General features: G+C 61.1%; 54 protein-coding genes (2 of these 54 only partly in view). 26 read left to right on the top strand and 28 right to left on the bottom strand.

What is annotated here, in order from left to right:
* The 3 genes from BM234_RS13035 to BM234_RS13025 form a co-directional block, all read left to right on the top strand.
* Positions 1-106, top strand: partial view of a sugar transferase gene (locus BM234_RS13035; protein WP_092065677.1) — the end only. The gene continues 509 nt to the left of window position 1, outside the view; 106 of the gene's 615 nt are visible here — the last part of the coding sequence; its start codon lies beyond the left edge, outside the window; its stop codon occupies positions 104-106.
* Between the two features lie 168 nt (positions 107-274).
* A complete protein-coding gene (locus tag BM234_RS13030; RefSeq protein WP_092065675.1) occupies positions 275-2,149 on the top strand; it encodes a polysaccharide biosynthesis protein in 1,875 nt (624 codons plus the stop codon).
* Between the two features lie 154 nt (positions 2,150-2,303).
* Entirely contained in the window at positions 2,304-2,633 is a 330-nt protein-coding gene (locus tag BM234_RS13025) for a hypothetical protein (protein ID WP_092065673.1), read from the top strand.
* A gap of 63 nt (positions 2,634-2,696) precedes the next feature.
* Here BM234_RS13025 and BM234_RS13020 read toward each other — a convergent pair whose 3' ends face one another.
* Positions 2,697-4,880, bottom strand: a complete 2,184-nt coding sequence (locus tag BM234_RS13020; RefSeq protein ID WP_092065671.1) for a primosomal protein N' — start codon at positions 4,878-4,880, stop codon at positions 2,697-2,699.
* A gap of 93 nt (positions 4,881-4,973) precedes the next feature.
* Between BM234_RS13020 and fsa the strand changes: the two genes are divergently transcribed.
* From fsa to BM234_RS12995, 5 genes are all read left to right on the top strand, one after another.
* On the top strand, positions 4,974-5,627 hold the full coding sequence (gene fsa, locus BM234_RS13015) for a fructose-6-phosphate aldolase (RefSeq protein ID WP_092065669.1): 654 nt from the start codon (positions 4,974-4,976) through the stop codon (positions 5,625-5,627).
* Between the two features lie 115 nt (positions 5,628-5,742).
* Positions 5,743-6,447 carry a DUF484 family protein gene (locus tag BM234_RS13010; RefSeq protein WP_092066049.1) on the top strand — a complete coding sequence of 235 codons (705 nt, stop codon included), beginning with the start codon at positions 5,743-5,745 and terminating at the stop codon, positions 6,445-6,447.
* On the top strand, positions 6,444-7,364 hold the full coding sequence (locus tag BM234_RS13005) for a tyrosine recombinase XerC (protein ID WP_092065667.1): 921 nt from the start codon (positions 6,444-6,446) through the stop codon (positions 7,362-7,364). The genes BM234_RS13010 and BM234_RS13005 overlap by 4 nt, the downstream gene beginning before the upstream one ends.
* A gap of 35 nt (positions 7,365-7,399) precedes the next feature.
* Positions 7,400-8,104: a CDP-alcohol phosphatidyltransferase family protein gene (locus BM234_RS13000; protein ID WP_092065665.1), complete on the top strand. Its 705-nt coding sequence runs from the start codon at positions 7,400-7,402 to the stop codon at positions 8,102-8,104.
* 231 nt (positions 8,105-8,335) lie between these two features.
* A complete protein-coding gene (locus tag BM234_RS12995) occupies positions 8,336-8,677 on the top strand; it encodes a DUF2853 family protein (protein ID WP_092065663.1) in 342 nt (113 codons plus the stop codon).
* Between the two features lie 348 nt (positions 8,678-9,025).
* On the opposite strand, the gene BM234_RS12990 is transcribed toward BM234_RS12995, so the two are convergent.
* Genes BM234_RS12990 through tsaD form a run of 3 tightly spaced genes read right to left on the bottom strand, consistent with a single transcriptional unit; the run spans position 9,026 to position 11,507 of the window.
* On the bottom strand, positions 9,026-9,451 hold the full coding sequence (locus BM234_RS12990) for an EVE domain-containing protein (protein ID WP_092065661.1): 426 nt from the start codon (positions 9,449-9,451) through the stop codon (positions 9,026-9,028).
* 8 nt (positions 9,452-9,459) lie between these two features.
* On the bottom strand, positions 9,460-10,419 hold the full coding sequence (locus BM234_RS12985; RefSeq protein WP_092065659.1) for an NAD(P)H-dependent glycerol-3-phosphate dehydrogenase: 960 nt from the start codon (positions 10,417-10,419) through the stop codon (positions 9,460-9,462).
* A complete protein-coding gene (gene tsaD / locus BM234_RS12980) occupies positions 10,416-11,507 on the bottom strand; it encodes a tRNA (adenosine(37)-N6)-threonylcarbamoyltransferase complex transferase subunit TsaD (protein ID WP_092065657.1) in 1,092 nt (363 codons plus the stop codon). The genes BM234_RS12985 and tsaD overlap by 4 nt, the downstream gene beginning before the upstream one ends.
* 72 nt (positions 11,508-11,579) lie before the next feature.
* Here tsaD and BM234_RS12975 point away from each other — a divergent pair, with 72 nt between their 5' ends.
* The 3 genes from BM234_RS12975 to BM234_RS12965 are packed head-to-tail and all read left to right on the top strand — an operon-like array spanning position 11,580 to position 15,116.
* Complete coding sequence (locus BM234_RS12975) at positions 11,580-12,287, top strand: uroporphyrinogen-III synthase (protein ID WP_092065655.1); 708 nt, start codon at positions 11,580-11,582, stop codon at positions 12,285-12,287.
* A 44-nt stretch (positions 12,288-12,331) separates the two neighbouring features.
* Complete coding sequence (locus tag BM234_RS12970; RefSeq protein WP_175501271.1) at positions 12,332-13,606, top strand: hypothetical protein; 1,275 nt, start codon at positions 12,332-12,334, stop codon at positions 13,604-13,606.
* A 10-nt stretch (positions 13,607-13,616) separates the two neighbouring features.
* On the top strand, positions 13,617-15,116 hold the full coding sequence (locus BM234_RS12965; RefSeq protein WP_092065651.1) for a heme biosynthesis protein HemY: 1,500 nt from the start codon (positions 13,617-13,619) through the stop codon (positions 15,114-15,116).
* A 227-nt stretch (positions 15,117-15,343) separates the two neighbouring features.
* Here the strand turns inward: BM234_RS12965 and BM234_RS12960 are convergent, their stop codons facing one another.
* Positions 15,344-16,663 (bottom strand): UDP-glucose dehydrogenase family protein, encoded by a 1,320-nt coding sequence (locus BM234_RS12960; RefSeq protein WP_092065649.1) that lies wholly within the window; start codon positions 16,661-16,663, stop codon positions 15,344-15,346.
* Positions 16,664-16,819: 156 nt separating this feature from the next.
* On the opposite strand from BM234_RS12960, the gene BM234_RS12955 reads away from it, so the two are divergent.
* The 4 genes from BM234_RS12955 (at position 16,820) to BM234_RS12940 (ending at position 21,240) form a co-directional block, all read left to right on the top strand.
* Positions 16,820-17,773: a KpsF/GutQ family sugar-phosphate isomerase gene (locus BM234_RS12955; RefSeq protein WP_092066047.1), complete on the top strand. Its 954-nt coding sequence runs from the start codon at positions 16,820-16,822 to the stop codon at positions 17,771-17,773.
* Entirely contained in the window at positions 17,770-18,573 is an 804-nt protein-coding gene (locus BM234_RS12950; RefSeq protein WP_092065647.1) for a 3-deoxy-manno-octulosonate cytidylyltransferase, read from the top strand. Before BM234_RS12955 ends, BM234_RS12950 begins: the two co-directional genes overlap by 4 nt.
* Positions 18,570-19,388 (top strand): 3-deoxy-8-phosphooctulonate synthase, encoded by an 819-nt coding sequence (gene kdsA, locus BM234_RS12945; protein ID WP_092065645.1) that lies wholly within the window; start codon positions 18,570-18,572, stop codon positions 19,386-19,388. The genes BM234_RS12950 and kdsA overlap by 4 nt, the downstream gene beginning before the upstream one ends.
* A 109-nt stretch (positions 19,389-19,497) precedes the next feature.
* Positions 19,498-21,240 carry an OmpA family protein gene (locus BM234_RS12940; protein WP_092065643.1) on the top strand — a complete coding sequence of 581 codons (1,743 nt, stop codon included), beginning with the start codon at positions 19,498-19,500 and terminating at the stop codon, positions 21,238-21,240.
* Between the two features lie 40 nt (positions 21,241-21,280).
* Here BM234_RS12940 and chrA read toward each other — a convergent pair whose 3' ends face one another.
* The 3 genes from chrA to BM234_RS12925 form a co-directional block, all read right to left on the bottom strand.
* Positions 21,281-22,627 (bottom strand): chromate efflux transporter, encoded by a 1,347-nt coding sequence (gene chrA, locus BM234_RS12935; RefSeq protein WP_092065641.1) that lies wholly within the window; start codon positions 22,625-22,627, stop codon positions 21,281-21,283.
* Positions 22,628-22,846: 219 nt separating this feature from the next.
* Positions 22,847-23,053, bottom strand: a complete 207-nt coding sequence (locus BM234_RS12930; RefSeq protein WP_092065639.1) for a cold-shock protein — start codon at positions 23,051-23,053, stop codon at positions 22,847-22,849.
* Positions 23,054-23,403: 350 nt separating this feature from the next.
* Positions 23,404-25,134 carry a thiamine pyrophosphate-requiring protein gene (locus BM234_RS12925; RefSeq protein WP_092065636.1) on the bottom strand — a complete coding sequence of 577 codons (1,731 nt, stop codon included), beginning with the start codon at positions 25,132-25,134 and terminating at the stop codon, positions 23,404-23,406.
* Between the two features lie 111 nt (positions 25,135-25,245).
* On the opposite strand from BM234_RS12925, the gene BM234_RS12920 reads away from it, so the two are divergent.
* Together BM234_RS12920 and BM234_RS12915 are read left to right on the top strand one after the other, a co-directional pair.
* Complete coding sequence (locus BM234_RS12920) at positions 25,246-25,965, top strand: IclR family transcriptional regulator (protein ID WP_092065634.1); 720 nt, start codon at positions 25,246-25,248, stop codon at positions 25,963-25,965.
* Between the two features lie 45 nt (positions 25,966-26,010).
* Positions 26,011-26,553, top strand: a complete 543-nt coding sequence (locus BM234_RS12915) for a 2,4'-dihydroxyacetophenone dioxygenase family protein (RefSeq protein ID WP_092065632.1) — start codon at positions 26,011-26,013, stop codon at positions 26,551-26,553.
* Positions 26,554-26,555: 2 nt separating this feature from the next.
* Here BM234_RS12915 and BM234_RS12910 read toward each other — a convergent pair whose 3' ends face one another.
* The 7 genes from BM234_RS12910 to BM234_RS12880 all read right to left on the bottom strand — a co-directional run bounded on the left by BM234_RS12910 (position 26,556) and on the right by BM234_RS12880 (position 33,333).
* Positions 26,556-27,323: an SDR family NAD(P)-dependent oxidoreductase gene (locus tag BM234_RS12910; RefSeq protein ID WP_092065630.1), complete on the bottom strand. Its 768-nt coding sequence runs from the start codon at positions 27,321-27,323 to the stop codon at positions 26,556-26,558.
* An 11-nt stretch (positions 27,324-27,334) separates the two neighbouring features.
* Positions 27,335-28,786 carry an aldehyde dehydrogenase gene (locus BM234_RS12905; RefSeq protein ID WP_092066045.1) on the bottom strand — a complete coding sequence of 484 codons (1,452 nt, stop codon included), beginning with the start codon at positions 28,784-28,786 and terminating at the stop codon, positions 27,335-27,337.
* Between the two features lie 11 nt (positions 28,787-28,797).
* A complete protein-coding gene (locus BM234_RS12900) occupies positions 28,798-29,508 on the bottom strand; it encodes an ABC transporter ATP-binding protein (RefSeq protein ID WP_092065628.1) in 711 nt (236 codons plus the stop codon).
* Positions 29,501-30,229, bottom strand: coding sequence for an ABC transporter ATP-binding protein (locus tag BM234_RS12895; RefSeq protein ID WP_092065626.1), 729 nt, complete (start codon positions 30,227-30,229; stop codon positions 29,501-29,503). Before BM234_RS12895 ends, BM234_RS12900 begins: the two co-directional genes overlap by 8 nt.
* Positions 30,226-31,140 carry a branched-chain amino acid ABC transporter permease gene (locus BM234_RS12890; RefSeq protein ID WP_092065624.1) on the bottom strand — a complete coding sequence of 305 codons (915 nt, stop codon included), beginning with the start codon at positions 31,138-31,140 and terminating at the stop codon, positions 30,226-30,228. Before BM234_RS12890 ends, BM234_RS12895 begins: the two co-directional genes overlap by 4 nt.
* 2 nt (positions 31,141-31,142) lie before the next feature.
* A complete protein-coding gene (locus tag BM234_RS12885) occupies positions 31,143-32,006 on the bottom strand; it encodes a branched-chain amino acid ABC transporter permease (RefSeq protein WP_092065622.1) in 864 nt (287 codons plus the stop codon).
* Between the two features lie 88 nt (positions 32,007-32,094).
* The gene (locus BM234_RS12880) at positions 32,095-33,333 is read right to left on the bottom strand and encodes an amino acid ABC transporter substrate-binding protein (RefSeq protein ID WP_092065620.1); all 1,239 of its coding nucleotides are present in this window, start codon (positions 33,331-33,333) and stop codon (positions 32,095-32,097) included.
* A gap of 185 nt (positions 33,334-33,518) precedes the next feature.
* Between BM234_RS12880 and BM234_RS12875 the strand changes: the two genes are divergently transcribed.
* The 3 genes from BM234_RS12875 to BM234_RS12865 all read left to right on the top strand — a co-directional run bounded on the left by BM234_RS12875 (position 33,519) and on the right by BM234_RS12865 (position 37,406).
* Positions 33,519-34,376, top strand: a complete 858-nt coding sequence (locus BM234_RS12875; protein WP_092065618.1) for a helix-turn-helix domain-containing protein — start codon at positions 33,519-33,521, stop codon at positions 34,374-34,376.
* 143 nt (positions 34,377-34,519) lie between these two features.
* The gene (locus BM234_RS12870; RefSeq protein WP_092065616.1) at positions 34,520-36,121 is read left to right on the top strand and encodes a sodium:solute symporter; all 1,602 of its coding nucleotides are present in this window, start codon (positions 34,520-34,522) and stop codon (positions 36,119-36,121) included.
* A 67-nt stretch (positions 36,122-36,188) separates the two neighbouring features.
* Complete coding sequence (locus tag BM234_RS12865; protein WP_092065614.1) at positions 36,189-37,406, top strand: MFS transporter; 1,218 nt, start codon at positions 36,189-36,191, stop codon at positions 37,404-37,406.
* A 145-nt stretch (positions 37,407-37,551) separates the two neighbouring features.
* Here BM234_RS12865 and gyrB read toward each other — a convergent pair whose 3' ends face one another.
* The 11 genes from gyrB to mutM form a co-directional block, all read right to left on the bottom strand.
* Entirely contained in the window at positions 37,552-39,969 is a 2,418-nt protein-coding gene (gyrB, locus tag BM234_RS12860; protein ID WP_092065612.1) for a DNA topoisomerase (ATP-hydrolyzing) subunit B, read from the bottom strand.
* A 91-nt stretch (positions 39,970-40,060) separates the two neighbouring features.
* Positions 40,061-41,155 (bottom strand): molybdenum ABC transporter ATP-binding protein, encoded by a 1,095-nt coding sequence (modC, locus tag BM234_RS12855; protein ID WP_092065610.1) that lies wholly within the window; start codon positions 41,153-41,155, stop codon positions 40,061-40,063.
* Complete coding sequence (gene modB, locus BM234_RS12850) at positions 41,155-41,847, bottom strand: molybdate ABC transporter permease subunit (RefSeq protein WP_092065608.1); 693 nt, start codon at positions 41,845-41,847, stop codon at positions 41,155-41,157. The genes modC and modB overlap by 1 nt, the downstream gene beginning before the upstream one ends.
* A complete protein-coding gene (gene modA, locus BM234_RS12845) occupies positions 41,844-42,578 on the bottom strand; it encodes a molybdate ABC transporter substrate-binding protein (protein ID WP_092065606.1) in 735 nt (244 codons plus the stop codon). Before modA ends, modB begins: the two co-directional genes overlap by 4 nt.
* Before the next feature lie 61 nt (positions 42,579-42,639).
* The gene (locus tag BM234_RS12840; RefSeq protein ID WP_092065604.1) at positions 42,640-43,011 is read right to left on the bottom strand and encodes a winged helix-turn-helix domain-containing protein; all 372 of its coding nucleotides are present in this window, start codon (positions 43,009-43,011) and stop codon (positions 42,640-42,642) included.
* Positions 43,004-44,098: a DNA replication/repair protein RecF gene (gene recF, locus BM234_RS12835; RefSeq protein ID WP_092065602.1), complete on the bottom strand. Its 1,095-nt coding sequence runs from the start codon at positions 44,096-44,098 to the stop codon at positions 43,004-43,006. Before recF ends, BM234_RS12840 begins: the two co-directional genes overlap by 8 nt.
* A 64-nt stretch (positions 44,099-44,162) precedes the next feature.
* Positions 44,163-45,281, bottom strand: coding sequence for a DNA polymerase III subunit beta (dnaN, locus tag BM234_RS12830; protein WP_092065600.1), 1,119 nt, complete (start codon positions 45,279-45,281; stop codon positions 44,163-44,165).
* Positions 45,282-45,421: 140 nt separating this feature from the next.
* Entirely contained in the window at positions 45,422-46,807 is a 1,386-nt protein-coding gene (gene dnaA / locus BM234_RS12825) for a chromosomal replication initiator protein DnaA (RefSeq protein ID WP_092065598.1), read from the bottom strand.
* 502 nt (positions 46,808-47,309) lie between these two features.
* Positions 47,310-47,573: a 30S ribosomal protein S20 gene (gene rpsT / locus BM234_RS12820; protein WP_092065596.1), complete on the bottom strand. Its 264-nt coding sequence runs from the start codon at positions 47,571-47,573 to the stop codon at positions 47,310-47,312.
* A gap of 161 nt (positions 47,574-47,734) precedes the next feature.
* Positions 47,735-48,511, bottom strand: coding sequence for an enoyl-CoA hydratase (locus BM234_RS12815; RefSeq protein WP_092065594.1), 777 nt, complete (start codon positions 48,509-48,511; stop codon positions 47,735-47,737).
* 65 nt (positions 48,512-48,576) lie between these two features.
* Complete coding sequence (gene mutM, locus BM234_RS12810) at positions 48,577-49,422, bottom strand: bifunctional DNA-formamidopyrimidine glycosylase/DNA-(apurinic or apyrimidinic site) lyase (protein WP_092065592.1); 846 nt, start codon at positions 49,420-49,422, stop codon at positions 48,577-48,579.
* 84 nt (positions 49,423-49,506) lie between these two features.
* Here mutM and ubiE point away from each other — a divergent pair, with 84 nt between their 5' ends.
* Positions 49,507-50,259 carry a bifunctional demethylmenaquinone methyltransferase/2-methoxy-6-polyprenyl-1,4-benzoquinol methylase UbiE gene (ubiE, locus tag BM234_RS12805; protein ID WP_092065590.1) on the top strand — a complete coding sequence of 251 codons (753 nt, stop codon included), beginning with the start codon at positions 49,507-49,509 and terminating at the stop codon, positions 50,257-50,259.
* 3 nt (positions 50,260-50,262) lie between these two features.
* On the top strand, positions 50,263-51,801 hold the full coding sequence (ubiB, locus tag BM234_RS12800) for a 2-polyprenylphenol 6-hydroxylase (protein ID WP_092065588.1): 1,539 nt from the start codon (positions 50,263-50,265) through the stop codon (positions 51,799-51,801).
* On the opposite strand, the gene BM234_RS12795 is transcribed toward ubiB, so the two are convergent.
* Together BM234_RS12795 and BM234_RS12790 are read right to left on the bottom strand one after the other, a co-directional pair.
* Complete coding sequence (locus BM234_RS12795; protein WP_092065586.1) at positions 51,802-52,473, bottom strand: flagellar hook capping FlgD N-terminal domain-containing protein; 672 nt, start codon at positions 52,471-52,473, stop codon at positions 51,802-51,804.
* An 11-nt stretch (positions 52,474-52,484) separates the two neighbouring features.
* Complete coding sequence (locus BM234_RS12790; protein ID WP_092065584.1) at positions 52,485-53,909, bottom strand: flagellar hook-length control protein FliK; 1,425 nt, start codon at positions 53,907-53,909, stop codon at positions 52,485-52,487.
* A 115-nt stretch (positions 53,910-54,024) separates the two neighbouring features.
* On the opposite strand from BM234_RS12790, the gene BM234_RS12785 reads away from it, so the two are divergent.
* The 4 genes from BM234_RS12785 to flaF form a co-directional block, all read left to right on the top strand.
* Entirely contained in the window at positions 54,025-54,306 is a 282-nt protein-coding gene (locus tag BM234_RS12785; RefSeq protein ID WP_092065582.1) for a rod-binding protein, read from the top strand.
* Positions 54,303-54,659, top strand: a complete 357-nt coding sequence (locus BM234_RS12780; RefSeq protein WP_092065580.1) for a hypothetical protein — start codon at positions 54,303-54,305, stop codon at positions 54,657-54,659. The genes BM234_RS12785 and BM234_RS12780 overlap by 4 nt, the downstream gene beginning before the upstream one ends.
* A 201-nt stretch (positions 54,660-54,860) precedes the next feature.
* Complete coding sequence (locus tag BM234_RS12775; RefSeq protein WP_092065578.1) at positions 54,861-56,117, top strand: flagellin; 1,257 nt, start codon at positions 54,861-54,863, stop codon at positions 56,115-56,117.
* A 92-nt stretch (positions 56,118-56,209) separates the two neighbouring features.
* On the top strand, positions 56,210-56,538 hold the 5' portion of the coding sequence (gene flaF, locus BM234_RS12770) for a flagellar biosynthesis regulator FlaF (RefSeq protein ID WP_092065576.1). Its footprint extends 52 nt past the window's final position; the window shows 329 of its 381 coding nt (coding positions 1-329); its start codon is at positions 56,210-56,212; its stop codon lies beyond the right edge, outside the window.

Raw genomic sequence — 56,538 nt, 5'->3', positions numbered from 1 at the left:
GCCCAAGGCCAAGCTTGACCTTCTCTACCGCGACAACCGTACACTATGCTGGGATATGGTCATCCTGCTGCAGACTTTGCGGGCCGTCGGGAAACGGCGTCGATAATCTGGGCAAAAATGCAATGCTGTCGCAGCAAACTCTCCTTTTACGAGCAACCGCTATCGACGCGCGCAGGCTTATCCTCTACTGCTGATTGATTGAGCAGGGTGGTAAATTGCCCAAGTCAGATTGAAAAGTATGTCGCCATTTTTGTGGCGGAAATAAGGGCTGGGGATGCTTTACGAGTTTTGCATCAGATTGAAAGAACGTCAGAAACAGGCCATCTTTCTATCTCTCGACGCAGTATGTATCGCTCTGGCCTATGGTCTCGCGCATCTGATCCTCGCAGGAGGAATGAGCGCAACACCGACCCCAAGTGGTTATGTCTTCGATCTGAGCATCCTTCTTCCCGCGGGGCTTGCCTTGTCCTTCGCGACCGGGCTGCACGCGATGAAGCTGAATGCCTACGAAGCGCACGGCATGAACGAAACCGCTCTTGTGGCGGTCATCCTGACCCTCGGCATGGGTATGGTCGCCATCGTGAGCGACATTGGCGCCCCTCCCGGAATTTTCCCGATCTTCGGATTGTTGTATCTGGTTGGGTCGGTCGCGGCGCGTGTCGGGCTTCGCCATGTGGTGCAGCGGATCTATGATACCGGCAAGCCGCGCGACAGGGTTCTGATCTACGGCGCGGGCCAGACCGGGCAACAACTCGCCACGGCGCTGCGCTCCGACCATGCTGTCGTTCCAATCGCCTTTGTGGATGACAGTCCGACCCTCCAGAGTCGCACAATCTGTGGCTTCAAGGTCCATTCCCCCGCGAAGCTTGGCGAATTGATCGAACGGCTACAGATCGACCTTGTGGTGATCGCAATCCCATCCGCCAGCCGCCCGACCCGTGCCCGCATCACACGCAAATTGCGCCGCTTGGGCTGTGAGGTGCAGGACATTCCCTCCTTCGCGGAACTCGTCGTCAGCGGAAGCCAGATTGCGGCTGGTCCCGCCGTCGATCTGACCGAACTTCTTGGCCGCAGCCGGTTGGACGAGGAGCTTCCCGGTGCGACGGAGACCTATCGCGGCAAGCGCATTCTGATCACCGGGGCCGGCGGCTCCATCGGGGCCGAGCTTTGCCGACAGCTTTCCAACTGCGGCCCGGCACGACTTGTCCTGATCGACCACAGCGAGCACGCGCTTTACACCATTGAACGCGAACTGGCAGAGCTGCGCCCAAGCCTTGGTGTTTCCACCGTTCTCGGCTCGATCGCCGAAGAGGGGCTGGTGCGCAAGGCGTTGGAGAGGGAGCGGGTCGACGTGGTTTTCCACGCGGCTGCCTACAAGCACCTGCCCATGGTCGAAAGCAACGCCATTGAGGGCGTACGCAACAACGTATTCGGCACGAAGGTTGTCGCCGATTGCGCGCGCGAAGCGGGAGTGGAACGTTTTATTCTCGTATCCTCCGACAAGGCGGTCCGTCCGACGAGTGTCATGGGTGCCTCAAAACGGCTGGCGGAACTGCTGGTGCAGGATCTGGCCACCCGCTCCAGCCAAACGCGCTTTTCCATGGTTCGCTTCGGGAATGTCCTCGGGTCGAGCGGCTCGGTCATTCCGCTCTTTGAGGAACAGATCGGCCGTGGCGGGCCCGTCACGCTCACCCACGAAGAGGTCACCCGCTATTTCATGACCATCTCCGAGGCGGTGCGTCTTGTGCTTTTGGCGGGATCGTTCGCGCGTGGTGGAGATGTCTTTGTGCTCGACATGGGCGCGCCGGTGCCCATTCGGCAACTCGCCCATCAGATGATCGAGGGCGCCGGGCTGACGATTCGAAATGCGGAAAATCCCCATGGCGATATCGAAGTACAGATCACCGGGTTGCGTCGTGGTGAAAAGCTCCATGAAGAACTGCTGATCGGGAGCGATATGCTCACCACGCCGCACCCCAAGATCCTGCGCGCACAGGAATCCTATATCTCCGAACTGGAGATCGCGCAGATCATCAAAGCGCTGCGCGGCGCGATCGATACCCGGGACGAAACCGCCCTGCGTGCGCTCATCATGTCCTGCGTGGCGCGCGATGCCGGCCACAAACAAATTGCCGCCGAAGAAGTCTGAGCAGATCAGTTAGATTGTGTTTTTGCCGCAACCTCCGGGAAACTGCCGCGCATTTGACCGGCTTTGGCATTTTACCCTTGGACAAGCGCTATAAACGTGCTCCTTTGTATGGGAGTGGGCTGCGCGCCCATGTTATCCAAACTGGAGTGACGTAATGAAAAAGCTCGTTCTTGCCGCGTTCGCAGCATCCACAATCGCCGCTGCCCCGGCCATGGCCGACAACGCAGCACCCGTCGCAGATCCGTTCATCAGCACGCAGACAACCGGTGGAGCTGTCCCAGTAGGAGCAGGCAGCGCAGGCGGCGTAGGCGTAACAGCAGGCGGCGCAGTAGCAGGTGGCGCAACAGCGGCCGGGCTGGGGGGACTGGCTGCGCTTGGAGCAACTTTCGCCGCACCATTGGCCATCGGCGGTGTCTTTGCTGCGATCACCGTCGCTGCGACATCCAGTGATGTCTCCGCCACTCCGGCAACCGGCACCGACTGATAGATTAGTCAGTTCGACGTCATAAGGGGGCGGCGCATTTGCGCCGTCCTTTTGTTTTGTGGCCTAGAAGAAGCTTTGCGGGTCTATATCGACGGCAAGCCGCACATCGCCGGGCAGTTTGAATTGAGCAAGCCACGCCGTCAAAGCGGCTTGTAATGGCGCTCCCTTCGCCGCCTTGACCAAAAGGCGCACCCGGTGGCGTCCGCGAATGCGTGCGATGGGTGCGGGCGCCGGGCCAAACACCTGTGCCCCGATCCGGCGCAGCGGTCCGTCTCGGCGGGCGAGTTCGCTTCCGAAATCGAACACCTGCTGCACATCACTCGCGCTTAGGATGATTCCCGCCATGCGGCCATAGGGCGGCATCCCCGCTTGTTGCCGCTCAGCCGCCTCCGCACGCCAAAACGCTTCCTCGTCCCCCGACAGGATTGCACGGATCACGGCGTGTTCCGGTTGATACGTCTGAAGCATGGCCGTCCCCTGACGTGCCCCGCGCCCGGCCCGCCCCGCCACTTGGCGCATGAGTTGGAACGTGCGTTCAGCGGCCCGTAGATCCGATCCCTGCAAGCCAAGGTCCGCATCGATGACCCCCACCAGGGTGAGGTTGGGGAAATTGTGCCCCTTGGCCACGATCTGGGTTCCGATGATGACATCCGCGCCCCCGGCGGCAATCTCCTCTATCCGCTGCTTGAGCGCCCGCGCAGATCCAAAGAGATCGGAACTCAGTGTCGCTATGCGCGCTTCGGGAAACAGGGCGGTTGCTTCTTCGGCCATCCGCTCCACCCCCGGCCCCACGGCGGCCAGCTTGTCTTCGGCCTCGCATGACGGGCACCGTTCCGGCTTGGCCTTGCTCTCGCCGCATTGATGACAGACGAGCCGGTTCTGAAACCGATGTTCGACCATACGCGCGTCGCAGTGATCACACCCGATCTGGTGCCCGCAGGCACGGCAAATGGTAACGGGCGCATAGCCACGGCGGTTGAGAAACAAAAGCGCTTGCTCTCCCCGCTCCACCCGGGCGCGGACGGCGTTTTGCAACACGTCCGAGATCCAGCGATTGGACGGGAGCGATTCCGTCCGCATGTCGACTGAACGCATCTCCGGCATGACCGCTTCGCCAAAGCGGGAGGTCAATTCCAACCGGGTGTACTTGCCCGCCTCCGCGTTCGCCCAGCTTTCCAACGACGGCGTCGCAGAGGCCAGAACGACCTGCGCATCGCAGATCGACGCGCGCAGCACTGCCATATCGCGGGCATTGTAGAGCACGCCCTCCTCCTGCTTGTAGGAGGTGTCATGTTCCTCATCGACCACGATCAGCCCCAGATCCTGAAACGGCAGGAAAAGCGCGGACCGGGCGCCGACCACAAACTGCGCGTTCCCTTCGGCAACCATCCGCCAGATCCGGCGCCGCTCCGTCATCGTCGCGCCCGAGTGCCATTCGGCGGGACGCGCGCCGAAACGGGCCTCCACACGAGTGAGGAATTCAGAGGTCAAGGCGATCTCGGGCAAAAGGACGAGCGCCTGCCGCCCTTGCCGCAACGTCTCGGCCACGGCTTCCAGATACACTTCGGTCTTGCCTGACCCGGTGACGCCCCGCAGCAGGGTGGTGCCATACCGGCGCGCAGCCGCCCCCTCGCGCAGCCGCGCCGCCGCGGCATCCTGATCCTCGGCGAGTCGCTTGCCCGCGTGATCCGCGTCGAGTCGGGGGAATGGCAAATCGCGCGGGCTTTCCTCTTCTCGGACTGCCCCGTTTTCGACCAATCCCTTGACCACACCGGTCGAAACACCGGACATCTCAGCCAATTCCTTGAGCGTGAAGGCAAGACCGCCGTAATTTTCCAGCGTCTCAATAACCCTGCGGCGCGCATCGGTCATCCGTTCGGGAAGCCCCTCCCCCCGCCGATAGATCCGGCGCATCGACGGCGGAAGGCCAAGACCCGGCGCGCGCGTCGCCAGACGCAGCATGGCGGGCATCGGGGTCAGTGTGTAGTCGGCAGCACGGGTGAGGAAGCTCTGCATCTCCTCGCGCATCGGCGGCGCGTCGAGTACCCGAATCACCGCACGAAGCTTTGCGATGTCGAAATCCCCTGCGCCCTCCCCCCAAACCACGCCAAGAACCTTGCGCGGTCCAAGCGGAACTTCCACGTAGGCCCCTTGGTGACACCCCCCCGCTGGCGCAAGGTAATCCAGCGGCCGGCCAAGGGGCTGGGCCGTCAGGACGGCAACGCGCTGACCTTCGTCAAAGAACAAGGGTTGGCGGCCTCCTGCCGGTTTGGGGTTTATGGATGTGCCGCTATGGGCTACACGCTGGCGCCAAGGAATTCCAGTCAGAGGGCACCTTTCATGAAGTTCTTCGTAGACACTGCAGATATCGACGCGATTGCCGAGTTGAATGATCTCGGCATGGTGGACGGGGTCACGACGAACCCGTCGCTCATCCTGAAATCCGGTCGCGACATTCGCGAAGTCACCAAGGCGATTTGCGACCTTGTCGACGGTCCGGTCAGCGCGGAAGTCGTCGCCACCGAAGCCGATGTGATGATCACCGAAGGCCGCAAGCTGGCCGAGATCGCTGATAACATCACGGTCAAGGTTCCCCTTACTTGGGACGGCCTCAAGGCTTGCAAGGTGCTGTCCTCGGACGGTCTCATGGTCAACGTGACCCTGTGCTTCTCCGTGAACCAGGCACTCCTGGCGGCAAAGGCCGGCGCAACGTTCATCTCGCCGTTCATCGGGCGTCTTGACGACATCAACGTCGACGGGATGGACCTCATCGCCGACATCCGTACGGTGTATGACAACTTCGCCTTCGATACGGAAATCCTTGCGGCATCCATCCGCACGGTGAACCACGTAGCCGAGTCCGCGCGCATCGGGGCCGATGTGATCACGGCCCCTCCGGGCGTGATCAAGGCGCTGGCTGCGCATCCGCTGACCGACAAGGGGCTTGAGACGTTCCTCGCGGATTGGGCCAAGACGGGTCAGAAGATCGTCTGATCCAACCGACATGCACAGAAGCCACGCCCGCGCGCCGCATCCCCGGCGCGCGGGTTTTTCGTATTGGCGGCAGGGTACACTTTGATAGGCTGCGCGGAAAATGGACGAGGCAAACATGACCAGTACCCCTGTGATAGATCAGTCCTTGCGCGACCGGCTTCTGAAGAACCCTGACGAAATCCTTGATGACACAAACCTGATGAAGGCCCTCGTCGATGCGAGTGAGAGCCAGCGCGGGCGCAACGTCGTCGACATGCGCGGCCTTGCCATGGAGCGGCTAGAGGCGCGTCTGGATCGACTTGAGGATACACATCGCTCGGTCATTGCCGCCGCCTATGAAAACCTTGCTGGCACACACCAGATTCACCGCGCCATCCTGCGGCTTCTGGACCCTGAAAGCATGGAGGGCTTCCTCTCCGCGCTTTCCGGGGACGTCGCGGAAACGCTGCGGGTCGATGCGGTACGTATCTTGCTGGAACGCGATCCAGAAGCCCCCACACCGGAGATTGCCTTGGCGGAGAATGTGCTTGCTGTGGCGCCGCTCGGCTTTGTTCATCAATACCTCTCAGGCGCGCGCGGAGGGGACAAACCTGTGAAACTGCGCGCTGTCGAACAGGGGCTGTCGGTCATCTACGGGGATGCTGGCGAAGATATTCGCTCGGAGGCCTGCATGCTGCTCGATTTCGGGGGCGGGCGGCACCCCGGCCTTCTGGTACTGGGCGCCAAGGATCCCCAAACCTTTGCCCCGCAACAGGCGACAGATTTGCTGGAGTTCTTTGCTGGCGTAGCCGCGCGGCAAATCCGCGGCTGGCTCACGTGATCGACGGGTCTCCTGCCGCAACCGATGCGCTGCATCACTGGCTGGATAGTCAACGCGCGCTCAAGAATGCGCCGGAGACCACAATAACCGCCTATCGGCACGACGTTGCTCGGTATCTTGGGTTCATCAGCCAGCATCGCGGCGGCCCCCAAGGGCTTGCGGCCTTGGGAGATGTGAACCTATCCGAGATCAGGGCATGGATGGCGCATGAGCGCGCAGACGGAATTGGCGCGCGGTCACTGGCCAGACGACTTTCTGCGGTGAAATCCTTCTACCGTTGGCTCTCCGAGCGCGAGGGATTTGACGCGACCGCGATCCTCTCGACACGCGCGCCCCGGTTCAAGGCCAAGCTTCCCCGTCCGCTCAGTGTCGATGCGGCCTCCGAGATGATTGAACGCGTCGAAGTGCAATCCGAGACGCCTTGGATTGGCGCGCGCGACACCGCTGTCGTGACCCTCCTCTATGGCTGCGGACTTCGGATTTCAGAGGCGCTCAGCCTCAACGGCGCTGCGGCCCCGCTCGGTGATACGCTTCGAATCCGGGGCAAGGGCGGCAAGGAGCGTATCGTTCCAGTGATCGCCCCGGCCCGCGAGGCCGTCGCAACTTACCAAAAGCTCTGTCCTTTTGACCTGACGGCGGACGCGCCGCTGTTTCGCGGTAAACGCGGTGGCGCCCTGAACCCACGACTAATCCAGAAGGTGATGGAAGCCGCCCGGCTTCAACTGGGGCTTCCTGCTACGGCAACGCCGCACGCCATGCGCCATAGCTTTGCCACCCACCTTCTTTCGGCGGGTGGCGACTTGCGCGCGATACAGGAGTTGCTGGGCCATTCCTCCCTTTCAACGACGCAAACCTACACTGCCGTCGACACGGCGCGGCTGATGGAGGTCTATACCCAAGCTCACCCCAAAGCCTGATTGCATCGCTCCACATGTTACGCCATGACAGGCAAATGACCGTTGTTTCAAAAGCTCTCGCCGTTCATCTCCTGACTGCGACCGGTGCCGTCTTTGCCATGCTCGCCATGCTTGAGGCCGCCCAGGAAGACTGGGCTATGATGTACCTCTGGCTCGTCGTTGCCTTCTTCGTGGACGGCATCGATGGGCCACTTGCGCGGCGGTACGATGTGAAAACGAATGCCCCGATCTTCGACGGCGTTCTGCTCGATCTCATCATCGATTATCTGACCTACGTGTTCATCCCGGCCTTTGCGCTTTTCCAATCAGGTCTGTTGCCCGGTTGGACGGGGTGGCTTGCGATCATTGTGATCACCTACGCCAGCGCCATGTATTTCTGTGATTGCCGCATGAAGACAAAGGACAACTCCTTTTCCGGTTTTCCGGGGTGTTGGAACATGTTCGTAATCGTCATGTTCGCCGTCGAGCCGAACTTCTGGGTCATTCTTGGCCTCGTGGCGCTTTTGTCGATCGCGATGTTCTTGCCGCTCAAATTCATCCATCCGGTGCGGACAGAGCGCTGGCGGATGATCTCCTTGCCGGTGGCATTGGCGTGGACCTTCTTCGCCGGATGGGCGGCTTGGGTCTCCTTCCATCCCGAAAGCTGGGCAACCTGGGGGCTTGTTGGAACGTCCCTCTACCTCGCCTCCGCCGGGATCTTGCAGCAGATCGTACCCGCGCGCAGAGGTCAGCGCGGGTAATCCCCAAGCCTTACTGCACAGCCCTGACCTAGCACTTCCAAATCGCTTTGGCCGAACCCGTAGCGTTAGGCAGGGCGCTGCGCCAATTCGCGCCATCTTACGTTACGTTAATAATGAGTGGGTTCGTAAAGGCCGTGTTTTTTCTTTCTTCAATCACGCAAATTTGTCTAAGAATGTTCACCAAATAAGAACAGGCGCGAAGCGCGCGCATTGACAGCGGAGAGAGAAACCATGGGAAAACGCGACGATCTTATCGAGAAATATGCCGAGGACCTGCGTGAGAAATGCGGGATGGAGCCGGACATGGAGCTTCTGCGGAAGGTCACCATCGGTTGTGGCCCATCGATTTATGACTCCGACGCCTCGACCGTCGCATCCTCGCAGCCCGAGGAACTCGAAACCGTAAAGAAGAACTTCCTCATCAAAAAGCTCGGCTTGTCCGACGGTCCAGAACTCATGCAAGGGATCGAGAGCGCGATTGAGACCTATGGCCGTTCAGAACGGAATAAGTACCGCGCGGTGATCTATTACATCCTTACCAAGAATTTCGGCAAGGAAAGCGTCTACGGTTGATCACGATTGGGCGTAGACCGAGATTTCAAAGGTTACTCAAAGGTTTAACCTAGAATTGCGCCTATATCTTACTTGGCGGATGGCGCGTCTTGAGGTATCCAATTCTCGACTGGCCAGGATGGCCGGGACTTTTCATAGAACACGTGTGGTGCTTGGGAGCACGTGGGGTGGCGAAGGGTCTCGGTCGATTTACGGCTGGGGCCCTTCTCTTTTCCAGACACCTATCAGAGCGCTAGGTTTCTCCGCCGAGGACATCCCGACGCGTTGCTGAGTTTTGACCGCCGAAAATTTAGTGCGTAAGCCCCTCCCAATTCCGGCCTGAGACAGTTGCTCCAGCGTTTTGGAACGTCAGGAGTCCGCCGGCATTCCGCCCATCACACAGATCTGTCGCCATTCGTCCTCGCTCACCGGCTGGACCGAGAGGCGCGAATTGCGCACCAGCACCATGTCCGACAATGTGGGCTCTCCCTTGATCTGGTCCAACGTAACCGGCACTTTGAACGGCGCTATTGCGCGGATATCGACACAGTCCCATCGATCATCGTCGGTCGTGCTGTCCGGGTGCGCCTCTGCAATCACCTCAACGATCCCAACTACGGCCTTTTCTTTCTGGGAGTGGTAGAAGAACCCGCGATCACCCTTGGACATTTCTCGCATCGCATTGCGGGCCTGATAGTTTCGCACACCGTCCCATTCTTCGCCGGCATCGCCCTTTTCCATCTGGTCATCCCAACTCCAGGTGGAGGGTTCGGACTTGAAAAGCCAATAGCGCATGGGCGACCTCATTCGGATTTGAGTGGACGGGACAGCAACGCAGCGACTGTTTCATCGAGCGCTTCGGGCCGATCAAGCAACGTTACCACCGCGGCCACGACCGGCAGGTCCAAACCATGTTGCCGGCTAAGATTGAGCGCCGCGCGCGCCGTTGCTGCGCCTTCGACGGTCGGACCGCTATCGGGGGTCTGGCCGCTGCCGATTTCGCACCCGAACCGGAAATTGCGCGACTTGTCGGAGGTACAGGTCAGGATGAGATCCCCGTGCCCGGACAATCCAACAAGAGTCTCGGCCTCCCCGCCCAAAGCCTGCGCAAGGCGTTGGATCTCTGCAAACCCTCGGGTTATCAGGGCTGCGCGGGCACTATCGCCGAGACCCGCCCCAATCACGATCCCGGCGCCAATCGCCACGACGTTCTTGAGCGCACCGCCAAGCTCCGCGCCAATGGTGTCCGTGGTACGATACAGCCGAAGCGCTGGCGTGCTGAGTTTCTCCTGAAGCGCGGCACCAAGGGCATCATCGCCGCAGGCCAGCGTCAGCGCAGTCGGCAGGCCCACCGCAATATCAGCGGCAAAACTCGGGCCGGTCAGCAGCGCCGCCTTTGCCGAGGGCGCACCATGCGCAATGACCTGAAGTGGACCGGACAAAGTGCTGACGTCGATCCCCTTGCAGCAGGCGATGAGCGTCTTGCCATCAAAGCGCGCGCCCTCCCCCGCCAGAAACGCTGCCAACTTCTGCATCGGCAATGCGAGAAGCAGCACGTCCGCCGCAGTCGCCTCCGCAAGATCTGCGGTAGGGGTAACTCTGGCGGGCAGCGGCACGCCGGGGAGCCGCTTGGTATTTTCCCTCGCTCGGATCATCTCAGCTACATGCTCGGGGTCTCTCGCCCAGAGGCAGACATGGCCTTTTGCCCCAAGGGCAATCGCAAGGCTCGTTCCGAATGCACCCGCGCCGAGAACGGAAATCATGCCTTTGCTCCCTTGCGCCCGCCCCCGATGAGCGGATCCGCAGTGGTATCCAAGGGCCAACGCGGACGGGCCGCAAGCGTCATGTCATGAGAGATACCTGCGTCGCGCAGTTCAAGCCCGGCATAGGCGATCATCGCTGCATTGTCCGTACAAAGAGCCAGCGGCGGCGCGGTGAAGGAGATGCCTTCCGCGTCGCAAACGTTTCGAAGACTGCTGCGGATCTCCCTGTTCGCTGCGACCCCCCCCGCGACAGAGAGCACGCGCCCATTTGGCTCGGCTGCGCGGAACGCGGCAATTGCGCGGCGGGTCTTTTCCGCAAGAATATCCGCCACGGCGCGCTGGAACCCGGCACAAAGATCATCGCGATCGCGGCGCAGCAAACGCCCGTCGACCACCAGTTTGTCCCGTTGCCGAAGCAGTGCAGTCTTCAACCCGGAGAAAGACAGATCGCATTTTGGCCGATCCAACAGCGGACGCGGAAGGGCAAAGCGACCGGGATCGCCCTGCGTCGCGGCCTCTTCGACAGCCGGACCGCCCGGTTGCGGCAAACCCAAAAGGCGCGCGGCCTTGTCGAACGCTTCGCCCGGCGCGTCGTCTATGGTTCCTCCAAGCCGGGTAAACCGCTCGGGCCCATGTGCAATGAGGTATTGGCAATGCCCGCCCGAAACGAGCAGCACGAGATAGGGATATGCAATGCCGTCGGTCAACCGGGGCGTAAGCGCGTGCCCCGCGAGATGGTTCACCCCAACCAAGGGCAGACCGGTACCAACGGCAATGCCCTTGGCAAACATCACCCCGGACAGAACCCCGCCGATGAGGCCCGGCCCAGCCGTCACTGCGACCGCGTTTAGCGCGGAGAGCGAAACCCCAGCTTCGGCAAGTGCGTCTGCAACGCAGACGTCAAGCTTTTCGGAATGGGCGCGCGCCGCGATCTCGGGGACGACACCGCCGAAAGGTGCATGCAAAGCGCCCTGCCCCCGCACCACAGATGACAGAACATGCGCTTGACCGGGAACACCGCGCACGATTGCAGCAGCAGTGTCGTCGCAACTGCTTTCGATGCCAAGAAGGGTAAGCGGGCGATCCATCGGCGCTTTCATTGCTAAGAAGGCCATAGGCAGGTAGCACTGGTGCCGTTCCGAGACAATCCCGGCCTGCGCATGACAACTGGACCTCATCTGCTGCTGACCCGCCCCGAAGCGGCCTCTCGTCGGTTCGCCCGGGATATGGTGGGAGCGAACGTTCTCATCTCCCCACTTTCGCGGATTGAACCTGTGGCACATGCGAAAGCTAGGGCGAAAAACCTTGTTCTGACCTCTGCCAATGCCGTTCCGGCGGCTGTGGCGATTGGCGCCGACTTGCCCGTTTATGCCGTGGGGCCCCAAACTGCGGAGGCGGCGCGCGCTGAGGGGCTGACCGCAATCTCGGCCGAGGGGACCGCGGCCGACCTGATGCGCCTGCTTCTCCGGGACAGGCCCGAGGGTCTGCTTTACCTACGGGGAGAACGCATTTCCCATGATATTTGCACGGAACTTCGACAAGCGGGCCTGACTGCAGAGGAGGCCATCGTCTATCGTGCCGTGCCCACACCCCTCTCGGAAAAGGCACAAACGTTGCTGCAAAGCAGCCGCCCGGTGATCCTGCCTGTATTTTCGAAATCGACCGCAGAGCGCCTGCGGCCCGATCTCTCAGTGGCGCAAAATCTGTATCCCGTCGCCATAAGCGCCACCGTCTCCGAAGCACTTGGCCCCCCATGGGATGAAAACACGCTGATTTCTGCCACCCCGGAAGGCATTGGCATGCGCGAAACGGTTCAGCGGCAAATCGACACCCTTCGCCGCCTTGAGGGGTTGCCCCCCCCGCGCTAAGTTGCTTCGTGAAAAGGGCGAACAGCCTGAGAATCACGAGGGGTATGAGGGTGGTGACGTCGGAAGAGGACGAAAAGCGCAAGAGCGAGATGCCGGAGACGGCCGACTCTCCCGAAACCGATCAGACAAAGATGTCGGATGACCCGCAGGCCGAAGAGCCTGATGCAGGGATCGACACGGTCGAAGCCAACGCAGAGGAACCCCAAGAAGACACTTACGCCACCTCCTCGGTGGAGGCACAACCGGATGCGGATGAACCCGTGACCGAAGATCAGCCCGCCGACGAGGAAACGCTGCACCAAGAGAGCACGCCGGTGCCGGAGGCAAGCCCAACCGCGACCGCCGAGAAACGCGGAGGCTTCGTTCCTGCGCTGATCGGCGGGGTTCTCGCCGCGGCAATCGGGTTCGGCGCGGCTTACTGGGGAGTTCTGGCAACGGATTCGGATGACGGGGCGATCGAAGCTCTGCGCGCGGAAATGGCCGAGAAGGACGCTGCGATCGAAAGCCTTCGGACCGATCTGGCGGGGCAGACGGAAGCCGTTCAAGGCGCGCAAGCCGCTCTGGGTGACGCAACCGCCGCGACGACGGCAAGTGTCGACGAGGTTTCGACCCGGGTCGATGGCATGGCCGAGGCACTTTCCGCGCTTGATGACAGGCTGACCGCTCTCGAGAAGCGCCCGATAGAGGAAAGCGTCTCTCCCGAGGCAATCGCCGCCTATGAGCGCGAAATTGACACGCTCCGCGCCTCGGTTTCCGAGCAACGAGCCGAATTCGAAGCCTTGCTGACCGAGGCACGAGAGACACGCGCCTCCGCCGAGGATACTGCGCAACAATCCTCAGCCCGCGCCGCTCTGGGTGAAATCCGCGCGGCGATCGACGCCGGGGCCCCCTTCGCAGGATCGCTCGCGGAATACGAAGCCGCCACGGGAGAAAGCGCACCGGAGGCACTTGCCGTCGTTTCCGAAAGTGGCCCTCCTACGCTCGCAGCGCTTCAGGCGTCTTTCCCAGACGCTGCGCGCGGTGCATTGGCTGCCGCACGTGCAGGCGCAACCGAAGAGAGCGGCAGCATGCGTGCGTTCTTCGAGAAGCAGCTTGGCGCCCGTTCCATACAGCCGCGTGACGGAGACGATCCGGATGCGGTCTTGTCACGTGCAGAAGCGGAGTTGCGCTCGGGTGCGCTACAATCCGCCCTCTCCGAACTCGATGCCTTGCCCGAGGCCGCCAAGTCGGAATTGTCCGACTGGATCGGTCAGGCCCGAACCCGTATCGATGCGCTAGAAAGCGCAGACGGGCTCGCCACGCAACTCACTCAGGATTAAGGGCAGCGAGATGCTTTGGTCGCTCATCAAAATAGTCGTTTTCATCACGCTGATCGCCGCTTTGACACTCGGGGCGGGTTATCTCCTCGAAAGTCAGGGAGGCATTCAGGTCACCGTTGCGGGTGTTGAATACACACTCGGGCCGCTGCAATCGGTCATTGCGGTCGCGCTCTTCGTTCTGGCGCTTTGGGTCATCCTCAAATTGCTCGGCTTGCTGGTGGCGGTTCTGCATTTCATCAATGGTGATGAAACAGCGATCTCCCGTCATTTCGACCGAAATCGGGAGAAAAAGGGCGTACAGGCGCTGACCGAGGGCCTGATTGCGCTGGCGAGCGGCGAGGGCCGGGAGGCGATGGCCAAGGCGGACAAGGCGGACAAGTTACTGAACCGGCCGGAATTAGGGCGCCTACTGACCGCGCAGGCCGCCGAGCTGACCGGAGACCGAAAGAAGGCCGAAGCCGCCTATCGCAAGTTGCTTGCCGACGACAGAACCCGATTTGTGGGTATTCGCGGGATCATGCGACAGAAGTTGGAAACCGGCGAGATCGATACCGCCCTGTCCCTTGCCGAACATGCATTCGCGATCAAACCGCGCAATGTCGAGGTGCAAGATACCCTACTGAAGCTACAGGCGCAAAAACATGACTGGGCTGGCGCGCGCAAGACTCTCGGCGCAAAACTCAAGCATGGGCAGCTTCCCCGCGACGTGCATAAGCGTCGTGATGCGGTTCTTGCTCTTGGCCAGGCGAAAGAGGTCTTTGCCGACGAGTCATCCATCGAAGCGCGCGAAAAGGCGATTGAGGCCAACAGGCTCTCCCCTGACCTTATCCCCGCTGCTGTCTTGGCGGCGAAGGGATACGTTGAGCAGGGGAACCGGCGGCACGCGACACGCGTCCTGAAGAAGGCATGGTCGGTGCATCCGCACCCCGATCTCGCTGCTGCTTTCGCCGCCATCGAACCGGATGAGACACCAGAGGGGCGAATTCGCCGGTTCCAGAAGTTCGTTCGCAGCCAACCGGATCACCCAGAGAGCAAAATGCTCATGGCCGAACTCAACATCGCCGCGGAAGATTTCCCCGGAGCGCGGCGAGAGCTTGGCGATCTGGTGGAAACCGCACCGAACGCCCGTGTCCTGACCATCATGGCCGCGATTGCACGGGGCGAAGGCCACGACGACGCAATGGTCAAAGGCTGGCTCGCTCGGGCGCTGACGGCACCGCGTGGGCCGCAATGGGTTTGCGAGAAGTGTAGCGCCGTACACGCCGATTGGGCACCAGTCTGCTCGGTCTGTGACGGGTTTGACACGATGGCATGGAAGACCCCGCCAACATCCGAGACCCAAACGTCATCCGGATTTGAGATGCTGCCCCTCATCGTCGGCGCCTTGGAGCAAAAGCCCGCTACGGAAGAGGCTTCGCAGGACGACGCCGCCGTGGAAGAGGCAGAGGTCATCGATGAGACCGTGGTAGAGGCCGAACCGGCCGGATCTAAGGAAGAAAAATCAGCCTGACCCCAATGGGGCAACTTGCCGGCCGATGCAGCCCGCCGTTCGAAAGACTGTGGGCTGCACGTTTCGGAGCACTGACGAGTTGCCCGCTGGCTCTCTGATCAGGGCGTGCAAGGGCACTCTCCTACCGACGAGACGCAGCAAGACCACATGGCCGGAGCCATCGTGCTATTACATCGACCGGGGCTTCACGAGGCCCCGACCCTTGGAGTGCGATCTAAGTAATCGGCTCAGGCTTCGAAACCGGAGCGGCCAACCGCAGTATAGGCGGTGAAGCCATTAGCCTCGACGTCCTTCGCCTTGTAGACGTTCCGCAGGTCGGCCATGCGCGGCGTGTTCATCGACCCGCTCAGGCGTTTGAGATCCAGCGCCCGGAACTCGTTCCACTCCGTCAGAACCACAATCAGGTCCGCACCTTCGGCAGCTTCGTACGGATCTTCGATCCAGTTCACTCCGGGAAGCAGTTTCTCGCCCTCGTGCCGCCCCTGTGGATCCACCACGCGGACCTTGGCTCCGCCGCCGACCATGGCCGGTACGATGGTAAGAGAGGGTGCATCACGCATATCGTCCGTGTTCGGCTTGAACGTCACGCCAAGCACAGCGACTGTCTTTCCGTTGAAGCTGCCATCGCAGAGATCGGCGAGCTTCTCGACCATCCGGCGCTTGACCTCCTCGTTGACCTTGATGACCGCCTCGGTGATTTGCATCGGACTCGCGAAATCTTGCCCGATCCGCGCAAGAGCCTTGGTATCCTTGGGAAAACACGATCCGCCATAGCCAGGTCCGGCATGCAGGAACTTGTTGCCGATGCGCCCGTCCATGCCCATCCCGCGAGAAACTTGTTTCACATCCGCGCCAACCTTTTCGCAAAGCGCCGCGATCTCATTGATGAACGTGATCTTGGTCGCGAGGAACGCGTTGGCGGCGTATTTGATCATCTCGGCGCTCTCGAGATCGGTCGTCACGATCGGAAAGTCGCGCAAATAAAGCGGTTGATAGATCGCGGCCATGACCTCGGCGGCGCGGTCCGTTTCGACCCCGACAACAACGCGGTCAGGCTTCATGAAATCGTCAATGGCCGCGCCCTCGCGCAGGAATTCAGGGTTCGAGGCCACATCGAAATCGAGCGCTGGATTGGCCGCAGCGATGGTTTCACGAACCTTGCGGTTCGTCCCGACCGGAACCGTCGATTTGGTCACCACTACGACATAGTCCTTGGCGGTCTGGGCGATTTCTTCGGCGGCAGCCATCACATAGGTCAGGTCTGCGTGGCCATCGCCGCGGCGGGTCGGCGTTCCGACCGCGATAAAGATCGCATCAGCGCCCTCAACAGCCTTTGCCAGATCCAGCGTGAAGGTCAGACGGCCCGCTTCGACATTCTTGGCCATCAGCACATCAAGGCCCGGCTCATAAATCGGCACTTCACCGCGTTCGAGCTTTTCGATCTTGGTGGGGTCCTTGTCGACGCAGATCACATCGTGCCCGAAATCCGAAAAGCAGACGCCCGAAACCAGGCCCACATAGCCCGTGCCGATCATTGCAATTTTCATGGATGCGATCCTCTGCGCAGAGACAAGTCGCGTGCCGTTAAGACGCATGACCCCGCCCATGTCAACAAATGCGTCGTTCGACTTGTACCCGAAGCGCTTTCCATCATGGGTTCAGCGCGGTATCACGGCTCCATGATGCTAGAGAATGCGCTCCAGATGCCCCTTTCCCCGACAGATATCGCCAGAGAAGTCCTCCGCATAGAGTCTGCGGCACTCAGCCAGATGGCGCTTGAGATGCCTGCGGATTTCGATTGCACGGTTGAACGCCTGCTCGCGGTCGAAGGTCGGGTGATCATTTCGGGTATGGGCAAATCCGGGCACGTCGCCAAGAAGATCGCCGCCACCCTCGCCAGCACAGGAACCCCGGCGCAATACGTTCATCCCGGAGAGGCCAGCCACGGCGATCTGGGAATGATCACGCGGCAGGATGCGCTGGTTCTCATCTCCAATTCAGGGGAAACGCGCGAACTTGCCGATATCATCGCTCATAGCCGCCGTTTCGCCATTCCGCTCGTCGCGATCACCAAGCGCGAACGAAGCACGCTCGCCCATCAGGCCGACTTTACCCTCCTGCTACCCGACGCGCCCGAGGCATGTGCGATCGGCATGGCCCCAACAACCTCGACAGTCTGCGCCATGGCGCTCGGCGATGCGCTTGCCGTCGCGCTCATGAAAAACAGGGGCTTCGAGAAGGAAAACTTTCTTGCGTTTCACCCGGGCGGAACGCTCGGCGCGCAACTCCTCAAAGTGTCCGCAGTGATGCATCGTGGAACGGAACTTCCGGTGGTAAACGCCGATACCGCAATGGGCGATACCCTCTTGGAAATGACCGCCAAGGGATTTGGGATCGCTGCTGTCGTGGCGGACGAGAGGCTTGTCGGCACCATCACGGATGGCGATCTGCGCCGCAATCTCGAGGGGTTGATGGACCGCAAAGCCGGGGATGTCGCCACACCCGCGCCCAAAACAACCATGCCCGATGCACTTTTGACCGAAGCGCTCAGACAGATGAATGATCGAAAGATCTCCGCCCTATTCGTAACCGATGAGGAGGAACGCCTCGTGGGGCTCGTCCATATTCATGACGCGCTACGCGCCGGGGTCGCATGACAAACCCGGGCCGCGCAGTCATTTTCATCCCCGCCCGCTTTGCGAGCACCCGGTACCCCGGAAAACCGCTTGTGGAGTTGACCGGCGCGTCTGGGGTCGCAAAATCGCTTATCCGGCGCAGCTGGGAAGCCGCAAAGGCCGTTCCAGAGGCGGATGATGTTTATGTCCTGACGGATGATGATCGTATCCGGGAAGCTGCGGAGGCTTTTGGCGCAGAGGTGATCATGACCTCCACAGAGGCGCGCAACGGCACCGAACGCTGCGCCGAGGCTGTGGCGCAGCTTGCTGAGAAACCCGATATCGTCGTCAATCTCCAAGGCGATGCGCCCCTGACGCCGGCATGGTTCGTGTCCGACCTGATTGGCGTGATGCGCGCCAGTGCGCATGTTCAGGTCGCGACCCCCGTGCTGCGATGCGACGCTGAAACCCTTGCCCACTTGGTCACAGACCGCCGCGAAGGCCGCGTGGGCGGTACCACCGCCGTGATGCGCAGCGACGGTCAGGCGATCTATTTCTCCAAGGAAGTGCTGCCCTATGTCGGCGATTTGGCCAACCCGCCTGTCGTCCATCATCATGTGGGCGTCTATAGCTACCGCCCCGATGCACTCACCCAATATGGCGGGTGGCCCGAGGGCACGCTGGAACGCGCCGAAGGGTTGGAACAGCTACGGTTTATCGAAAATGGCTGGCCAGTCACCTGTGTAGAAGTCGAAGGCCGCGGCCGCGTATTTTGGGAACTCAACAACCCTGTCGATGTGGAGCGCATCGAAACCGTTCTGAAGAAAGAAGGCATTGAATGAAAACCGTCGAGGTCGGCCCCGTCAGCATTTCCAATGATGCGCCATTTGCGCTCATTTCCGGTCCGTGCCAGCTTGAGAGCCTTGAACACGCGCTCATGATGGCAGAGCGCATTCGCGACGCCGCCGAAGCCGCACGAACTCCGTGGATCTTCAAGGCGAGCTACGACAAGGCCAATCGCTCTTCGCTTGAGGGGAAACGCGGACTTGGCATGGAGAAGGGTCTGGAGATCCTCGCCGAGGTCAAGGCGCGGTTCGGGTGCCCCATTCTGACGGACGTGCATGAACCGGGGCACTGCGCCCGCGCGGCTGAAGTGGCCGATCTACTTCAAATTCCTGCGTTTCTGTGCCGCCAGACCGATCTCCTGCTCGCGGCAGGGGAGACCGGTGCTGCAATCAACGTCAAGAAGGGGCAGTTCCTCGCTCCGTGGGACATGGCCAACGTGGCCGCCAAGATTGCCAGCACGGGCAACGAACGGATCATGCTGTGCGAGCGGGGCACGTCTTTTGGATACAACATGCTGGTGTCCGACCTGCGTTCGCTCCCGATCATGGCCGAAACCGGGTATCCGGTCGTCTTTGATGCTACTCACTCGGTGCAGCTTCCCGGTGGGCAAGGTACCTCTTCCGGTGGACAGCGCCAATTTGTACCACCGCTTGCGCGCGCGGCGCTGGCGGTCGGGTGTGCGGCCCTCTTCATCGAAACACACGAAGACCCGGACAACGCGCCTTCGGATGGCCCAAACATGGTGCCGGTGTCCGAGCTTCCCGCCCTGCTTGCAAGGCTGCGCGCAGTTGACGATCTGATCAAGTCCTAACCAGTCCGCTCATCTTTTTTACGACGGGACTGCGCTTCGGATCGAACCGGAACGCGGTCTCGTGCGTTGAGAGTCATTCCATCCACGCGGATGAACGAAAGGACCGATTATGATAACCGGACGTCGCAATTCCACCTCAGCCCTGGTGATCGCTGCCATGCTGGCAAGCCACACCGCCACGACAGCTTTTGCTCAGGAGGGTGGCAGCAATCTGCTCGGGTTCGAGACCGAGGGGCTCAGCGAAGCCGAAATCGATGCGGAATTGGAGCGCTTGCGCGCGTTGTGCGAGACGGCCGAAACCTCGCCCGAGGGCGTGGACTGCGCGGCTCTCGCCGGTGCGACCGGGGATGAGCCAGCGGAAGCGCCCAACAGTGAACTGACCGAGGATGTCCCGACGCCCGAGGCGGAGGATGCGGGAGAAAACGCTGAGGCCGCATCCGAGAGCACCGAACCTAGTGAAGAGGCTGAAGCAGAGGAACAGGTAGCCCCAGATCAAGCCCTTCCTGCGCCGGAAGCTGCGCCCGAGACCGAGACCGAGACCGAGACCGAGACCGAGACCGAGACCGAGACCGAGACCGAGACCGAGCAATTGCAGGTCGACGAAGCAACTGGCAACCCTGCGTCGTCGGAAGCTCCCGCAGCTACCGAGACGCATCAGGCGGACGAGCCAGCGCCGATCGCGGAACCCGCGCCCGAGGAGACAGAACCTGAAGCGGCCGCGCAAACACCCGAGCCAGAGCCAGAACCGATGGATAGCGAGGCACAGGCCGAAGCGGAAGCGGAGCAGTCAGCGCGCGCGGAAACCTCTGCCGCCGCGAGCGGAGAAGAAGGTGGCTCAGAGCCGCAGCTTATCGAGGAGACCGTCGACGCTGAGGACGTTCGAAATTCCGACGAGAACTTCGAAACCAATGTCACCGAAAAACAGAGCAGCGCCTCTACCAAGAAGAAATCGAGCGACAAGGATGATGACGAAGACGGCCTGAGCACCTTGGCGAAGGGCGCGCTCCTTGGGTTTGGCGCGATCGCTCTTGATCAGATCCTGAACGGGGATGACCGCGTGGTGTCGAATTCCGGTGACCGCGTCGTTGTGGAGAACAATGGCCAATATCGCGTTCTGCGGAATGACGACGTTTTGCTGCGACGTCCCGGAGCGGATGTGAAAACCTATCAGTACGATGACGGCTCTTCGCGCAACGTTGTGACCTACGAAGATGGAACAGCGGTCGAGACGATACGAGCAGCGGATGGCCGCGTGCTTCGTCGTGCACGGACCTTGGCGAATGGCGAGGAGGTGCTGTTGTTTGATGACACGCGCCAGACGGACCAGGTTCGCGTCAGTGAGTTGCCGGAGACCTCGCAGCCACGAGTTAATTTCCGAGATATCGGGGAGGATGAACTGGCGGCCGCGCTCGCCGCACAGAATGGCGTGACCCGCAGGTTCTCGCTCTCGCAGATCCGAAATATCGACCGCGTCCGCCATTTGGTGCCGGAGATCACAGTGGATTCGATCAACTTCCAGACCGGCTCCGCCGCGATTCGCCCCGAGGAAGCGCGTGATCTCTCGGCGCTTGGAAACCAGATGAAGCGCATGATCGAGGACAATCCGTCTGAGGTTTTCCTGATCGAAGGTCATACGGATGCGGTGGGCAGCTATTCGGCCAACCTCGCCTTGTCGGACCGCCGAGCAGAATCCGTGGCGCTCGCGCTTACTGAATACTTCCGCGTGCCGCCCGAAAACATGATCTTGCAGGGCTATGGCGAATCCGACCTCGCGGTCCAGACGGAAGCCGCAGAGCGCCAGAACCGCCGCGCGGCCGTTCGCCGGATCACGACGCTCCTTCAGGGGAAATAAATCCCGGTCGGGCGGCCCACGGGTCGCCCGCATCCCTCGCCTATTTCAGACCGAAATAGGCCATCCCGCCCCCCGCGCATACAGCAAGTACGCTGAGAACGCCTGCGTTAAAGCGAAAGATCGCCACCGCCGCACCGGCCGCCAAGAGGGCAGCGACGGGATCAACCGATGATGGTATCGGCAGGTCGATGTGTAAAAGTCCCGCATCGACCGTGATTTGCTCCTTGAAGAGTGCATGCACTGCAAACCAGAGCGCGAGATTCAGGACCACCCCGACAATCGCGGCGGTGATTGCTGCGAGCCCACTTGCAACGAACGGATTTGCCCGAAGACGCTCGATGTGAGGGGCGCCGAGGAATATCCACAGGAACGACGGCAAAAAGGTCACCCATGTCACGAGACAGGACGCCAGAACCGCCGCGAGCCATGGGTTGAGCCCATCGGGAAAGCGAAAAGCCGCGAGAAATCCAACGAACTGGACAACTTGGATGAGAGGGCCCGGCGTGGTTTCCGCCATTCCCAATCCGTCGAGCATTTCCTCTGGCGTTAGCCACCCGTGCAATTCCACCGCCGCTTGGGCAACATAGGCGAGCACGGCATAGGCCCCGCCGAACGTCACGACGGCCAACTGACTGAAGAACACCCCGAGCCGGGAAAAGGTGGCATCGGGACCCAGTGCAAGCAGCAGCCCGCCGACTGGGACGAGCCAGAGCACGAGACAGATAAGAGCCGGGCGCAGCGTGGCACCCTTCTGCTTGGCATGAGCCGGAACACCTTCGCCCAGCAACGACCTTTGGTCCGAGAGATCAGAGGCAGACGCGGCTTTCGCGCCCATTCCGAACCCGCGATTCCCCCGGCGGCCCGCGATAAGGCCCGTCAGCCCGGCGACAACAACGATTGCCGGAAATGGCACCGCGAAAGCATACAAGGCGAGGAAAGAGAGGGCCGCAAGCAAAATGGCGGCCTTGCTATGGAGCGCACGAGACCCGATGCGAAGCACCGCCTGTACAACAATCGCTAGCACCGCTGCTGTGAGGCCAAAGAACAACCCCTCAATCGCCGGCACATGACCAAAGGCCGCGTAGAGCAGGCTGAGCGCCAGAATGGAAACGAAGCCCGGCAAGACGAACAGCACTCCGGCGACTACCCCGCCTGCCGTTCGATTCATCAACCAGCCGAGATAGATCGCAAGCTGCTGTGCCTCCGGCCCCGGAAGCAGCATGCAGAAATTCAGTGCATTGAGGAAACGAGCCTCACCGATCCACCGTTTCTCCTCCACAACGATGCGATGCATGACGGCAATCTGCCCTGCCGGGCCGCCAAACGACAGAAGGGCGATACGGGCCCAGGTACGCGTCGTGACGGAAAGTGGAATTGGGGCCGTCATTTCTCGCACCGGATCCTTTGCACCTCGGGGATGCGCCTTCCGGGCACTTTTCTCGGAGGGCTAGGCCATGTCAAGCGCACGTCCAACTCTGCGCTCATGCGATGATGCGATGATGGCAGGTGGCGCAAAGGGATCGCAAATATGTAGATCCCAGACAGCAAAAAGGGCGGAAGTACCGCCCTTAGAAGTCTCATCATCTGACCCGAAGGTCAGAGTGGCTCAGATCAACTCGAGGTTAACTGCCGACTCGCGGCCGTCACGGCCTGCTTCGATGTCGTAAGTCACTTTCTGGTTGTCGGCGAGGCCGGTGAGGCCCGAACGCTCGACAGCGCTGATGTGAACGAAAACGTCTTTGCCGCCTGTTTCAGGTGCAATGAAGCCGAAGCCTTTGGTTGTGTTGAACCATTTCACGGTGCCGGTGGCCATATCCGTGGTCTCCTGTCTGTGGTGCTGCCCGCGTCGTTGCGGCAGCCTGGCGTCGTCGGTCTGGATCGAGGGACTGAGCGCCGGTAGACGGAGACAGTAGAGCGATAGAGAGTAACGTAGCGAGGCCCGTATGAGGCGAATCGCGATTAATAGCAAGAAAAATTGCAGATATCGGCGGCAGAACGCCGAACGGGGAAGACTCCCCGGGCGCGTCGAACTCCAGCCTGTTGGCATTTACACGCCCGAAAGTTACCGATGGAACGTTTCCGTAGGGTTAAGCGCAGCTCTCGTACCGGGGTATTCCGGAGTTTGCACCACTCCGGGCAGTTGAGTTGATCCCCCGGCGGCGCTCAACGCGGCGAGGTTCGGGCAATGGCGATGTTGAGCAACACCTGCCGACGCTCAGAAGTTGCTACGGAAATCGCTCGATCCAATGCGTCGGGAAGCGCGGCCCCGTCCGTGACGGTTTCGGTATAGGCACGACTGGCTGCTGCCGTTTGGGTGAAATCCGGGCTGGGCCGCAACGAGGTGAGTGGCACCTCATTGGCCGCCCGCGCCGCGCCATGCGGATATAGCCCTTCGACTGAATGACGCACCGCGCCCCATTCCTCGTTATTGAGCACCAGAATGATCACGGGCACCTCATGCGCCTCCGCCACTAGGTGGCAAGCGGTGGGATTGGCGAACATGTAGCTGCCATCGCCCATGGTCGCAAAGACGAGGCGATCAGGGTCGGCCATCTGGGCCCCGATGGCTGCAGGCAAACCCCAGCCCAACCCGCCGGAATGTGGCTCTTGAAAATAGCTGTCGGGTTGATCCAGATCGAGCGGGGGAAGCGGACAGCCCAATTCGTGGAAAACCGTTGACCTGCGTCCTTCCGCGGCCTGCGCCTTGATCGCGCGGCCCAGACAAAGGCTGACCCAATCCTTGCTCATGGGAGAGGCGCACCCGGCTTTTGCACTGGCCACGACCTTTTCACGCACGGCACTGGATGCAGTGGCGATCCGTTCGCGCCGCGCCGCGACCTGCGCGTCGTCTTTCGGTTCGCTTGCCATCTCACGCGAGAGCCCGTCAATTACGGTTTCAACCGGCCCTGACAGCGTGATCGCCGCTGGGAAATTGCGTACCGGAGTACGAGAGAACAACGGATCCGGCCCCGCCTGAATGACAGTCACGTCATCGCGGAGTGTCACCTTGTCCGGGAACCAAGGCGCGAGAGCGTTGAGCACCAGCACCACGTCCGCCTCCGCAAGCCACGGCCCGGGGTCCGCACCCACTTGCATGGGGTGAGACAGTGGTATCGCCAGTTGGTTCGACCAGTAGTGCGAGAGCGGCAGCGCATGCGCTTCGCACAAGTCTTGCAGCGCGGCGAAGCCTGACTCACTGCCCGCGCCGCGTTGCGCGATGATCAGCGGATTCTCAGCCGCAGCGAGCGCTTCCGCAGCTTGGCGCAGAGCGGTTGCATCAGGGGCCGTCGTCACCGGCGCCATGCGCGAGGGCGTATCCAGCCCGGTGCCCGGGCAAGGATCGCACAGTACTTCGCGCGGTAGGCTCAGATAGACGGGGCCCTTTGGCGTGGAATTGGAAATAGCCCAGGCGCGATCCAGCAGGTCGGCGATCTGGTCGGCAAAGCGCAACTCATAATTCCACTTCGTCGTCTCTCGGATGAGAGCATCCTGATCAAACATCTCCTGCCCCCAACCGATGGGCACCGTACGCGCCCCAAAGCGCGAATGCTCCGTCACCGGCGTCCGGCCCGACATCAGGATCATCGGCACCTGATCGCACCACGCATTGATCGCCGCGGTTGCCCCATTCGACAGCCCCACATTGGTGTGCAGCAAGACCGCCTGCGGCCGGCCCGTAACCTGCCAGTATCCGTGCGCCATAGACACGGCAGCATGTTCATGGGGCACTGTCACAGGGACCGGAAGGTCAATCCCCGCCCGGCGTGCCTCAACCAACCCTTCAACGATAGGCGGGAAATCCGTGCCGGAATTGGTGAAGATATAGTCGACCCCCAATGCCTTGAGCTTGCCAAAAATCGCGCCACCGGCGGTGATGGACTGGGTCTTGCTCATGGTCGTGTCCTTTCAAAGAGATCGCGCCTAAAATCACATAGAGAGATTTCAATTGCAAATAATGATAACACTTGGCAACTTGTGTCAATCTTGTTCGACAAGGGCCAACGCATGGCGACACCGATCAACCTGTCCGTGATGAAAGCGTTCGATGCGCTTGACTTGCTGAGCGAGGATCGCCCCGAACTCACGGCGGAGGTCGTGGCGCGTGAGTTGCGTATGTCTTATGCGACGGCCCACCGGTTTCTGGTTACGCTGGAAGCAGTGGGCGTGCTGATCACGGTGCGGCGTGGCGTCTTTGCCCCGGGGCCCCGGCTTGCACGGCTCGGGCGAATGGCCGACGATCTTGCGCCGCTGCCCAAGACGCTCCAATCCACATTGGACAGGCTGAGAGAGACGCTGGACGAATCCGTCATGGCGTGTCGGTTCACCCCGCGCGGCCCGCAGTGTGTCGCGGTCTCGCAGGCGCAGCGCCCCATTTCGGTGAACATCAGGATCGGCACGACACTGCCCATGCTGAACACCGCGCAGGGGCGGTTGTTTCTGGCTCACATGACGCCCCGCGACCGGGAAAACTGGTCCCTGGCGCAAGGCCTCGATGCAAGCGCAATCGCGGCGATCAACCCGACACTGCAAGAGGTGCTGGCGTGCGGCTATGCCCTGAACCGGGGCGACAACGAGCCGGATATCGCTGCGGTCTCTGTCCCCGTTCTGGTGGAGGGGCGTGCCGTGCTCACGCTCTCTGCCTTCGGCACGCTGGGCCGGATGGACAGCGCCTTTGTCGATCTCGCCAAAGAACAACTCACCAAAGCTGCGGCCACACTGACCTAGCCAAGAGCCGCGCACCGACATCAAATCCAAGGGAGGAGCCACCCAATGAAGGACGACCCAAAAGCAACAGGTAGCGAATTCTGGCGTGATCTGAAACCGATCACCAAAGTATTTCAGCCTGATGCCAAGCCCGAAGTCTATCTGTCGAACGTCACTGATGACGACATGCGTTATTACGTGCCATTCACGGAAACAGTGTTTTCCAGACCGCTCTGGATTTCGCCATCCAAGAACCAATGGTGCGATATCCTGATGGCCACCGGTCCCGGGCTGGTGAACCGCCACTATCACCCACATGAGGTCTTTGCCTTCACGATCTCTGGCAAGTGGGGCTATCTGGAGCATGATTGGATCGCCACGGCGGGGGACTTTGTCTATGAGACACCCGGCGAGGGCCACACGCTCGTGGCCTATGAACATGACGAGCCGATGAAAGCCTATTTCAAAGTCACCGGCCCGCTGATCTGGCTCGACGAAGATGGCGAGCCGGACGGCTATTTTGACGTCCACCAATATATCGCGATGTGCAAGGCGCACTACGACAAGGTCGGGCTTGGCGCCGACTATATCGAGAACCTGTTTCGCTGACCTCAGACGGACATGCCACCGTCGGCCATCAACAGATGGCCGGTGGTGAATGCGGACTGGGCAGAGGCGAGGAACAGGACCGAAGCCGCGATCTCTTCCGCGGTTCCGTGCCGTCCCATCGGGATCATCTCGTTAAAGAACTCGGTGCCATCACGGCCGATTTCCGCGCCCAGTCCATCTTCGACCCGCTTTTGAAACCCGTTGTCGATGGGGCCCGGCGCGACCGCGTTGACCCGGATGCCCCGCGGGGCGAGATCCTTGGCCATCACCCGCATCAACCCGGTGAGCGCGTGCTTGGCGGTGATGTAGGCATACACGCCGGGATCGCCCCGCGTGGCCGCAACGCTGGAGGTCAACACGATGCTGCCGCCCTTCTTCATATGAGGCACCGCGTGTTTCGCCATGAGGAACGCGCCGCGCACATGCACGGCTAGAACGCTGTCGAATATCTCTGTCGGATACTCGTCGATCGGTGCCACGGTGCCGAAGTTGCCCGCATTCGAAAACAGCACGTCAATACCGTCAAAACGGCCCACCGTGCGCGCCACGGCGCGGCGCACCTGTGCCTCGTCCGAGACATCCGCCGCGAGGCGCAAGACATCGCCCGCCTCTACGCCGAACGCCTCCTCCGCCGCTTCATCAAGCGCGGCCAGATCAAGGTCGATCAGGGCCAGTTTCGCGCCCTGCTCCCGCAAAAGGCGCGCTGCCGCGAGACCGAGTGAACCTGCGCCGCCCGTGACGACGCAGACTTTGCCTTCGAGATCAAACATCGGTGTCGCCCTCAGATCGGATAATGCGGTTGTCCGTCCTGGATCGTGATCCAGCGGAGCGTGGTGAATTCCTCAATCGCGGCCACACCGCCAAAGCGGCCATAGCCGGAATCCTTGACCCCGCCGAAGGGCATCTGCGCCTCGTCGTGCACCGTCGGACCGTTGATATGGCAGATACCGCTTTCGATCCGCTTGGCGACGTTCATCGCCCTTACGGTATCGCGCCCGAAAATGCTGGCCGAGAGGCCGTATTCGGTGTCATTGGCAACACGAACGGCTTCGTCGATGCTGCCCACGCGCACAACGGAGGCGGTCGGCCCGAAACTTTCCTCGGTATAGATCCGCATCGAAGGCGTGACATTGTCGACCAAGGTCGCTTCCATCAGGACGCCATCGGCATGTCCCCCCGCGACGATCGTCGCGCCCTTGTCCTCGGCGTCCCGAACCAGCCCCATGATCCGATCGACCGCGCCCTTGTCCACCACGCAACCAAGTGAGGTGTTGCCCTCGCGCGGGTCCCCGACCGTCAGGCTGCGCACCTTCGCGCCCAGCTTCTCGACGAATTCATCGGCGATGGCCTCATGCACCACAAGCCGCTCGGTGGACATACAGATCTGGCCTTGGTTCATGTAGGCGCCGAAGGCCGCAGCGGCGACAGCCGCATCCAGATCGGCATCGTCCAGCACGATCATCGGGGCCTTGCCGCCCAGCTCCAGAAGAGCGGGCTTGAGGTTTTCCGCCGCCAGCTTGGCGATGATACGCCCCACGCGGGTAGAGCCGGTGAAGTTCACCCGGCGCACCGCGGAATGGGAAATAAGGGCCTCCACGATCTCACTTGCATCGTCGGGCGCATTGGACAGGACGTTCAGCACGCCTTTGGGCAGTCCCCCTTCCTGCATAGCCTCGACGATCAACGCATGAGTGCGCGGCGAAAGCTCTGAGGATTTCATCACCACGGTGTTGCCACAGGCCAGCGGCATGGCAATCGAGCGAACCCCAAGGATCACCGGCGCGTTCCAGGGCGCCATGGAGAGCACCACACCAGCTGGCTGGCGGATTGCCATCGCCATGGAACCGGGGCGGTTCGAAGGGATAACCTCGCCCTTGATCATGGTGGTCATGGAGGCCGCCTCGCGCAGCATTCCTGCCGCAAGCATCACGTTGAACCCAGCCCAAGCGGCTGTCGCGCCCAATTCTTCGGCCATGGCCTTGGCGATGTCGTCCTTGCGGGCTTCAAGGCTGTCGGCAGCGGCCAGCAGCAGGCGTCGACGCTCACCCGGGCCGGTTGCGGACCATTCGGGGAATGCGCGTGCTGCAGCATCCGCCGCACGGCTCGCATCGCCTACGGAGGCCGCAGCGGCCTCTGTTGCCACGCCACCGGTCAGTGGATTTTTGCGTGTGAAGGTGCGCCCGCCCTCGGCTTTTACCTTCTCGCCTTCGATCAAAAGGTCCAAAACACTCATGTTGTTCTCCATTAGATATCACCACCCAAGAAGGCGTGCCTGACAGCCGCGTCGTTCATCAATTCTTCCGATGTGCCGGAGCCGGTGATGCGTCCCGCCTCCAGAAGATAGCCCCGATCCGCATGGCGCAGGCTGATCTTCACGTTCTGCTCTACGATCAGCAGGCCCACGCCCGTTTCCCGAACCCGCGCCAGTGCCTTGAAAAGATCACCCACAACGATGGGGGCGAGACCGAGGCTCGGCTCATCCAGCAAAAGGAAATCCGGTTTTGACATCATCGCCCGGCCAACCGCGACCATCTGTTGCTCCCCGCCAGACATCGTGTGCACGAACTGCCGCCGCCGTTCCGCCAGACGCGGAAAGATGTCGAAGACCTGCGCGATGGTCTCATCCTCCGAGGCGCGCGCGCGGCTCGGGGTTGCGCCAAGCCGCAGGTTCTCCTCGACTGTCATGCGCCCGACCACACCGCGCCCTTCGGGAACAAGCGCGATGCCCCTGTTCGTCACCTGATGCGCGGGAACGCCGGTTAGCAGATCCCCATCCAATGTCACGGAGCCGTCGGCCACCGGTATCATTCCAGCAATCGCCTTGAGCATCGACGACTTCCCGGCACCATTGGCGCCGAGCACCACCACGACTTCGCCCTTGGTCAGCCCAAAGCCGACCGCATCGACCGCCAGGTGTTTTCCATAGCGGACTGTCATGTTCTTCAGTTCAAGCATGGTCGTCCCCAAGGTAGGCTTTGATCACGGCGGGGTCCCTCAGGACCTCAGCAGAGGCGCCCTCGGCGATCTTCTCGCCTGCGCTCATCACGATGCAACGCGAACACAGGGCGCGCACGGCTTCCATGATGTGCTCGACCAGCAGGACGGTCATGCCCTGCCCCTGAAGATGCTGGACGAGGTCAATGCCTATGCGCAACTCCGACGGATTGAGCCCTGCGAGCCATTCGTCCAACAGCAGCAGATCCGGCTCAGAGGCCAGCGCGCGCGCCATCTCGAGGCGTTTCTGGTCGATATAGGTCAGGTTGCCGACCTTTTCCTCACCGCGCCCGGCCAGCCCGACGAACTCCAGCTTCTGGTCCACCAGTTCGCGCGCTTCCCGGCCCCAATGCCGCTTCTTGCCAAAGGCAAGCGCCAGCAGAACGTTTTCCGCCACATTGAGCGTGGGCAGCGGGCGAACGAGTTGAAACGTTCTCGCCACCCCATGCTTGGCGACCTTATGCGGTTTCATCCGGGTGATGTCCGTCCCGCCCACCTGCACGGTTCCACCGTCGCAGGGCAAGGCACCCGAAATCATATTCATCACCGTGGTCTTGCCCGATCCGTTCGGCCCCAGAAGGCCGACGACTTCGCCGGGACTGAGCGTGAAGGACACGCCATTGACCGCGACCAGCCCGCCGAAGCGCTTTTGCAGATTGGTTATTTGGAGTTGCGCGCTCAAGCCCGGCCCCCTTTCCGAAGATCGTCAATCTTGGCCAACACGCCATTCGGCATGACAAACACGATGAGTATGAACAGCAGCCCGAGGATGATCGAGAAGTGATCCGGGAAGCTGACGGACAGCCATTCGAACAGAAGGAACAGCGGCACGGCCCCCACGAGAGGCCCCCAGAGACGCATCGCCCCGCCCAACAAGGCCATGATGAGCGTCATGAAGCTGACCGTCGGATTGAACACGATCGAGGGTTCGATATAGGTCCAGCGCGGGGCCTGAATGGCGCCAACGAGCGTGATGATCGTGGACGAGATGACAAAGAGCAGCAGCTTGATCCGGGTGACGTCCACGCCGGCGTGCGAAGCCACCGTTTCGTCGTCACCGAGCGCCTTGAGGGCCAGCCCGATGCGCGAGCGCCCCATGGCCCAGGCGATCAGGAACGTCAGCGCCGCCAATGCCAGAAGCTGCCAGTAAATGTGCCGCCCTTCGAACGGCAGGAACACGTAGCGCCCCATGGTATAGGTCACGTTGACCTCCCACCAGCTCACCGTCTGGCGCACCAGTTCGGCAAGACCAAAGGTGAAGATCACGAAATAGACCCCGGCGAGCCGCAGTGTGGACAGCCCGACAACAAGCGCCATGACCATGCCGATACCAGCCGCACAGAGCAGAACGAGCGGATAGGGCATCACCTCATTCAGAACGGCGACCGTATAGGCCCCGACCCCGAAAAAGGCGACCGTCGCGAGGGAAACATAGCGTGTAGGGCCCGAAAACAGCGCCCATGCGGTGGCCAGCGTGACGTACCCGGTCATGCCAAGCAGGACGCCAGTCCAGTACTCGGGGATGAACATCGGGGCGAGGGCCAGCACGACAAGCGCGGCGCCAGCCAGCGCGAATGCATAAGAGGTCTTCATCGTCAGGCCTTTCCGAAGATGCCGTTGGGCCGCACCAGAAGGAGCAGAAGAAACACGGTATAGACCGCCGCCAGCGTCAGGCCGGGGTCCACGTAAGCGGCGACAAAGGTTTCCACGAGCCCGAGCAGCAATCCCGCAACGATGGCGCCGGGCACGCTGCCCTTCCCGCCAAGGATCACGACGATCAGGGCCTTCATGGTAAAGACGACGCCCGCGGTCGCGGTGAAGGTCTGGAACATCGAGATGACCACACCGCCGGTTGCGGCAATGGCCCCACCGATGGCGAATGCGGTGCGCGCTGCCCGGTCGGTATCAATCCCAAAGAGCGGCGCGCTTTTCGGCGCCAGTGCCACGGCCCGGAGGATCATGCCCCACCGGGTGCGGAACAGGATGATCACCAAGGCTGCCCCGATCATGAGGCTAAGCACGAGGGCCAGCAGCCGATTGCCCGCAACCACGGTTCCCAGAACGTTGATAGGGGTATTGAAGAAGCTGTAGCTCGTATATCCGCCGCCAAAGAGGTAGAGCAAAATCCCTTGGATCACGAACAGCAGTCCGAAGGTCACAAGGATGCTGTCGACCTCCAGCGCGCCCTCATCGGGCGCACGCGCCACCAGCGGCTTCATGATGACCCGATAGACCACGTTGCTGAGCGCGTACCCTGAGGGCACGAGGATCAGAAGCGCGAGGATCGGGCTGATCGAGAGCGAGGTAAACAGGACGTAGGTGGCGAAACAGGCCGCGATGATCGTGTCCCCGAAGCTGAGGTTCATGATCCGCGCTATGCCGTACTGGATGGTCAGCCCCATGGCGACAAGCGCGTAGGTTCCACCAAGCACGAGCCCGTTGACGACGTGTTCAAGCATAAGATGTCCGGTCTTGTTCAGTGGGGTGGAGGCGGCGGCCGTAACCGCCGCACTCCGGCCCGAATGGTGTCAGGTCAATGTCCCGGGATTACTCCCAATCGGGTTTGGGCAGTTTGACCGCCGCCAGTCCGTTGCCGCCCTCGGGAGAGACCGCCACGAACTGGCCGTCCTGCCACTGGCCGACCCAGTTGATGGCGCGGAGCTGATTGTCCTCCAGCCGGGTTTCCTCGCCCAGTACGGTCGAGAAGGTGCCGGTGGAAAGCTCCTCGGCGATGGCCTGCTTGTCGAGGCCGACGCGTTCAATCGTCTGCTCAAGCATTTGCAGCGATGCATAGATCAGCACGGACCCCCAGTAGTCGGGTGCGCGGCCGATGACTTCCTCATGCTTGGCGCGGTAGGTGGAGTTCAGCTCGTTGTTCGGGTCGATCCCGCCAAGGCTCATGACGCCCTCGACCGAGCCGCCCGCGATGTTCGGATAGACAGGGAAACCGGCACCGACACCAAGGTAGAAGACGGGTGGGCTAAAGCTGGCGACCTTGGCTTGCTTGGTGAGTGCGAAAGTGTGCGGCGGATAAGAGAAGGCGACGAAGGTATCGGCTTCGGAATTGGCCGCCTCGCTCAGGATCGTCGCGAAATCCGATGTCTCCGGTGGGAAGGTCTTGTCATAGCTGATGTCGAAACCAGCTTCCTCAAAACTCGGGCGCGCTGCCTTCACCAGGTCGATGCCGAACCCGTCGGCGACGGAAACCATGGCGATCTTGTCGTTGATGCGCCCGGCTTCACGCTCTGCCACCAGAATTTCGGTGAAGGCGTCCACATAGTCGACACTGCCACCCATGAACCAATAGCTGGTGTCCCAACGCTTGACGAATTCGGGCGCTTTGTCGGTCACGGCGGCCCCGGCAAGATGCGGATACCCGAATTTGGCCATCAAAGGCGCCACGGCCAGATTGAACCCCGTGCCCCAGGGCGGAAGGATGAAATCAACCTCATCCTGCGTCGCGAGACGTTCGACCGCGCGAACCACTTCCTCGGCGGAGGAGCGGTCATCATAGGCAATTACTTCGATGGGCAACTGGCTGCCGTCGGGCAATTTGAGCCCGCCCGCCGCGTTGACCTCTTCGATCCACAACTCATAGTTGGGCGTCACGGTCATGTCGGCGCCGCCCGCGTTGGGGCCGGATTTGGAAATGGCGTATCCGATTGTAACCTTGTCGCGCTCCTGCGCTGATGCGCCGATGGTGCCGGTCGCAACCAACAGCGCCGCAGCGGCACAGGTTGTCAAACGGCGGGCCGAACGAATGGCCTCCGAAAACGAAGTCTTCATGGTAGTCCTCCCAAGATGTCACGGGCTTCCGCGGCTTTATCGTCGTGTAATCCCGATGCCTCACTTCTCCCAAAGCGGGGTGTGGTGCAGGTTACGCGCAGGGTGGCGCCGGGATAATAGACATTTTGAGGGAATTATTGTACTTCTGACGGCTTAATCCGCAGGCCAACAGAGGAGCATGGGCTTTGGACCGCCAAACCATCCAAGCGGAGCGTATCAAAAGCGCGCTGACCAAAACGGAGTTCGCCACATCCGGCGGGCGCGCGACCTTCATGCTGCTCGTGTCGGGGCGGGGAGCCTTCATTTCCGATGAGGTAGAGCGCGACTTTGCCGGCCCGTGCCTGATCTGGGCGCCGACGGGCTGGTCGACGCGCATTTCCCTGACCGCGGGAACGCGGGGGCTTCTCATCCGCATGCCGGAGCGGTCTTTGGGCCGCGCGCTTCCGACCGATGTCATCTCGGCGCACGTCCGACAAATCGTGAGCCGTCGTATCTTTCTATCGGATCTGTCTGACGGGGTGATGCAATCCTTTGTGGGCCTGTTCGACAAGATCGAATCCGAATTGCATGAGATGGCGCCGGGGCGTGACACGGTCCTGCACCATTGCGTGTCCCTGCTGCTCATCGAAATCTGGCGCGCCGCCGCGCCGCCACTGCAGGCCACAGAGCCGCAGCCGCATCGTATCTCGGACAGCTTTCTCAACCTCGTCGAGCTTCATCTGCAAAATCACTGGACCGTTGGCGAATATGCGCGCCGCATCGGCGTTTCACGTGACCGTTTAAACGAAGCGGTGCGGCGGGCCATCGGCATCCCACCGCATCAGCATATCCAGCGCCGCCTGATGGAAGAGGCGAAGGCGCTTCTTGTCACGACCAACCTGCAGGTCGCGGAAGTCGGCTACAAACTCGGCTTCAGTGATGCCGCCTATTTCACACGCTTTTTCCGGCGGCATGAAAACCTTGCACCCGGGCAGTTCCGGCGGACCTTCACCCCGCTTTGGCGGTCGCGTTCTGAAGAAATATCGTTCGCCGACTGGCCCTGAGCCCCCGAATCCTCCAGCGCCGCCCTGCGGGTCCGCTTTGCGGCGGTCCATTTTGTCTGCGCCGAAATGAAACCACCTGATGTTTTTCGGAGTTGGGTCGCCGAACCGCTCCGGCATACGACACTGGCATCCGAGGATATCGCATGGGTGAAGCAAAGTTCGACCTGCACCTGATCGACTACGGAATCGTGGTGGTCTACTTTCTCGGGATCCTTGCACACGGGCTTTATGTTTCCCGCAAGAGCGGGTCTGGGGCGGATGCCTATTTCCTCGCTGGCCGGACCCTCCCTTGGTATCTCATTGGCTTCTCGCTTTTCGCGTCGAACATGTCGGGGTCAAGTTTCGTGGGCCTCATGGGCGGGGCCTACGACAATGGCGTCGTGATCTATAACTATGAATGGACGGCGGCCTTTGTCCTGATCCTCTTCGCCATATTTATCTTGCCGTCCTATTTGCGCGCCAAGGTATCGACCGTTCCAGAGTTTCTCGAAGCGCGCTATGACGTGCGGGCCCGGCGGGCCTTTTCGCTCTTCACCATCTTTGCCATCCTCTTCATCGACAGCGCCGGGGCGCTCTATGCCGGTGGCCTCGTGATTTCCAACGTCACGGAATACCTCAACCTATGGACCGCCGTGGCGGTGCTCGCACTCGTCGCGGGGATCTATACCATCCTTGGCGGCCTCTCGGCGGTGGTTGTGACGGATACGGTGCAAGCGGTTCTGCTGATCATCGCGGCGGCGGCTCTTTTCTGGCTCGGCCTCGACGAGATCGGCGGATGGGAGGCGATGTTTGCCGATGTCGGGGACGAGAAGAAACACCTGATCCTGCCCGCTGACCATGACTTCCTGCCGTGGACGGGGATCTGGGGCGTCATCCTGCTTGGGTTCTACTACTTCGCGATCAATCAATTCGTCGTGCAGCGGACGCTGGGCGCAAAGGATCTGAAGCAGGGACAGATCGGGGCCGTCTTTGCCGGCTTCCTCAAACTGCCCAACCTGTTCCTGTTGATCCTCCCAGGCCTCATCGCACTCAAGCTCTATCCCGATCTCGAAACGCCCGACCTTGCTTTCCCCACGCTGGCTTTTGAATTGATGCCGATCGGCATACGTGGCCTGATTATGGCTGCGCTCATCGCGGCGATCATGTCGTCGCTGGACTCTGCCATGAATTCGGCCGCCACACTCGTTGTGAAGGACTTCGTGCTGCCCTTCCGAGACATTTCGGAATCGCGGCAGGTCTGGATCGGTCGTCTGGTTACCGGGCTGGTGATGATCTTCGGCGCGCTCTATGCCCCGATGATCGCCGGGTTCGAAAGCCTCTTCGGCTACTTCCAATCATCGCTGTCCTACGTCGTGCCGACGATCGTCGTGGTCTACATCCTCGGCCTTTTCATTCCATGGCTGAACGGGAACGGGGCATTCTGGACGATCATCTTTGGCCTCGTAGTGGGTGTGCCTCTGTTCATCACGAAGGAGGTCACGAACATCTGGTTGGATGCTGGCCTGCCGGACATTCACTATACGATCATGTCCTCGATCATGATGTTTTGTGGGATCGGATTGCACATGGGTATCTCCGCCGCGACCCGCAGGGCGGAGAAAGAGAATATCGGCGATCTCGTATGGTCGATGGATGAGGCAAAGGACGCCTTCCTGACCATCGAGCGCCCGTTGTGGAAATCACGCATCCTGTGGTCCGGGCTTTTGTCGATCTGCCTGATCAGCGTGATCGTCTGGTTCTGGTGAAGGGCTGACCACCGCCAGCACGCGGGAAGGGTTTGAAACCGCACTGGCCACACAAATAGGAGAAAGCATGCGCGCTTCCGTCCTGACCCTTTCAACCTTGCTCTTGGGCTTTGCCCTCATGCAGATGGGCAATGGCCTCCAAGGTACACTCCTTGCGGTTCGCGCCGGGATCGAGGGGTTCGGGGCTTTGCCCACGGGCTTGATCATGTCCGGCTTCTTCGCGGGTATGAGCGCGGGATCCCTCATCGCTCCGCGCCTCATAGACCGCGTGGGCCATATTCGCACCTTTGCCGCCTTGGCCTCACTCGCCTCTGCTGCCGCGCTCATGCACCTCGCGTTCGTCAATCCATGGGTTTGGATCGCTGTGCGGTGCCTCACGGGCTTTGCCTTCGCGGGATTGATTATCGTCACTGAAAGTTGGTTGAACGCATCTGTTTCCTCGGATCAGCGTGGCCGATTGCTGTCTATCTACGGGATGGCTGGCATGGCTGCCGGCGCATTGGGGCAATTCCTGCTCAACCTCGGGGATCCGGCGACCTTCACTCTTTTTGTGCTCGTCTCGATCGTTATGTCTCTGGCTCTGGTGCCGATCTCTCTGGCGCGCGTCGAGGGGCCCCGCTCAGAAGAGACGCAGGAACCGTCCTCGCTCCGCCGTCTCTGGACCTTGTCGCCATATGGCGCTGTTGCCGCGGCCCTTGTCGGTGCCTCAATCGGCAGCTTCTACGGCCTCGCTCCCTTGTTCGCGCAGGAACTGGACTATTCGCAAGCCCGCATCGCCGCCCTGATTGCGTTTTTCACGATTGGCGGCCTGCTCCTTCAATTCCCGCTCGGCTGGGTATCTGATCGGGTCAGTCGCAGGGGCCTCGGGATCGGCTTGGCGACGGGCGGCACCCTCTTGATGCTGGCCTTCATCCCGTTCCCGGCACCGCCGCCAATCATCCTGCTTGCCGCTGGCTTCGCCGTCGGCGGGTTGGTATTGCCCGCGCAGGCAATCGCCGTCGCGCATGTACATGATCGCGCGCCCCGTTCGGCGCTTCTGGCAGTTTCCGGCGGGTTGGTCCTGATGCAAGGGATCGGCGCGTCGCTCGGGCCTCTCTTTGTCGGCGCGTTGATGGATTGGATCGGGCCGCGCGGGCTTCCGCTTGGCCTCGCATCGCTCCAAGGCGCAATCGCCCTGTGGGGTTTGCTCAGGGTCACCATACGCGACGACCCCGAAACACGCGAACGCCACGCTGCTCCGCCATTGACCCCTCACCCTGTCGAAGGCGACCTGAGCGGAGATTGAGCTACCAGATCAGGGAACTCGGGTCCGATGCACCTGACGGGTAGTTAGCGCAAGAGGACGGCAATGGCCGCAGGTTGCCTCTTCGCAGCCTGCGGCCATTCTGATTGCGGTTGGCAAAGCCTTCCTTCCCGAAAGGCATCAAAACTCAGAAGTCGAGGTTCTCGACACTGAGGGCATTGGTCTGAATGAACTCTCTCCGGGGTTCGACAACATCCCCCATGAGCTTGGTGAAAAGATCGTCCGCCTCTGCCACGTCGTCGATCTGTACGCGCAGGAGCGTCCGAGCATCGGGATCGAGGGTGGTTTCCCAAAGTTGGCCGGGGTTCATTTCACCGAGACCTTTATAGCGCTGGAGCGCGAGACCCTTTTCACCCTCTTCGAGAATTGCTGCGAGAAGATCCAGTGGCCCATAGATAAGCTGGCTGCGCTCCTTGCGGTGCAGTGTCGCCGGGCTGCCATAGATCTCCTGCAATGCTTTGGTAAAGCTGCCGGTCTTGCGCGCTTCGCCGGAGCGAAGCATGGGCCCGTCCAGGGTGCGCACCTCTTCGACGCCGCGCAGGATACGCGCAAGGCGGATACCGTGATCCTGCGTGATCCGGCCGGACCAGCCACGCTCATACTCAAACGCGATGAGGTCGAGCCGTTTGGCAACCTTGTCGGCTACGCCTTGCAAGTCGGAATCGACCGCGCCCGGGACGAAGCCCCCGGCAATCGCGGCTTGCTCCAAAATGTGGCGGGGGTAGTGCGTCGGGAAGGCGTCGAGCACACGGCGAAGTTGGCGGGCCTCTTCAACGACCCGGGCAAGATCCTGCCCCGTGATCTCTTCGCCCGATCCAAGACGGAGGACTGCCCCTTCGATCCCCTGTTGGATCAGGTAGTCGTCAAGCGCAGGCTGATCCTTGAGATACACCTCGGACTTGCCGCGCGACACTTTGTAAAGTGGCGGCTGCGCGATATAGAGAAATCCGCCTTCGATCAATTGCGGCATCTGCCGGTAGAAGAAAGTCAGCAGCAAGGTGCGGATATGCGCGCCGTCGACGTCGGCGTCGGTCATGATGACAATCTTGTGGTAGCGCAGCTTGGCGATGTTGAATTCGTCGCGGCCAATCCCGGTACCGAGAGCCATGACGAGGTTGCCGATCTCCTGGCTTGAGAGCATCCGGTCAAAGCGGGCCCGCTCCACGTTGAGGATCTTGCCGCGGAGAGGAAGAACGGCCTGCGTCCCGCGATCACGGCCCGTCTGGGCAGAGCCGCCGGCGCTGTCACCCTCGACGAGGAACAACTCCGTCTTGGACGGGTCCTTCTCGGAGCAATCTTTCAACTTGCCGGCAAGGAAGTTCACGTCGAGCGCGGTCTTGCGGCGGGTAAGCTCCCGCGCCTTGCGCGCCGCTTCCCGAGCCAGCGCCGCTTCGACGATCTTGCCGACGATCACTTTCGCCTCGTTCGGGTTTTCCTCGAACCACTCCGAGAGCTTTTCGCTCATCAGGTTCTCTACCGCGGGACGCACCTCGGAAGAAACGAGCTTGTCTTTCGTCTGGGAGGAGAACTTCGGATCGGGCACTTTGACAGACAAAACACAGGTCAGGCCTTCACGTGCATCGTCGCCGGTGAAGTTTACCTTCTCCTTCTTGGCAATCCCGCTCTCGGTCGCGTATTTCTGGATCGTCCGGGTCAGAGCGGCGCGAAAACCCGCCATGTGTGTACCGCCATCGCGCTGCGGGATGTTGTTGGTAAACGGAAGGACCGTCTCATGGTAGCTGTCGTTCCACCACATCGCAACCTCAACGCCGATATCGTCACGCTCTCCAGTGATGTAGATCGGGTCGGTCATCATCGGGGATTTGTGGCGGTCGATATACTTCACAAACTCCCGCACACCGCCGTCGTAGTATAGCTCGGATTGCAGCGCTTCGGCCGGGCGTTCGTCTTGGAGGATGATCCGCACGCCAGAGTTAAGGAAAGCAAGCTCCCGCAAGCGCTTTTCCAACGTGTCAAAGTTGTAGTCGAGGTCGGAGAATGTCCCGGTAGAAGCAAGGAAGCGCACCTCGGTGCCGCTCTCGCCCACCGCGTCGTCCACTTCTCTGAGGTGCTCGACCGTCTCGCCATGCTCGAACCGGGCGACATATTCCTTGTCGTTCCGCCAAACACGCAATTCCAGCCAGACCGACAGTGCGTTGACTACCGAAACGCCAACACCGTGCAGACCGCCGGAGACTTTGTAGGAGTTACTGTCGAACTTACCGCCAGCATGAAGTTGGGTCATGATGACCTCGGCGGCAGAGACGCCTTCTTCCTCATGGATATCGACAGGAATCCCGCGACCGTTGTCCCGGACAGAAACGCTGTTGTCAGCGTGAATCTTCACGTGAACGTAGTCGGCATGACCAGCGAGCGCCTCGTCGATCCCGTTGTCCACCACCTCATAAACCATATGATGCAGACCGGAGCCATCGTCGGTATCACCGATATACATGCCCGGACGCTTACGGACAGCCTCCAAGCCCTTGAGAACCTTAATAGATTCTGCGCCGTATTCAGTGTTCTGCGTGGTCGGTTCGGCCATGAAGCTCTTCCTGAGGGAATTTTGCGGATTATTACGAAATTCTGGGGGGATTGTCACGTCGATGACACAAGATTTAGCGCGCCACGCCGCGTCAGGCCGGACCATCGCCGCCGATATCGGCCGGGGCGACCGAAACCGATTTGACGATTGCGTGGCACCGCGTACCGGGGGTGAGGGATAGCGCCTCTGCGGACCGGCGCGTGATGCGCGCCAGAAGCCGATCCGATCCCGCCCCAAGCTGCACCATGACGCCCGGACCGGCACCCTGTCTGACGGCGAGGACCTCAACCGGGAGTATGTTGAGCGCTGAGAGCCCCTCGGGTCGGCCTGAGGCCAGGATGACATCCTGCGCGGCGATGCGAACCCGCAATTCGGTGCCCAAGGGCACATCGACACGAGGCAGGAAGAGCGGCCCCGACGCGATCGCAAGCTCGGTGATCCCATCGTCATGCTGCGCGATGACGCGCCCCGCAACCAATGCGCCCGCGTGCCGAACACCAAATGCCGGTGCAAGCGCGGGCTCCGCGAGCATTTCCTCGGCTGGGCCCGAGCGGATAACCGAACCCTTCTCAAGCAGGACCACGGTGGTGGCGAGGCGTGCAACTTCGGCCACAGAGTGACTCACATACAGGATCGGGAGATCCGTCTCATCCCGCAGCCGTTCGATCCACGGCAGGATTTCGGCCTTGCGGGCATCATCCAGTGCCGCCAGCGGCTCATCCATCAGCAACAGACGGGGCCGTGAAAGCAGCGCCCGCCCAACGGCAACCCGCTGCTTCTCACCTCCGGAAAGTGCGCCGGGCCGCCGCTCCAGCAAAGAGCCTAGGCCCAGCAGCGCCACGACACGGTCGAACTCTGCTGCGTCGGACTTACGCGATGGAAACAACCGGCTGTATCCAAGGTTCTGGCGCACGGTGAGATGCGGGAAAAGGCGCCCCTCTTGGAAGACATAGCCAATCTGGCGACGATGAGGCGGTTGCCACGTCCCGGCGCTTGTGTCGAACAGGGTCGCGCCGCCGACCGTCGCACGCCCCGCATCCGGGCGGATCAACCCCGCCACCGCGTTGACAAGGGTGGTCTTGCCGCTCCCCGACCGACCGAACAGCGCGGTGAGACCGGCGGGCGCGGTGAAGGCAGCATCTAGATTGAAGCCCGAAAACCTGTGACGGACAGCGATATCAAGCATCAGGCCTGCCCGATCCGGCGGGCGATGCGGCGGGCAAGAACCTCCGAGAGGGCCAACGCGCCCATGGCGACGGCGATGGAGATGAGGACGAGCCGCATCGCGGCCCCCTCGCCGCCCGGCACCTGCAAGAAGGCATAGACCGCGGAAGGCAGGGTTTGAGTCTGTCCGGGGATATTGGACACGAAGGTGATCGTCGCCCCGAACTCCCCCATTGCCTTGGCAAAGGTGAGGATCGCCCCCGTGACGATCCCCGGCAATACAAGCGGGAGCGTTATGGTCAGAAAGATCCAGACGCGAGAGGCCCCCAGCGTCGCGGCAGCCTGTTCAAGCTTAGGGTCGACCGCTTCGATCGAGAGCCGCATGGCCCGGACCATCAGGGGAAACGCCATGACGGCCGCGGCAAGCACCGCCCCGGTCCAACGGAACGCGACCCCCGCGCCCATTGCCTCCAACACGCGGCCGAACGGCCCCTGCGTACCGAAGGCCAAAAGTAAGAGATAGCCGGTCACCACCGGAGGCAGGACAAGCGGCAGGTGTACAAGTCCGTTCAGGATTTGCCGCCCCGGAAAGCGCCAGCGAGCCAGCGCATGCGCGGTCAGCAATCCAAGCGGAAGGCTGATCAAGGTCGCCCATGCCGCGACGCGCAGCGACAACCGCACAGCCTCCCATTCCTGCGGACCGAGCCAGCTCACCCTGCCTCCGGGAGCAGAAAGCCATAATCCGTGAAGGTCTCTCGCGCTTCCGCGCCATCCAGGAACTCTAGAAACTCGACCGCCGCCGGTCCATGCCCCGCGATGAGCGCGGCAGGATAGATGATCTCCGGGTGGCTGTCTTGAGGGAAGTCATAAAGCACGGCGATCCCGGGCTCTGCCTGCGCATCCGTTGCATAAACGATCCCGTGGTGCACCTCACCCCGAGCAACGAGCGCGAGTGCAGTCCTGACGTTGTCTGATTGAACCACGCGCGGCGCGACGCCCTCCCATAGACCCAGCGACAGGAGCGCCGCCTTTCCGTAGACCCCGGCGGGCACTGAATCGACAAGAGCCATCGCAATCCTGCCGGCGGAGAGGAGCGTCTCGGGGGTATCTGCCAGCGTTCCTTTTGCCCCCACGATGACGAGCCTGTTGCGCAAAAGATCCCTACGGCTTTGCGGCACTATACGCCCCTCGCTCTCCAGAAGATCCATCCAGTCGGGATTTGCCGAAATGAAAACGTCCGCAGGGGCACCAAACGCTATCTGGCGCGCGAGTACGGAGGAACCGGCATAATTCAGCGCCAAGGTGTGGTCTGTTGCCGCCTCAAAATCCCGCGCGGCGTCGTCGAGAGCGGTCTTGAGGCTGGCCGCAGCAAAAACGGTGATGCGGTCTGCCCAGGCCCCGGAAGCAACGCAGAGCGCAAGAAGGATAAAACAGGGTCGGAGCATGGCATCCTTGGGAAAATCGCGGCCTGCAAACTATCGGCGGGTGATCCCCTGCCAGCAAGCGTTATTTTCCATCGGCTATATCGGCTTTGCACAAGCTTTCCAACGCAGCGAGGTCTTCCGCAGTGGCGTCTCGGGCGCGCTCTTCAACCTGCCGATACCTTGCGAGGACTTGCACACCCGTTTCGGTCAATCGGGCACCGCCGCCTTTTGCGCCGCCTCTGCTACCTTCGACGAGGGGGCGCGTGAAAGTTCCGTTCATCGTTTCGACCAACATCCATGCGCGCTTGTAGCTCATCCCCATGGTCCGACCCGCCGCCGCGATGGATCCGGTATCGCGGATCCGCTCGAGAAGGTCCGCCTTGCCGGGGCCAAGCATCGCCTCCGGCCCAAAGACGATCCGCAAACGCAAGCTCGGCGTGCTTCGATCACTCATGGCGCCGCACCGTTGAAATCCCAGCTTCGTCCGTCACGTCAAAGAATTGCGCACGGCCTTCCAGACCCGAGAAAAGCTCCGACCCGGTGCCCGTCATCCAAGCCTGCGTGCCCAACGCGACAATCTCGTCATAAAGCGCACGCCGCCGCCCTTCGTCGAGGTGAGCCGCAACTTCATCGAGCAAAACGATAGGCGGCGCATCGAAATTACGTGCCAGCGCCCGTGCATTGGCAAGGATGATCGAGATCAGCAGGGCCTTTTGCTCCCCCGTGGAGCAGTCCTTTGCCTCCATATCCTTGGCAGTATACCGCGCCCGGAGATCCGCGCGGTGCGGGCCTAGAAGGGTTCGCCCCGCGGCCATGTCGCGACCGCGTGTATCCGCCAGCGCGACGCGATACTGGGCTTCGGTATCGGGCATGCCAAGATCGCCCGCATCAAGCCCGAGATCCGCAGCCGGAAATGCCGTTGCGGCATGATCTTGCGCCGCCGCAATGCGATAAATCGTATCCACGCGCGCTGTTTGTATATCCATCGCCGACCGCGCCATCTGCGCTTCGAGCGCGTCATACCAGTGCGGATCCCTCACCTGATCCCGCAGGAGGCGGTTCCTTTCCCGCATGGCCTTTTCAAAGGTCAGGGAAGAATCGGCATGTTCGGGAAAAAACGATAGGGCCAGCCGATCGAGAAAGCGACGACGGCCCTCGGGCGCTTCGATCCACAAGCGATCCATGGAAGGAACCAGCCAAACCATCCGGAGAAGTTCTGCCAAGGCAATCTGGGGCGTGATCTTGCCATCAACGCGCACCTCGCGCGAACTGCCGGCCTCTGCGGTGATCTCAACCTCGTGGGTCTGCAACGCTCCCGTCAGTTTCCAGCCAAGCGCTTCTGGACGGCGGGCCATCTCGGCCGCGGCGACGCGCCTCAATCCCCGCCCCGGAGAGAAAAGCGATACGGCTTCGAGGATGTTTGTCTTTCCCGCCCCATTGGGTCCGTGGAGGACCACGGGGCGGGGATCCAGTTCGATACGCAGGTGTTTGTGCGACCTGAAATGCGAAAGGGTCAGACTTTGAAAGGAGCGGGCTACCATATCGCTGGCCTCACCCAGTTCAGTGGATCACGGCCGCGTGCTTCCACGACGGCCGCGCCAACCGTCAAACCCGCATCGGCATCACGACATAGACCGCGCTGGTATCCGTCCCCTCGCGCATCAAGGTCGGATCGCCTGCGGAATTGAACAGGAAAACCGCGTTCTCCCGGTCCACCTGACTGGCGATTTCGAGCAGGTACTTGGCGTTGAAGCCGATTTCCAGACGCTCGTCGCCATAAGCCACCACCAGTTCCTCTTCGGCTGCGCCACTGTCAGGTGCATTCACAGAAAGAACCAGGCGATCCTCCTCCAGCGACAGCTTCACAGCGCGAGAGCGTTCCGAGGACACGGTTGCGACGCGGTCGACTGCCTTGGCAAACTCGTTGGCATCGACTTCAAGCTTGCGCGTGTTTCCGGTAGGGATCACCCGCGTATAGTCGGGGAAAGTCCCGTCGATGACCTTGGAAGTGAGAATGATGTCAGGGGTCGCAAAACGGATTTTGGTTTCACTCACCGAGACCGCGATTTCCATCTCATCGTCGTCGAGCAGCTTGCGAAGCTCACCCACGGTCTTGCGGGGGACGATGACGCCGGGCATGCCTTCGGCCCCGGTCGGCAAACCAGCGTCGATCCGGGCCAGACGGTGGCCGTCCGTCGCCACACAGCGGAGCACCTGCGCGCCATCCGCATCAGCGACGTGGAGATAGACCCCGTTGAGGTAATACCGCGTCTCTTCGGTCGAGATCGCAAACTTGGATTTGTCGAACAAACGCCGCAATACCGGCGCGGGAATGGTGTAGTTGCTGCTGTACTCGCTGCTCGCCATGACCGGGAAATCCTCCTTCGGGAGGGTGGCCAGAGAGAAGTGAGACCGCCCGGCTTCGACAGTCAGGCGCCCGCTGGTCATATCATCCGACAGTGTCACCAGCGCCCCATCGGGCAGCTTGCGCACGATTTCATGCAAGGTCACTGCACTCACCGTAGTGGCGCCTGCGCGTTCCACCTTGGCGGGGGCCTTGTCGACCACCTCGATATCGAGGTCCGTGGCACGGAACTGTGCCTGATCGCCTTCGGCTTCGATGAGCACGTTTGCGAGGATCGGGATGGTGTTGCGGCGCTCTACAACGGACTGAGCCTGGCTCACCGCTTTCAGGAGTGCCCCGCGTTCAATGCTGAGTTTCATCCCCTCGCTCCTTTTGGTCCCGGGACGCGAAAGTTACCGTCTCAAGCCCGGTTCACAAGCGCTTTTTGGTTTGTCCGCCGGAAAAAAGAGGCCGTCAAGGCCCCCTTCCCCCAAACACAGAAGATCGTGGCGAAAGGCCCTCAGGCCTCAAGCGCGCGGCGCAGCAGTTCGAGATCCTCATCGATCTGGCTGTCTTGCGTGCGAAGCTCCTCGATCCGCTTCACTCCGTGCATCACTGTCGTATGGTCGCGGCCGCCGAAACGCTTCCCGATATCGGGCAAGGATCGGCTCGTCATGCTCTTGGAGAGATACATGGCGATCTGCCGGGGCCGCGCAAATGCCCGAAGCCGCTTGGGGCCGAGCATGTCCGACAGACGGATGTTGTAGTGATCGCTGACCTTGCGCTGGATTTCCTCAACGGTGATCTTGCGATCCGAAGCGCGCAAGACGTCCGAGAGACAGTCCTGCGTGAGTTCCATGTTGATCTCGCGCCCGACCAGCGAGGCAAAGGCGAACAGCCGTGTCAGCGCGCCCTCAAGGACACGCACGTTGGTGCTGATGCGGTGGGCAAGAAACTCCAGCACGCCGTGGTTGATCTCCAACCCGGGATATTGGACGCGGTATTGTTCCACCTTGGTCTGCAGGATTCCGAGGCGCAATTCGTAGTCCGTGGGATGCAGGTCAACGACAAGACCGCATTGCAGGCGCGAACGAATACGCTCTTCGAGGTCCTTGATCTCCCCGGGCGCACGGTCTGCGGAGATGATGATCTGCTTGTTCTGATCCACAAGCGCATTGAACGTGTGGAAGAACTCTTCTTGCGTGCTGTCCTTGCCGGCAATGAACTGCACGTCGTCGACCATGAGCACATCGACGCTTCGGAAGAGTTGTTTGAAGTCCATCATCTTGCGATCGCGCAGCGCCTGCACGAAGCGGTACATGAACTGCTCTGCCGAGAGGTAGACGACATTGAGATCGGGGCGGCTTTTCTGAAGCTCCCAAGCGATGGCGTGCATGAGGTGCGTCTTGCCGAGACCGACGCCCCCATAAAGAAAGAGCGGGTTGAACGACACCTGCCCGCCTTCGGCCACGCGGCGCGCCGCGGCATGAGCCAGTTCGTTGGGCTTGCCGACGACAAAGCGATCAAAGGTAAAACGCTCATCAAGCGGTGCGCCGGGAATCTCATCACTGCCAGTGGGAATGGGGGCCGAACGCGCGGCCTTGGGCTGGGCGGCCTCGGGCTGTGAGCCGCCGGATGCGGGACGAGGGCGGTCGGCGCTATTGGCAGGCACTGAAAAATTGACCCGAACCACACGACCGCCGGAAATGGCCTTCATGTGGTACATGATCAGATCGGAGAAATTCCGCGAGACGTAGTTCCCGAGGAAAGTCGTCGGCACGTGGAACGTTGCGACACCATCATCCAGTTGATGGAATTCGAGCGGCTCGATCCAGCTCGCATAGCTGCTTTCGCCCACAGACTTCCGGAGTTCCTGCCGAATCTGTCCCCATTGTTCCTGCGTCATTTTTCCTCAATCCGATCCCATCACGGCGTTTCGTTCTTGCCCGTTGTTCAACCGCCCTGCCGAAAGCGGTCGTCGATTCACGACGTCATGGGATGACGACGCCACCCCCCGCCAAAGAACCTTCGGCGGCGCGCAGCACCTCATAGAGCACTTCGACACATGACCTTGGACGCCCCCCGTGAGAGACCTTCCTCGCATGCGCTATCATTACTCGGACAGGGCCCGGAATGCCCCGGACGGCGCAGATAGACACCCCGGCAAGCCGGTTGTCATTCTGCTTCCTGTCGGTCCAGATACCCGCTGGTCCGACCGGAATTCGCTGTCCCCCCAGACTATGTGAATCGCACATAAAGGGTTACCAATTTCCGCTGAAAACGATCAACCGTTCTTCGCGCTTGACTCATCATAACCGCGAAAAGAATCCCGCGACGTCACGGCAACTGTCCCATAAAAAAAGCGCCGCTATAAGCGGCGCTCAACTTCAGGATGTGGCAAGAATGCTTTACCCGAGGGACTTTACGCGAGAGGCAAGGCGGGAAATTTTCCGCGACGCCGTGTTCTTGTGAAAGACGCCCTTGGTGACGCCGCGCATCAGCTCCGGCTGTGCCGCGCGAAGCGCTGCCTGTGCCGCGTCCTGATCGCCAGACGCGATGGCCTCTTCGACTTTGCGGAGATAGGTGCGGATCCGTGAACGGCGCGCCTTGTTGATTGCGAAGCGGCGCTCATTCTGGCGGGCGCGTTTCTTGGACTGCGGTGTATTTGCCATGGGTCAGACCCTCTTTCGTCGGTATGGTTCACTATTTCGGGCGCGATGCCACAACGACGACCCGACTGAACTGGGTCCGAATCCTGCCTTAGCGGGCATCACGCGCATGTATGGCGACGGCCTATACCGAAAGGATGTACAAAAGCAAAGGAAATTCTTGACTAGCGATCCCGGAACTGCGGTTCGCGCTTGGCCAAGAAGGCCGCCATCCCCTCTGACTGGTCCTCGGTGGCAAAGAGCGATTGGAACAGGCGGCGCTCGTGGCGCATCCCTTCGGCCAAGGTCGTCTCAAAGCTGCGATTGATGGATTCCTTCGCCGCCAGCAGCGAGGGGATCGATTTTTCGGAAATCTTCTCTGCGATGCTGCGCACTTCTTCGCGCAACTTGCGTGCCGGAACCACGCGCGAAACGAGGCCCGAGCGTTCTGCTTCTTCAGCGTCCATGAAACGCCCCGTCAGGCACAGATCCATCGCCTTGGATTTGCCCACTGTCCGAGTAAGGCGCTGCGTACCACCAAGGCCCGGTATGATCCCGAGGTTGATTTCTGGCTGGCCAAATTTCGCGGTATCGGCGGCGATGACGATATCACACATCATTGCAAGCTCGCAGCCGCCGCCCAGCGTATAACCAGACACCGCGGCGATGATGGGTTTGCGGATGTTCCGGAACCTTTCAGCCTCGCCACCAAAGATGTCCGACAGGAACGCATCGACAAAGCTCTGCTCCGCCATCTCCTTGACATCCGCGCCCGCGGCGAACGCCTTTTCGGATCCGGTCAGCACAACACAGCGCACCTTGTCGCTGGCGTCGGCCTCTTCGAGCGCGGTGCACAATTCCCCCAGAAGCTGGAGGTTCAGCGCATTCATGGCGTCGGGCCGGTTCAGCGTGATCGTTGCGATATGTTCCTCGACCTCGACGGTAATCGTCTCGTATGCCATCGGTTTCGCTTTCGGGCTGTTTCGCTCAAACCTGAGTAGTGACAACCTTCCCGGCACGGTTCAAGTTATCTTTGGCAAGCCCCACAATAGAAGCTCGAGCGACCAGACTGCACCATCCGCAGGACAGGCGCGCCGCAGGTTCGGCAGGCTTCGCCCTCCCGGCCGTAGACATCGAAGCTGTGTTGAAAATATCCCAACTCCCCGTCGGCGCGCCGATAGTCGCGCAAAGAAGAGCCTCCCGCCGCAATCGCCTCGGCCAGCACCGCCCGGATGATCGGAACGAGCGACGCGATACGCTGGGGCGAAATGCGCGCCGCTTTTCTCATGGGTGAGATTCCCGCGCGAAAGAGTGCCTCGCAAACGTAGATGTTCCCGAGCCCCGCCACGACCCTCTGGTCGAGCAGCGCCGATTTGATCGGTGTGTTCCGCCCCCGCAACCGATCAACAAGATAGCTTTCGTCAAAGGAATTTCCCAAGGGTTCGGGACCCAGCGAGGCGAGCAGGGGGTGCGCGTCTTCTTGCCCCGTCACCAGAAGGTCCATGGCGCCAAACCGGCGGGGATCATTGAACGTGATCCGCGCGCCATTCTCCATATGAAGGACGACATGATCGTGCTTCTCCGCCGCGGGATGCTCATATTCGAACTGACCAAGCGGGTCACCCGACACGAGCACACGGCCGGACATGCCGAGATGCATGAGCAAGGTTTCCCCACCGCTCAGTTCCATGAGGATATACTTCGACCGCCGCCATAGGCGTTCCACCACCTTCCCAGTCAAACGCTCGGCCATCCGCTCCGGAAATGGCCAGCGCAGATCAGGACGGCGCACCTCAGCCAATGCGATCCGCTGCCCTTCCATCGCGGGCAGAAGTCCGCGGCGAACGGTCTCGACCTCGGGCAATTCAGGCATCTGGGCTCTTCTCCTTCTGACGGTGCATTGTACCCGCGCGGCGGCGCCTTATAACAAGGGCAAGCGGAGAGGACGACAAGCCCCATGAGTGACGACGCAGGCAAGACCACACATTTCGGATATCAGACCGTCCCCGAAAGCGAAAAGGCGGGCCGCGTGCGCGGCGTCTTTAGCAACGTGGCGTCCAAGTATGACGTGATGAACGACGCGATGTCCTTCGGCATTCATCGGGTCTGGAAAGATGCGATGATGGATTGGCTCGCACCGCGGCCCGGGCAACAGTTGCTCGATGTGGCCGGTGGCACGGGTGATATTTCCTTTCGGTTTCTCAAGCGAGCCGGCCGCGGGCATGCAACTGTGCTCGACCTGACCGAGGCGATGCTCAACGAAGGGCGGCTTCGTGCGGACGCCGCCGATATGGAAGACAGCCTCGATTGGGTGGTCGGCGATGCCATGGACCTGCCCTTTGAGGATGACAGCTTTGACGTCTACACCATCAGCTTTGGCATCCGAAACATAACCCGCCCGCAGGAAGCGCTCAACGAGGCGTATCGCGTGCTCCGCCCCGGAGGCCGCCTGATGGTGCTGGAGTTCAGCCAGATCCCCAACCCGACGATGCAATGGGCCTATGACCGGTATTCCTTCAACGTCATTCCCGCGATGGGCCAAGTGATCGCCAATGATCGCGACAGTTATCAATATCTCGTGGAATCGATCCGCCGGTTTCCGGATCAGGACACATTCCTGGATATGGTCAGGGAGGCCGGGTTCGACAATGCAAAGTATCGGAACCTGAGCATGGGCATCGCTTGCCTGCACTCCGGCTGGAAGCTCTGAACGATGCGCGGTCCACATAATATCTGGCGCTTGATACGTACGGGCGCGACTTTCGAACGTACCGGTGCCATGGGCGCTGTTCTCGATGCCTTCGACGCTCCGCCCTTCCTCCGGATGCTGGCTCGGACCCTCGGCAAACCCTTCAAATGGTTGGGGTATGCGGGGGATACAACCATGCCCCCCGCAACCCGCGCGCTGACTGCGCTTGGCCCCGCCTACATAAAGTTCGGCCAGATCCTTTCGACTCGGCCCGATGTGGTAGGCGGAGAAATCGCGGGCCAGTTGCGTGTGCTACAGGACAAGCTCCCGCCGTTCTCGATCGAGGAAGCCAAGGCCGCGTTCGAGCATGAAACCGGCTTGCGCGTCGATGATGTCTTCACAGAGTTCAGCCCGCCCGTCGCAGCCGCCTCTATTGCTCAGGTCCATCGCGCGCGCCTGCGGGAAACCGGTGAGGATGTGGCGGTAAAGGTGCTGCGCCCGGGGATCGAGCGTGCTTTCCGGCGCGACATCGACGCCTTCTATTTCGCGGCGCGTATGGTGGAGCTTGTCTCTCCGGCTTCGCGGCGGCTACGGCCCACGGACGTCATCGCCCATTTCGAAGGCGTTGTCCTTGGGGAATTGGACCTGCGACTCGAAAGCAGCGCGGCGTCGGAATTTGCCGCGAACATCGGCAACGACGTCGGGTTTCAGCTTCCATCGATCCATTGGCACCTGTCGGGTCGTCGCGTGATGACCATGAGTTGGGCGGACGGTGCTCCGTTCGGCGATACCATGGCCATCGACGCTGCAGGGCACGACAGGGTCGAACTGGCTGAACGAGTCCTTCAGATGTTCCTGCGCCATGCCCTGCGTGATGGGTTTTTCCACGCCGATATGCATCAGGGAAACCTGAAGGTCGCGGCAAACGGTGACATCATCGCCTTTGATTTCGGAATCATGGGCCATATCGACGAATATACCCGGCGGGTTTACGCAGAGATCCTCTATGGATTTATCAAGCGGGACTATCGGCGTGTTGCCGAAGTGCATTTCGAGGCGGGGTATGTGCCCCGTGACCGGGATGTGGACGAATTCGCCCGCGCCCTTCGCGCCGTCGGAGAGCCGATCTTTGGGATGAATGCGTCGCGCATCTCGATGGGCAAACTGCTCAGCTACCTGTTCGAGGTCACTGAGCGTTTCGGGATGGAAACGAGAACAGAGTTGATCCTGCTCCAGCGGACTATGGTCGTTGTCGAAGGTGTGGCAAGATCGCTCGACCCCCAGATCAACATCTGGCAGGCCGCTCGGCCCGTCGTCGAAGATTACATTCGCCAGAGGATAGGCCCCAAGGCCCTCGTCCGCGACCTCGCGATGACGGCGCAGGTGGCAGCACGGTTCGGGCCACGCCTCCCGGCGCTTGTCGAGGCTGCACTGATACGTCAGTCGACGCCGCCGGCCCCCATAGTCCGTGAGACGGGCCACCCCGCGCTTTGGGCTGCGGGGGGCGCTCTGGTTGGGGGGCTCGCAGTCGCGGCTGTCGCAGCGCTGGCTTTCGGCCTCTAGTTACTCGCGCAAGGCAGAGACATCGGAGGGAGCCACGCTATCGCCGCCGGCGAGGATCAGTTTGGCCCCATCGATGTCGCTTCGCACCTCGACGACCTGAGAATAGCTGCGGACATCGCGCTTATCTACGACGACGCCATTCTCATAGATTTCCATCTGGAAATCATAGGCACCGGACGCGCGGGGCTGACCCGAAGCATCGAGTCCATTCCATTTCATGTCGTCTTCGCCTGCGCTCATGGGCAAACGCTCAACGACCGCACCGCTGGAATTGCGCACGACAATCGATCCGGTTTCGCCCTCGGCAAGCGCATCAAAGGTTAGATCGACAGGAGTTCCGTTGAAGGACGCGGACCCCGGGCTGAGCACGCTCATGCCGACCCATGAGGCGAACTGGGCAATCCCGGTTGTGCCGCCTTGTCCGACGAGAGCCGTCAGAAGGTCGTTCGTCTGCACCTGCTGCTCCACAGAGGAGAACGTCGCGAGTTGCACGGCGTAATCCGAGGATTCTATGGGGTTGAGCGGATCCTGATTCTCAAGCTGCACCGTCAGCATCTTGAGGAAGGTTTCGAAATCGGAGCTGATCGCCGAACCCGAACTTGAAGTCGCGGCAGCGGTCTTGCTGGTTGTTGTGGTGGCGCTTGTCGCGCCGACCGATGAAACGTCCGTCATAGGTGAAACCCTTACAATCTGATATCGAGGCCGCCGCGACCGGCAGCAGGGAGGGATGCGACACGCTGTGCCGAAGCCGGAACAGGATCGTCGCTGCGCTCAATTCCGAACGCGATCATTTCCGCAGAATCTTGTGGAGTGTCGTCCTGACCTTGCTCGGTCATGGACTGATCAAATGAGTAAGTTACGCTCTCATACCCGGCGCCGTCGAACTCCTGCATGAGGGCGTCCGCGTTGCGGCGCAAGAAATCCGCGGTTTCCGGGCGCTCGACGTTGAGCGTTACGTGCACGCCCGCTTCGGTCGGAGAGATGGAGAGGCGAACCCGGCCCAGTTCCTGAGGGTTGAGCGAGATTTCCACCGTGCCAGTCTGACTTGATTTCACGACTTGCGCGATCTGTGCCGAGACGAATTGCGCCCCTGCGGGATGTCGAAAGGGATGGCTCATAGCGGCTTGCCCCGGCGAAGCGCTGCGTGCCTCCTGTGGCTGCGCCTGAATTGAGAGCTCCGTCTCGATCGTGCTTACCGGATCGGCGCTCATCGACATTTCGGCGACGCTTATGGGGACATTCGGAATGGCAGTTGCCGTAGCCTGCACCTGCGGCGGCGTCACAGAAACGCGGGTATCCTTGGGAGGGTCCACGGGGAGCGAATCGGTAGCTGCTCGCAAACGGGGCGCCTCGGCCTTGTCTACATCTCCGGACATCGGCTGCGCTATCTGAGTGATTCCGGGCGACTTTGCTGCATCCTCGGCAAACACTTTCGTGGCCGCTGAACCAGGCGCGGTGCCCAGTTCTGTGCCCCGAACCTGCCGATCAGCATCCACCGCGGCGCTCTGAACGCCGCCGGAAAGCGCGGCGATCTTGGCCGATTCCACTATGGGCCGTTGATTCGCTCCCCTGATCGCATCAGGCGCCACAGCAGCGGCCAGAGGGGATTTCGCAACCTCATCGCTCGAAGTAGAAGTTACGCCAGACTGCGCGGCTTCTTGCGCTTGCATCTCGGCCCGAATTCCTGATTCGAACACGCCCGGGGGGCGGCTTTGCACAACCGCTTCCTCCGCCTTGACCATCGGCTGTTCTGAAAACCGAAGCTCGGGCGTTTTACCGTCGGTTTGTTCGCCGCCTGCGCCCTGCTTGGCTTTTACGAGTTCATCGCTGGCGGTGGGACCAACCAGGAGAACCTCTTCGGAGATGGCCGCCTCCGAGTCCTCACCGGACGCGTTCTCGGTCTCAACCGCCTCCGAATCGGCCTCTATATCCGCGTCTGATCCCTCTTCCCCGGCCAGTTCTTCGACCTGTTCAGGTGAGACGTCTTCGGCCTCGGCGGATTCGGCATCGAAGAGCTCAGAAAAGCGGGAATTTCCGTCGCCTGTTGGCTTGGTGCCGGGTTTGACGGCGAAGGCCACGGGCTGGCCGGTGGACTGCACATTCTGCATTCGTTCTCTCCGAGTTTCACTCTTCCCCGAAGTGATAGACGCATCGCGGTTACCAATCCTTTACCGCCGTACGCGCAATTTACCCGCAGATCATAGTCGTCGAAGGAGAAACCCGATGACCCACCCCGTGGGAGCCAGCCCAGTTATCCCCCCCACCCCGAGCGAGAAATCGGACACCGCCCTGCGCGATGTCGCGACCAAGCTTGAAAGCACCTTCCTCGCGGAAATGCTCAAACACGCGAAACTCGGCGAGAGCCGGGGCGATTTCGGCGGAGGCGTAGGAGAAGATCAGTTTTCCTCATTTCTCGTTCAAGCCCAAGCGGATGCCATGGCCGAAGCCGGTGGTATCGGTCTCGCCGAATCCCTCTTCGCAGCCCTTAAGGAAAGATCCCAATGACCCAAGACGTCACACAGATTTTCGGCGAACTCGACACCTTGCTTGATGAGGAACGCTCTGCCCTTCTGGGCGGGGAGCTGGAACAGATCGCTGCGCTGATGGCGCGCAAGATTGAGCTCATCGAACAACTCGAATCACTCGAAGAGGCCGACCGCGAGCAACTCAGCGGGCTTCACACCAAGGCGACTCGGAATCAGGAACTGCTCGATGGATCCCTGCGCGGGATCCGCGCCGTGGCCAACCGGCTTAGCGATCTGCGCAAACTTCGCCGCGAAATGGAGACCTATGACCAAAAGGGTCAGAAGAATGTGATTCCCGGCACGCCTGCCCGCAAGCTGGAGCGTCGCGCGTGAGGCAGTTCTCTAAAATTCTCAAGAACAGGGCGTTCGGTCTTAGCGCCCCGTTAGCAATTGGCGGCACATAGTCCTCTTGCACCACAGCAATCGGTGGCGCGGCGGGAAAACACCGCTGCATCTGTCAGAATGACGCTCATGCCGAAAACGGCAAACCTATGAAAACAGGCGCAAAAGCGTCTCTGGCTGAAGGATTACAATATGTCCAGCATTCTGACCAACAACAGCGCAATGGTTGCGCTTCAGACTCTCAAGTCGATCAACGGCGACCTCTCCAAGACACAGTCGATGATCTCTACCGGTAAGTCCGTGGCATCCGCCAAAGACAACGCCGCGACCTGGGCCATTTCCAAGGTCATGGAATCCGACGTTGCAGGTTTCAGCGCGATTTCCGACAGCCTTTCGCTCGGCGAGTCGACCATCGCGGTTGCGAGCAACGCAGCCGAGACCGTCACCGACCTGCTGACTGAGATCAAAGGCAAGATCACCTCGGCGCAAGAATCGAACGTTGACCGCGACAAGATCCAGACGGACATCGACGCTCTGAAAGAGCAGATCACCTCCGTTGTCGGCGCGGCTCAGTTCAACGGCCTGAACCTACTCTCCAACACGGATACGACTGTCGGAAGCGGCACCGTAAACGTCATGTCGTCGCTCGACCGCGCCGACGATGGCTCTGTTACCGCCAACAGCATCTCCGTGGTCAAGCAAGACCTTGGCACACAGGAAGAAGTAGCGGGTACAAAAGGCACGAACGTCGGCTCTACCGCAACCATTGCCGATGGCGCCTCTGGTGTCATTGCGACACTCGCAGTTGCCTCAACTGGTGACGCATCCGGCCAAGTCGGCGGCGGACAAACGTTCGAAGTCTCCGGGACCAACCCCTACGGTCTTTCCGCAGCCGTATCCTATGTTGCCCGTGACGGTGACACCCTGGAAAGCGCGACTGCAGAACTGGTCGATCGTCTGAATGCCCAGGCCGCCGAAGATGGCCTCGATTCGACATTCTCAACCACGTCGACCGCCGGTGAGATCCAATTCAACAACGAAAGCACCCTTTCAGTCACAGCAACCTCAGCTGCAGTTGCTCAAGATGATGGCTCCAACCTGGACGGCGAAATTGGTGGCGGCTTGGCCGCGCTGTCGGATATCGATGTCAGCAGCACAGCTTCCGACGACGATCTCTCAGCAGCGCTGACCTCGATCGAAAGCCTGATCCAGACGTCGATCGACTCTGCTGCCACACTCGGCTCCTCGCAGAAGCGCGTCGAGATCCAGAACGACTTCGTCGGCAAGCTGATGGACTCGATGAACTCCGGTATCGGTTCGCTCGTCGACGCCGACATGGAAGAAACTTCGGCCCGTCTGCAGGCCCTTCAGGTCCAGCAGCAGCTGGGTGTTCAGTCGCTCTCCATCGCGAACCAGGCACCACAGCAGATCCTGTCGCTGTTCCGCTAATACTACCTTCCGGGGCCGCCTTGAACGGGCGGCCCCGGGTCCATGAGGCTGCAAAACGCAGGATTCATTCCCGCCCACCGGAAGGATAAGACGTGAACGCGCACACGCTGGCTAAAAATGCCTACGGTCCCACGGCCACTCCGATAAAAACCGCTCGAGCAACAGAATACGAAGCTTTCGCCCGCACCACGAGCCGGATGAAGGCCGCCAACGCCGGCCCCGGACGTCGGGTCAAGGCAATCGCCCAAACCATCCACGAAAATCGCAAACTCTGGGCCCTTTTGTCCACTGACCTCGCGGACAGCGGCAACATGCTTCCAGAGGCCCTCAAGGCCCAGCTTCTCTCTCTTGCCGAATTCACGCGGCAGCACAGCAGCAAGGTTTTGCGCGGCGAAGCGAACCTCGACACTCTCATTGAAAT

The sequence above is a fragment of the Poseidonocella pacifica genome (assembly GCF_900111875.1).
Lineage (GTDB): Bacteria > Pseudomonadota > Alphaproteobacteria > Rhodobacterales > Rhodobacteraceae > Poseidonocella > Poseidonocella pacifica.
Note: the sequence above shows the minus strand (reverse complement) of the source record. Positions and strands in the feature narration are given on the sequence as shown.

Coding starts and splice junctions, on each gene's coding strand:
- BM234_RS13030 (WP_092065675.1), top strand. CDS start 275: ATGCTTTACGAGTTTTGCATCAGATTGAAAGAACGTCAGAAACAGGCC.
- BM234_RS13025 (WP_092065673.1), top strand. CDS start 2,304: ATGAAAAAGCTCGTTCTTGCCGCGTTCGCAGCATCCACAATCGCCGCT.
- fsa (WP_092065669.1), top strand. CDS start 4,974: ATGAAGTTCTTCGTAGACACTGCAGATATCGACGCGATTGCCGAGTTG.
- BM234_RS13010 (WP_092066049.1), top strand. CDS start 5,743: ATGACCAGTACCCCTGTGATAGATCAGTCCTTGCGCGACCGGCTTCTG.
- BM234_RS13000 (WP_092065665.1), top strand. CDS start 7,400: ATGACCGTTGTTTCAAAAGCTCTCGCCGTTCATCTCCTGACTGCGACC.
- BM234_RS12995 (WP_092065663.1), top strand. CDS start 8,336: ATGGGAAAACGCGACGATCTTATCGAGAAATATGCCGAGGACCTGCGT.
- BM234_RS12990 (WP_092065661.1), bottom strand. CDS start 9,451: ATGCGCTATTGGCTTTTCAAGTCCGAACCCTCCACCTGGAGTTGGGAT.
- BM234_RS12985 (WP_092065659.1), bottom strand. CDS start 10,419: ATGATTTCCGTTCTCGGCGCGGGTGCATTCGGAACGAGCCTTGCGATT.
- tsaD (WP_092065657.1), bottom strand. CDS start 11,507: ATGGATCGCCCGCTTACCCTTCTTGGCATCGAAAGCAGTTGCGACGAC.
- BM234_RS12975 (WP_092065655.1), top strand. CDS start 11,580: ATGACAACTGGACCTCATCTGCTGCTGACCCGCCCCGAAGCGGCCTCT.
- BM234_RS12970 (WP_175501271.1), top strand. CDS start 12,332: ATGAGGGTGGTGACGTCGGAAGAGGACGAAAAGCGCAAGAGCGAGATG.
- BM234_RS12965 (WP_092065651.1), top strand. CDS start 13,617: ATGCTTTGGTCGCTCATCAAAATAGTCGTTTTCATCACGCTGATCGCC.
- BM234_RS12960 (WP_092065649.1), bottom strand. CDS start 16,663: ATGAAAATTGCAATGATCGGCACGGGCTATGTGGGCCTGGTTTCGGGC.
- BM234_RS12955 (WP_092066047.1), top strand. CDS start 16,820: ATGCCCCTTTCCCCGACAGATATCGCCAGAGAAGTCCTCCGCATAGAG.
- BM234_RS12950 (WP_092065647.1), top strand. CDS start 17,770: ATGACAAACCCGGGCCGCGCAGTCATTTTCATCCCCGCCCGCTTTGCG.
- kdsA (WP_092065645.1), top strand. CDS start 18,570: ATGAAAACCGTCGAGGTCGGCCCCGTCAGCATTTCCAATGATGCGCCA.
- BM234_RS12940 (WP_092065643.1), top strand. CDS start 19,498: ATGATAACCGGACGTCGCAATTCCACCTCAGCCCTGGTGATCGCTGCC.
- chrA (WP_092065641.1), bottom strand. CDS start 22,627: ATGACGGCCCCAATTCCACTTTCCGTCACGACGCGTACCTGGGCCCGT.
- BM234_RS12930 (WP_092065639.1), bottom strand. CDS start 23,053: ATGGCCACCGGCACCGTGAAATGGTTCAACACAACCAAAGGCTTCGGC.
- BM234_RS12925 (WP_092065636.1), bottom strand. CDS start 25,134: ATGAGCAAGACCCAGTCCATCACCGCCGGTGGCGCGATTTTTGGCAAG.
- BM234_RS12920 (WP_092065634.1), top strand. CDS start 25,246: ATGGCGACACCGATCAACCTGTCCGTGATGAAAGCGTTCGATGCGCTT.
- BM234_RS12915 (WP_092065632.1), top strand. CDS start 26,011: ATGAAGGACGACCCAAAAGCAACAGGTAGCGAATTCTGGCGTGATCTG.
- BM234_RS12910 (WP_092065630.1), bottom strand. CDS start 27,323: ATGTTTGATCTCGAAGGCAAAGTCTGCGTCGTCACGGGCGGCGCAGGT.
- BM234_RS12905 (WP_092066045.1), bottom strand. CDS start 28,786: ATGAGTGTTTTGGACCTTTTGATCGAAGGCGAGAAGGTAAAAGCCGAG.
- BM234_RS12900 (WP_092065628.1), bottom strand. CDS start 29,508: ATGCTTGAACTGAAGAACATGACAGTCCGCTATGGAAAACACCTGGCG.
- BM234_RS12890 (WP_092065624.1), bottom strand. CDS start 31,140: ATGAAGACCTCTTATGCATTCGCGCTGGCTGGCGCCGCGCTTGTCGTG.
- BM234_RS12885 (WP_092065622.1), bottom strand. CDS start 32,006: ATGCTTGAACACGTCGTCAACGGGCTCGTGCTTGGTGGAACCTACGCG.
- BM234_RS12880 (WP_092065620.1), bottom strand. CDS start 33,333: ATGAAGACTTCGTTTTCGGAGGCCATTCGTTCGGCCCGCCGTTTGACA.
- BM234_RS12870 (WP_092065616.1), top strand. CDS start 34,520: ATGGGTGAAGCAAAGTTCGACCTGCACCTGATCGACTACGGAATCGTG.
- BM234_RS12865 (WP_092065614.1), top strand. CDS start 36,189: ATGCGCGCTTCCGTCCTGACCCTTTCAACCTTGCTCTTGGGCTTTGCC.
- gyrB (WP_092065612.1), bottom strand. CDS start 39,969: ATGGCCGAACCGACCACGCAGAACACTGAATACGGCGCAGAATCTATT.
- modC (WP_092065610.1), bottom strand. CDS start 41,155: ATGCTTGATATCGCTGTCCGTCACAGGTTTTCGGGCTTCAATCTAGAT.
- modA (WP_092065606.1), bottom strand. CDS start 42,578: ATGCTCCGACCCTGTTTTATCCTTCTTGCGCTCTGCGTTGCTTCCGGG.
- BM234_RS12840 (WP_092065604.1), bottom strand. CDS start 43,011: ATGAGTGATCGAAGCACGCCGAGCTTGCGTTTGCGGATCGTCTTTGGG.
- recF (WP_092065602.1), bottom strand. CDS start 44,098: ATGGTAGCCCGCTCCTTTCAAAGTCTGACCCTTTCGCATTTCAGGTCG.
- dnaN (WP_092065600.1), bottom strand. CDS start 45,281: ATGAAACTCAGCATTGAACGCGGGGCACTCCTGAAAGCGGTGAGCCAG.
- dnaA (WP_092065598.1), bottom strand. CDS start 46,807: ATGACGCAGGAACAATGGGGACAGATTCGGCAGGAACTCCGGAAGTCT.
- rpsT (WP_092065596.1), bottom strand. CDS start 47,573: ATGGCAAATACACCGCAGTCCAAGAAACGCGCCCGCCAGAATGAGCGC.
- BM234_RS12815 (WP_092065594.1), bottom strand. CDS start 48,511: ATGGCATACGAGACGATTACCGTCGAGGTCGAGGAACATATCGCAACG.
- mutM (WP_092065592.1), bottom strand. CDS start 49,422: ATGCCTGAATTGCCCGAGGTCGAGACCGTTCGCCGCGGACTTCTGCCC.
- ubiE (WP_092065590.1), top strand. CDS start 49,507: ATGAGTGACGACGCAGGCAAGACCACACATTTCGGATATCAGACCGTC.
- ubiB (WP_092065588.1), top strand. CDS start 50,263: ATGCGCGGTCCACATAATATCTGGCGCTTGATACGTACGGGCGCGACT.
- BM234_RS12795 (WP_092065586.1), bottom strand. CDS start 52,473: ATGACGGACGTTTCATCGGTCGGCGCGACAAGCGCCACCACAACAACC.
- BM234_RS12790 (WP_092065584.1), bottom strand. CDS start 53,909: ATGCAGAATGTGCAGTCCACCGGCCAGCCCGTGGCCTTCGCCGTCAAA.
- BM234_RS12785 (WP_092065582.1), top strand. CDS start 54,025: ATGACCCACCCCGTGGGAGCCAGCCCAGTTATCCCCCCCACCCCGAGC.
- BM234_RS12780 (WP_092065580.1), top strand. CDS start 54,303: ATGACCCAAGACGTCACACAGATTTTCGGCGAACTCGACACCTTGCTT.
- BM234_RS12775 (WP_092065578.1), top strand. CDS start 54,861: ATGTCCAGCATTCTGACCAACAACAGCGCAATGGTTGCGCTTCAGACT.